This is a genomic window from Pelagerythrobacter aerophilus, assembly GCF_003581645.1.
Classification (GTDB): Bacteria; Pseudomonadota; Alphaproteobacteria; order Sphingomonadales; family Sphingomonadaceae; genus Pelagerythrobacter; species Pelagerythrobacter aerophilus.
This window is the reverse complement of sequence record NZ_QXFK01000005.1, coordinates 1-56,129: the sequence shown is the minus strand read 5'-3', so window position 1 is coordinate 56,129 and position 56,129 is coordinate 1. Positions and strand designations below refer to the sequence as shown.

At 65.5% G+C, this 56,129-nt stretch carries 56 protein-coding genes, 1 pseudogene and 1 riboswitch (1 of these 58 running past the window's edge); of the genes and pseudogenes, 18 read left to right on the top strand and 39 right to left on the bottom strand.

All coding sequences use genetic code 11. The features are described 5' to 3' along the window. Positions 1-1,309, bottom strand: the 5' end (the start) of a protein-coding gene (gene uvrA / locus D2V04_RS01100) for an excinuclease ABC subunit UvrA (RefSeq protein ID WP_119511541.1). Its footprint begins 1,619 nt before the window's first position; the window shows 1,309 of its 2,928 coding nt (coding positions 1-1,309); it begins with the start codon at positions 1,307-1,309; its stop codon lies off the left edge, out of view. A gap of 167 nt (positions 1,310-1,476) precedes the next feature. Here uvrA and D2V04_RS01095 point away from each other — a divergent pair, with 167 nt between their 5' ends. The 3 genes from D2V04_RS01095 to D2V04_RS01085 all read left to right on the top strand — a co-directional run bounded on the left by D2V04_RS01095 (position 1,477) and on the right by D2V04_RS01085 (position 5,244). After that, a complete protein-coding gene (locus tag D2V04_RS01095) occupies positions 1,477-2,115 on the top strand; it encodes an HdeD family acid-resistance protein (RefSeq protein ID WP_119511540.1) in 639 nt (212 codons plus the stop codon). A 211-nt stretch (positions 2,116-2,326) separates the two neighbouring features. Further along, complete coding sequence (gene thpR / locus D2V04_RS01090; RefSeq protein WP_119511539.1) at positions 2,327-2,860, top strand: RNA 2',3'-cyclic phosphodiesterase; 534 nt, start codon at positions 2,327-2,329, stop codon at positions 2,858-2,860. A 131-nt stretch (positions 2,861-2,991) separates the two neighbouring features. Beyond that, positions 2,992-5,244 (top strand): M3 family metallopeptidase, encoded by a 2,253-nt coding sequence (locus tag D2V04_RS01085; protein WP_119511575.1) that lies wholly within the window; start codon positions 2,992-2,994, stop codon positions 5,242-5,244. Positions 5,245-5,313: 69 nt separating this feature from the next. Here the strand turns inward: D2V04_RS01085 and D2V04_RS01080 are convergent, their stop codons facing one another. Then, positions 5,314-7,248: a TonB-dependent receptor plug domain-containing protein gene (locus D2V04_RS01080; protein ID WP_119511574.1), complete on the bottom strand. Its 1,935-nt coding sequence runs from the start codon at positions 7,246-7,248 to the stop codon at positions 5,314-5,316. A gap of 89 nt (positions 7,249-7,337) precedes the next feature. After that, positions 7,338-7,552, bottom strand: a riboswitch (cobalamin riboswitch). Positions 7,553-7,744: 192 nt separating this feature from the next. Between D2V04_RS01080 and D2V04_RS01075 the strand changes: the two genes are divergently transcribed. The 13 genes from D2V04_RS01075 to D2V04_RS01015 all read left to right on the top strand — a co-directional run bounded on the left by D2V04_RS01075 (position 7,745) and on the right by D2V04_RS01015 (position 24,542). Then, positions 7,745-8,872, top strand: coding sequence for a cell wall hydrolase (locus tag D2V04_RS01075; RefSeq protein ID WP_228766186.1), 1,128 nt, complete (start codon positions 7,745-7,747; stop codon positions 8,870-8,872). A 140-nt stretch (positions 8,873-9,012) separates the two neighbouring features. After that, positions 9,013-9,351 carry a hypothetical protein gene (locus D2V04_RS01070; protein WP_182849610.1) on the top strand — a complete coding sequence of 113 codons (339 nt, stop codon included), beginning with the start codon at positions 9,013-9,015 and terminating at the stop codon, positions 9,349-9,351. A gap of 82 nt (positions 9,352-9,433) precedes the next feature. Further along, positions 9,434-11,395, top strand: coding sequence for a putative bifunctional diguanylate cyclase/phosphodiesterase (locus D2V04_RS01065; protein ID WP_119511537.1), 1,962 nt, complete (start codon positions 9,434-9,436; stop codon positions 11,393-11,395). A 278-nt stretch (positions 11,396-11,673) separates the two neighbouring features. Next, positions 11,674-12,636, top strand: a complete 963-nt coding sequence (gene mdh / locus D2V04_RS01060; protein WP_119511536.1) for a malate dehydrogenase — start codon at positions 11,674-11,676, stop codon at positions 12,634-12,636. Between the two features lie 291 nt (positions 12,637-12,927). Then, positions 12,928-13,818 (top strand): succinate--CoA ligase subunit alpha, encoded by an 891-nt coding sequence (gene sucD / locus D2V04_RS01055; protein ID WP_119511573.1) that lies wholly within the window; start codon positions 12,928-12,930, stop codon positions 13,816-13,818. A 99-nt stretch (positions 13,819-13,917) separates the two neighbouring features. Further along, a complete protein-coding gene (locus D2V04_RS01050; protein ID WP_119511535.1) occupies positions 13,918-16,767 on the top strand; it encodes a 2-oxoglutarate dehydrogenase E1 component in 2,850 nt (949 codons plus the stop codon). Between the two features lie 11 nt (positions 16,768-16,778). After that, positions 16,779-18,053, top strand: a complete 1,275-nt coding sequence (gene odhB / locus D2V04_RS01045; RefSeq protein WP_119511534.1) for a 2-oxoglutarate dehydrogenase complex dihydrolipoyllysine-residue succinyltransferase — start codon at positions 16,779-16,781, stop codon at positions 18,051-18,053. A gap of 97 nt (positions 18,054-18,150) precedes the next feature. Continuing rightward, on the top strand, positions 18,151-19,554 hold the full coding sequence (gene lpdA / locus D2V04_RS01040) for a dihydrolipoyl dehydrogenase (RefSeq protein WP_119511572.1): 1,404 nt from the start codon (positions 18,151-18,153) through the stop codon (positions 19,552-19,554). 5 nt (positions 19,555-19,559) lie between these two features. Next, the gene (locus D2V04_RS01035; RefSeq protein ID WP_147391744.1) at positions 19,560-20,402 is read left to right on the top strand and encodes a hypothetical protein; all 843 of its coding nucleotides are present in this window, start codon (positions 19,560-19,562) and stop codon (positions 20,400-20,402) included. Positions 20,403-20,445: 43 nt separating this feature from the next. Further along, positions 20,446-21,924, top strand: coding sequence for a DUF4403 family protein (locus D2V04_RS01030; protein ID WP_119511532.1), 1,479 nt, complete (start codon positions 20,446-20,448; stop codon positions 21,922-21,924). A gap of 65 nt (positions 21,925-21,989) precedes the next feature. Beyond that, positions 21,990-23,321, top strand: coding sequence for an amidase family protein (locus D2V04_RS01025; protein WP_119511531.1), 1,332 nt, complete (start codon positions 21,990-21,992; stop codon positions 23,319-23,321). 50 nt (positions 23,322-23,371) lie between these two features. Then, a complete protein-coding gene (locus tag D2V04_RS01020; protein WP_119511530.1) occupies positions 23,372-23,794 on the top strand; it encodes a YbaY family lipoprotein in 423 nt (140 codons plus the stop codon). Between the two features lie 100 nt (positions 23,795-23,894). After that, the gene (locus D2V04_RS01015) at positions 23,895-24,542 is read left to right on the top strand and encodes a trimeric intracellular cation channel family protein (RefSeq protein ID WP_119511529.1); all 648 of its coding nucleotides are present in this window, start codon (positions 23,895-23,897) and stop codon (positions 24,540-24,542) included. Between the two features lie 18 nt (positions 24,543-24,560). Here the strand turns inward: D2V04_RS01015 and D2V04_RS01010 are convergent, their stop codons facing one another. From D2V04_RS01010 to rpsL, 36 genes are all read right to left on the bottom strand, one after another. Then, complete coding sequence (locus D2V04_RS01010) at positions 24,561-25,220, bottom strand: hypothetical protein (RefSeq protein ID WP_147391743.1); 660 nt, start codon at positions 25,218-25,220, stop codon at positions 24,561-24,563. A 113-nt stretch (positions 25,221-25,333) separates the two neighbouring features. Beyond that, entirely contained in the window at positions 25,334-25,858 is a 525-nt protein-coding gene (locus D2V04_RS01005; RefSeq protein ID WP_119511527.1) for a hypothetical protein, read from the bottom strand. A gap of 137 nt (positions 25,859-25,995) precedes the next feature. Further along, a complete protein-coding gene (locus tag D2V04_RS01000; protein ID WP_119511526.1) occupies positions 25,996-28,164 on the bottom strand; it encodes a prolyl oligopeptidase family serine peptidase in 2,169 nt (722 codons plus the stop codon). Positions 28,165-28,239: 75 nt separating this feature from the next. Continuing rightward, complete coding sequence (locus tag D2V04_RS00995) at positions 28,240-29,595, bottom strand: serine hydrolase domain-containing protein (RefSeq protein ID WP_119511525.1); 1,356 nt, start codon at positions 29,593-29,595, stop codon at positions 28,240-28,242. Positions 29,596-29,688: 93 nt separating this feature from the next. Continuing rightward, complete coding sequence (rplQ, locus tag D2V04_RS00990) at positions 29,689-30,111, bottom strand: 50S ribosomal protein L17 (RefSeq protein ID WP_119511524.1); 423 nt, start codon at positions 30,109-30,111, stop codon at positions 29,689-29,691. Positions 30,112-30,239: 128 nt separating this feature from the next. Then, positions 30,240-31,295 (bottom strand): DNA-directed RNA polymerase subunit alpha, encoded by a 1,056-nt coding sequence (locus D2V04_RS00985; protein WP_119511523.1) that lies wholly within the window; start codon positions 31,293-31,295, stop codon positions 30,240-30,242. Between the two features lie 100 nt (positions 31,296-31,395). Then, positions 31,396-31,785: a 30S ribosomal protein S11 gene (gene rpsK, locus D2V04_RS00980; protein WP_047805755.1), complete on the bottom strand. Its 390-nt coding sequence runs from the start codon at positions 31,783-31,785 to the stop codon at positions 31,396-31,398. A gap of 59 nt (positions 31,786-31,844) precedes the next feature. Further along, positions 31,845-32,213, bottom strand: coding sequence for a 30S ribosomal protein S13 (rpsM, locus tag D2V04_RS00975; RefSeq protein WP_119511522.1), 369 nt, complete (start codon positions 32,211-32,213; stop codon positions 31,845-31,847). A 358-nt stretch (positions 32,214-32,571) separates the two neighbouring features. Beyond that, positions 32,572-33,282, bottom strand: coding sequence for an SRPBCC family protein (locus D2V04_RS00970; protein ID WP_119511521.1), 711 nt, complete (start codon positions 33,280-33,282; stop codon positions 32,572-32,574). 83 nt (positions 33,283-33,365) lie between these two features. Further along, entirely contained in the window at positions 33,366-34,010 is a 645-nt protein-coding gene (locus D2V04_RS00965; protein ID WP_119511520.1) for an adenylate kinase, read from the bottom strand. A gap of 30 nt (positions 34,011-34,040) precedes the next feature. Further along, positions 34,041-35,405, bottom strand: coding sequence for a preprotein translocase subunit SecY (secY, locus tag D2V04_RS00960; RefSeq protein ID WP_119511519.1), 1,365 nt, complete (start codon positions 35,403-35,405; stop codon positions 34,041-34,043). 105 nt (positions 35,406-35,510) lie between these two features. Next, positions 35,511-36,035 carry a 50S ribosomal protein L15 gene (gene rplO / locus D2V04_RS00955; RefSeq protein WP_119511518.1) on the bottom strand — a complete coding sequence of 175 codons (525 nt, stop codon included), beginning with the start codon at positions 36,033-36,035 and terminating at the stop codon, positions 35,511-35,513. 122 nt (positions 36,036-36,157) lie between these two features. Continuing rightward, on the bottom strand, positions 36,158-36,343 hold the full coding sequence (gene rpmD, locus D2V04_RS00950) for a 50S ribosomal protein L30 (RefSeq protein WP_119511517.1): 186 nt from the start codon (positions 36,341-36,343) through the stop codon (positions 36,158-36,160). 5 nt (positions 36,344-36,348) lie between these two features. Beyond that, positions 36,349-37,236, bottom strand: a complete 888-nt coding sequence (rpsE, locus tag D2V04_RS18060; RefSeq protein WP_119511516.1) for a 30S ribosomal protein S5 — start codon at positions 37,234-37,236, stop codon at positions 36,349-36,351. After that, positions 37,236-37,580 (bottom strand): 50S ribosomal protein L18, encoded by a 345-nt coding sequence (gene rplR, locus D2V04_RS00940; RefSeq protein WP_119511515.1) that lies wholly within the window; start codon positions 37,578-37,580, stop codon positions 37,236-37,238. The genes rpsE and rplR overlap by 1 nt, the downstream gene beginning before the upstream one ends. Position 37,581: 1 nt before the next feature. Further along, positions 37,582-38,115, bottom strand: a complete 534-nt coding sequence (gene rplF / locus D2V04_RS00935) for a 50S ribosomal protein L6 (protein WP_119511514.1) — start codon at positions 38,113-38,115, stop codon at positions 37,582-37,584. Further along, positions 38,115-38,510: a 30S ribosomal protein S8 gene (rpsH, locus tag D2V04_RS00930; protein ID WP_119511513.1), complete on the bottom strand. Its 396-nt coding sequence runs from the start codon at positions 38,508-38,510 to the stop codon at positions 38,115-38,117. The genes rplF and rpsH overlap by 1 nt, the downstream gene beginning before the upstream one ends. A gap of 10 nt (positions 38,511-38,520) precedes the next feature. After that, on the bottom strand, positions 38,521-38,826 hold the full coding sequence (rpsN, locus tag D2V04_RS00925) for a 30S ribosomal protein S14 (protein WP_119511512.1): 306 nt from the start codon (positions 38,824-38,826) through the stop codon (positions 38,521-38,523). 43 nt (positions 38,827-38,869) lie between these two features. Next, positions 38,870-39,454, bottom strand: coding sequence for a 50S ribosomal protein L5 (gene rplE, locus D2V04_RS00920; RefSeq protein ID WP_119511511.1), 585 nt, complete (start codon positions 39,452-39,454; stop codon positions 38,870-38,872). Next, positions 39,447-39,767 carry a 50S ribosomal protein L24 gene (gene rplX / locus D2V04_RS00915; RefSeq protein ID WP_119511510.1) on the bottom strand — a complete coding sequence of 107 codons (321 nt, stop codon included), beginning with the start codon at positions 39,765-39,767 and terminating at the stop codon, positions 39,447-39,449. The genes rplE and rplX overlap by 8 nt, the downstream gene beginning before the upstream one ends. After that, the gene (gene rplN, locus D2V04_RS00910) at positions 39,767-40,135 is read right to left on the bottom strand and encodes a 50S ribosomal protein L14 (protein ID WP_061924894.1); all 369 of its coding nucleotides are present in this window, start codon (positions 40,133-40,135) and stop codon (positions 39,767-39,769) included. The genes rplX and rplN overlap by 1 nt, the downstream gene beginning before the upstream one ends. An 88-nt stretch (positions 40,136-40,223) precedes the next feature. Then, a complete protein-coding gene (gene rpsQ, locus D2V04_RS00905) occupies positions 40,224-40,514 on the bottom strand; it encodes a 30S ribosomal protein S17 (protein WP_119511509.1) in 291 nt (96 codons plus the stop codon). An 11-nt stretch (positions 40,515-40,525) separates the two neighbouring features. Continuing rightward, positions 40,526-40,735 (bottom strand): 50S ribosomal protein L29, encoded by a 210-nt coding sequence (gene rpmC / locus D2V04_RS00900; RefSeq protein ID WP_119511508.1) that lies wholly within the window; start codon positions 40,733-40,735, stop codon positions 40,526-40,528. Positions 40,736-40,737: 2 nt separating this feature from the next. Next, positions 40,738-41,169: a 50S ribosomal protein L16 gene (gene rplP / locus D2V04_RS00895; protein ID WP_119511507.1), complete on the bottom strand. Its 432-nt coding sequence runs from the start codon at positions 41,167-41,169 to the stop codon at positions 40,738-40,740. Between the two features lie 15 nt (positions 41,170-41,184). Next, a complete protein-coding gene (gene rpsC / locus D2V04_RS00890) occupies positions 41,185-41,880 on the bottom strand; it encodes a 30S ribosomal protein S3 (protein WP_119511506.1) in 696 nt (231 codons plus the stop codon). Position 41,881: 1 nt separating this feature from the next. Beyond that, entirely contained in the window at positions 41,882-42,259 is a 378-nt protein-coding gene (gene rplV, locus D2V04_RS00885) for a 50S ribosomal protein L22 (protein ID WP_119511505.1), read from the bottom strand. Beyond that, positions 42,259-42,534, bottom strand: coding sequence for a 30S ribosomal protein S19 (gene rpsS / locus D2V04_RS00880; protein ID WP_119511504.1), 276 nt, complete (start codon positions 42,532-42,534; stop codon positions 42,259-42,261). The genes rplV and rpsS overlap by 1 nt, the downstream gene beginning before the upstream one ends. Before the next feature lie 6 nt (positions 42,535-42,540). Next, positions 42,541-43,377, bottom strand: coding sequence for a 50S ribosomal protein L2 (rplB, locus tag D2V04_RS00875; RefSeq protein ID WP_119511503.1), 837 nt, complete (start codon positions 43,375-43,377; stop codon positions 42,541-42,543). 11 nt (positions 43,378-43,388) lie between these two features. Further along, positions 43,389-43,697: a 50S ribosomal protein L23 gene (locus tag D2V04_RS00870; RefSeq protein ID WP_119511502.1), complete on the bottom strand. Its 309-nt coding sequence runs from the start codon at positions 43,695-43,697 to the stop codon at positions 43,389-43,391. Continuing rightward, positions 43,690-44,313, bottom strand: coding sequence for a 50S ribosomal protein L4 (gene rplD / locus D2V04_RS00865; RefSeq protein ID WP_119511501.1), 624 nt, complete (start codon positions 44,311-44,313; stop codon positions 43,690-43,692). Before rplD ends, D2V04_RS00870 begins: the two co-directional genes overlap by 8 nt. Positions 44,314-44,315: 2 nt before the next feature. After that, entirely contained in the window at positions 44,316-45,200 is an 885-nt protein-coding gene (gene rplC / locus D2V04_RS00860; protein ID WP_119511500.1) for a 50S ribosomal protein L3, read from the bottom strand. A 266-nt stretch (positions 45,201-45,466) separates the two neighbouring features. Then, positions 45,467-45,778 carry a 30S ribosomal protein S10 gene (gene rpsJ / locus D2V04_RS00855; RefSeq protein ID WP_006831877.1) on the bottom strand — a complete coding sequence of 104 codons (312 nt, stop codon included), beginning with the start codon at positions 45,776-45,778 and terminating at the stop codon, positions 45,467-45,469. A gap of 162 nt (positions 45,779-45,940) precedes the next feature. Beyond that, positions 45,941-47,116: an elongation factor Tu gene (gene tuf / locus D2V04_RS00850; protein ID WP_119511499.1), complete on the bottom strand. Its 1,176-nt coding sequence runs from the start codon at positions 47,114-47,116 to the stop codon at positions 45,941-45,943. 92 nt (positions 47,117-47,208) lie between these two features. Continuing rightward, on the bottom strand, positions 47,209-49,302 hold the full coding sequence (gene fusA / locus D2V04_RS00845) for an elongation factor G (RefSeq protein WP_119511498.1): 2,094 nt from the start codon (positions 49,300-49,302) through the stop codon (positions 47,209-47,211). Between the two features lie 158 nt (positions 49,303-49,460). Next, complete coding sequence (rpsG, locus tag D2V04_RS00840) at positions 49,461-49,931, bottom strand: 30S ribosomal protein S7 (protein WP_119511497.1); 471 nt, start codon at positions 49,929-49,931, stop codon at positions 49,461-49,463. Between the two features lie 163 nt (positions 49,932-50,094). After that, entirely contained in the window at positions 50,095-50,466 is a 372-nt protein-coding gene (gene rpsL, locus D2V04_RS00835) for a 30S ribosomal protein S12 (RefSeq protein ID WP_119511496.1), read from the bottom strand. A gap of 274 nt (positions 50,467-50,740) precedes the next feature. Between rpsL and D2V04_RS00830 the strand changes: the two genes are divergently transcribed. Continuing rightward, the gene (locus D2V04_RS00830; RefSeq protein WP_119511495.1) at positions 50,741-51,910 is read left to right on the top strand and encodes a patatin-like phospholipase family protein; all 1,170 of its coding nucleotides are present in this window, start codon (positions 50,741-50,743) and stop codon (positions 51,908-51,910) included. 329 nt (positions 51,911-52,239) lie between these two features. Here the strand turns inward: D2V04_RS00830 and D2V04_RS00825 are convergent, their stop codons facing one another. Next, the gene (locus D2V04_RS00825; protein ID WP_147391742.1) at positions 52,240-55,215 is read right to left on the bottom strand and encodes an STAND family AAA ATPase; all 2,976 of its coding nucleotides are present in this window, start codon (positions 55,213-55,215) and stop codon (positions 52,240-52,242) included. A 104-nt stretch (positions 55,216-55,319) separates the two neighbouring features. Here D2V04_RS00825 and D2V04_RS00820 point away from each other — a divergent pair. Next, positions 55,320-56,129: pseudogene (locus D2V04_RS00820) on the top strand (IS3 family transposase); the annotation flags it as partial.

The window sequence follows — 56,129 nt, the reverse complement described above, 5'->3', positions numbered from 1 at the left end:
GGCGCTTGCCCCCGCAGGTCTCGCACGGCTGCGCGGTCTGGAACTTGGAGAGCTCCTCGCGCATCCACGCGCTCTCGGTCTGGAGCATGCGGCGGTTGAGGTTGCCGATCACCCCCTCGAACGCCTTGCGCACCGTGTACTGCTTGCGCCCGTCCTTGAAGGTGAGCGGGACCGCGCGGCCGCGGGTGCCGTGGAGGATGATGTCGCGGTGTTCCTCGCTGAGCTCGTTCCACGGGGTGGTCAGATCGAACCCGAACTCGGCCGCGAGGCTGGCGAGGACCTGCATGTAGTAGGGGCTCGGCGGGTTGGACTTGGCCCACGGCACGACGGCGCCCTGCTTGAGCGTCAGCGCCTCGTTGGGCACGACGAGCTGCGGGTCGAACAGCTGCTTCTCCCCCAGCCCGTCGCACGTGGCGCAGGCGCCCTGCGGCGCGTTGAACGAGAATAGCCGCGGCTCGACCTCCTCGATCGTGAAGCCGGAGACCGGGCAGGCGAAGCGTTCGGAAAAGACGATGCGGTTGGGCGGGAGCCCCGCGCCTTTCATCGCGCCGCCGCTGTCCGCCTCTCCCTCACGCCCGGGAACGACGCCATCCGCTAGATCGACATAGGCGAGCCCGTCGGCCAGCTTGAGCGCCTGCTCGAAGCTGTCGGCCAGCCGCGTCTCGAGCCCCTGCTTCACCGCGAGGCGGTCGACCACGACCTCGATGTCGTGCTTGTACTTCTTGTCGAGCGCTGGCGCCTGCTCGATCTCGTACATCTCGCCGTCGATGCGGACGCGGGTGAAGCCGGCCTTCTGCCACTCGGCCAGTTCCTTGCGGTACTCCCCCTTGCGCCCGCGCACGACCGGCGCGAGCAGGTAGAGCCGCGTCCCTTCGGGCAGCGCCATCACCCGGTCGACCATGTTGGAGACCGTCTGCGCCTCGATCGGCAGCCCGGTCGCCGGCGAGTACGGCACGCCCACCCGCGCCCACAGCAGGCGCATGTAGTCGTAGATCTCGGTCACCGTCGCGACGGTCGAGCGCGGATTGCGGCTGGTCGTCTTCTGCTCGATCGAGATCGCTGGGCTGAGGCCGTCGATATGCTCGACGTCCGGCTTCTGCATCATCTCGAGGAACTGGCGCGCATAGGCGCTGAGCGATTCGACGTAGCGCCGCTGCCCCTCGGCATAGATCGTGTCGAACGCGAGGCTCGACTTGCCCGAGCCCGAAAGCCCGGTGATCACGATCAGCGCATCGCGCGGCAGATCGATGTCGATGCCCTTGAGGTTGTGCTCGCGCGCGCCGCGCACGGAGATTTTCGTGAGAGCCATGAAGTGCCGTGTTCCTGAAACGTTCGCTCGGGTCAAGAGGGTGTGACGCGCCGAGCCGGTGCACCGGGGATATGGTCAGCCGCACCCTCACTTGCAACGCCTGCGGAACCCGCGCCGCGCCGGCACATTGGCTTTCCGAAGGGGTTTTGCCGAAGGAAGAGGGCACCATGGCCACCGCGAGCGATTCCACCACGGCTGATTTCACCGACCGTCTCCCCGCCCGCAACTGGGGCTGGTTCGCGCTGCGCGGCGTGTTGCTGCTGGTGCTGGGCGTGCTGTCGCTCGCCTTTCCCGGCCCGGCGCTGTTCGCGTTCGCGCTGGTCTTTGCGATTTACTGCTTCGTCGACGGGGTCTTCGCCCTCGCCAGCGGCGTGCGCGGGGCGCGGCGGAAGGAGGAGCGCTGGTGGGCGCTGATCCTCGCCGGCGTGCTGGGGATCGCGGTGGGCGTGGCGTTCGTGCTGTTCCCGGGGCTCGGCACCCTTGCCTATGCCCTCACCGCGATCGCGCTGATCGCCGGCTGGGCGGTGGCGAGCGGCGTGCTGCAGATCGTCGCCGCCTGGCGCCTGCGCCGCGCGATCGAGGGCGAATGGCTGCTGATCGCGTCCGGCGCGCTGACCGTGCTGCTGGGCGTGGGCCTGATCGTGTTGCTGATGGTCGCACCGACCCCGACGCTGCTGTCGGTCGCCTGGATGATCGGCGTGTGGGCGCTGATCGCCGGCGTAGCGCTGCTGGTGCTGGCCTTCCGCCTGCGGCGCTATGGGCGTGAGCGCGGGGCGAACGCGGCGAATGGCGACGGGGGGTCATAGCGTAGTTTCGTCTGCGGCACCGGCACCGGGCCCACCCCGCTGCGACTAGGGCCTGCTGTGCAGACCCAGTCTCGCTCCCCTCCCGCAAGCGGGAGGGGTTGGGGCGATTGACTTCCCCCCTCCCGCTTGCGGGAGGGGTTGGGTGGGCTGGCCTGGAATGCGCCAACCACTCGGGATGCGACCCCGGTCACGACCTGCTAAGGCCGCCCCCATGCACCGCCTGTTCGCCGCCCTGCCCTTGCCGATCGAGATCACCGACACCCTCCTCGATACCATGGACGAGATCGAGGCGGCGCGGTGGCAGTCGGAGGAGCAGCTTCATCTGACCTTGCGGTTCGCGGGCGAGCTCGATCCGCGGCAGGGGGAGGATCTGGTCGCCGCGCTGTCGCGGATCGAAGGGGAGCCGTTCGATCTTCAGATTCGCGGCGTCGGGCACTTCGAGCGCAAGGGGCGGCCGCATACCTTGTGGGCCGGGATCGCGCCGAGCGAGCCGCTGGCGGTGCTCCAGCGGCGGGTCGAGCGGGCATGCCGCGCCGCGGGTCTGCCGCCGGAGACGCGCAAGTTCGTGCCACATGTCACGCTCGCCCGGCTCAACAGCGGCAGTGGGCCGATCGGGGGCTGGCTGGCGGACAATGCCCTGCTTTCGGCCGGGCCGTGGCGGGTGGAGAGCTTCGCGCTCTACGAGAGCCGGCTGACGCCCTACGGCTCCGATTACGAGCGGCTGGAGGATTTCGCGCTCGGCTGACCCCGGGCAGTCCTGCCTCGGCCAAGCCCTTGCATTCGCCCTCAATCTCCGGTTGAAGCGGGCGCAGGAAGATTCCGTCGCATGTCAGGCACGCCGTGCCGGTGCGGTTCGAAACAGAGATTGGAGAGACGATGAAGGCCCATATTCTGGCCACCACCGCCATTGCGTTCGCGCTCGCGGGTTGTTCGACCATGCAGGAGGGTAACGTGCAGTCCGCCAGCGATAGCTCGCCCGCCGCCGCCGTTCCCGAGGCGACCGGCTATTTCGCGCAGCCGAGCACGCTGCCGTTCCACGCGCCCGACTTCACCAAGATCCAGGACAGCGACTACAAGCCGGCGTTCGAGCAGGCGATGGCAATCCACAGCGCCGAGATCGAGGCGATCAAGACCAACCCCGAGGCGCCGACGTTCGAGAACACGATCGTCGCGCTCGAGACCTCGGGCCAGATGCTGAACCGCGTCGCCACGGTGTTCTTCGCGCTGACCGGGGCCAACACCAACGACACGCTCGACGCGGTCCAGGCCGAGATGGGGCCGAAGCTGTCGCAGCATTCGGACGCGATCACGCTCGACCCCGTACTGTTCGAGCGGGTCAAGGCGGTTTACGACAACCGCGCCGCGATGAGCATGACTCCGGAAGACGCCAAGCTGCTCGAGGAAACCTATGAGCAGATGGTCCACGCCGGCGCGCTGCTGACCCCGGCGCAGAAGGAACAGGTCAAGGCGATCAACTCGAGCCTGTCCGAGCTGACCACCGAGTTCTCCCAGAAGGTGCGCGAAGCGACTGTCGCCGGTGCGCTGGTGGTCGAGGATCCGGCCGAGCTCGCCGGTCTCTCGCAGTCCGAAATCGAAGCCGCGGCCAAGCTCGGTGTCGAGCGAGGTCTGCCCGGCAAGTACGTGATCGCGCTGCAGAACACGACGCAGCAGCCGCTCCTGCCCGACATGGAGAACCGCGCCACGCGCGAGAAGCTGTTCATGAACAGCGTCCACCGGGCCGATCGCGGCGGGGCGAACGACACGCGTACGCTGCTGGCCGAGATCGCCGAGCTGCGCGCGAAGAAAGCGGCGCTGTTCGGGCAGCCCGACTGGGCGAGCTACGTCATGTACGACCGCATGGCGGAGAACCCGAAGACCGCGCTCGACTTCATGCAGCAGATGGTTCCCGCCCTCGCCGCGACGCAGCGGCGCGAGGCGGGCATGCTCAACGAGCAGATCAAGGCCGAAGGCGGCGACTTCGAGGTCCAGCCGTGGGACTGGTATCGCTATGCCGAGAAAGTCCGCAAGGCGAAGTACGACATCGACGAGAATGCGGTGAAGCCGTATTTCGAGATCACCAGCGTGCTCGAGAACGGCGTGTTCTACGCCGCCAACAAACTCTACGGCCTGAGCTTCAAGAAGCGCACCGACCTGCCGGTCTATCATCCGGACGTCACGACCTACACGGTCTATGACGCCGACGGCAGCGAGCTCGGCATCTTCTACTTCGACCCCTACCAGCGCCCGAGCAAGCGCGGCGGGGCGTGGATGAGCAACTTCGTCGAGCAGAGCCATCTCTACGGCACCAAGCCGGTGATCTACAACGTGCTCAACATCCCCAAGGCGGCCGAGGGCGAGCCGCAGCTCGTCAGCTTCGACAACGTCAACACGATGTTCCACGAGTTCGGCCACGCGCTGCACGGGTTCTTCGCGGACCAGAAGTACGCCTCGCTCTCGGGCACGGCCACTGCGCGCGACTTCGTCGAATACCCGAGCCAGGTGAACGAGCTGTGGGCGACCTATCCGGAGGTGCTGCGCAACTACGCCAAGCACTACCAGACCGGCGCGACGATCCCGGCCGAGCTGATCCAGAAGATCGAGGCTGCGGCGAAGTTCAACCAGGGCTACGACTTCGGCGAAGTGGTCGAGGCCGCGCTGCTCGACATGAAGTGGCACGCGCTGACGCCGCAGCAGGCCGCGGCGATCGACACGCCGGAGGAAGTCGACGCGTTCGAGCGGCAGTCGCTGGAGGAGCTGGGGCTGGAAGTCGATCTGGTGCCGCCGCGCTACCGGTCGAGCTACTTCAACCACATCTTCTCGAGCCCCACCGGCTACAGCGCCGGGTACTACTCGTATCTGTGGACCGAGATGCTCGACCGCGACAGCCGCAAGTGGTTCCTCGACAACGGCGGCCTGACCCGCGCCAACGGCGACCACTACCGCAAGACCGTGCTCAGCCGCGGCGGGACGATGAACTACTTCGAGATGTTCCAGAACTTCGCCGGCCGCCAGCCGGACGTGACGCCGATGCTCGAAGCCCGCGGCCTGGTCGGCAACGATCCGACCGCGGAGCCCGCCACGTCTGACGGTCCGCTGCCGCCCGAGACGACGGGCGACAACGCCGACTGATCGGCCGTTTTCTCTACGGAGAAGAATTCAGCGCCCGGCCTCCTGCGAGGCCGGGCGCTTTTTTCATGGTCAGAACTGCGCGCGGGCGCCGATGTAGGCGCTGCGGCCGGGCGTGCCGTAGCCGGCGGCGGTCTGGTAGTCGGTGTCGAACAGGTTCTCGACCCGGCCGAACAGCTCGAACCGTTCGCCGAAGGGCAGCGAGGCGCGCACCGAGGCGAGCGCGTAGCCGTCGAGCGGGGTGGTGTTGGTCGCGTTCTCGAACGAATCGCTGACCATCCGCACGTCGCCGCCGATGGTGAAATCGCGGAGCGGCGTGCGCCAGTCGGCCGACAGCGTCAAAGCGTGCTGCGGACGGCGGGCGAGCACGTTGCCCTGGTTGGCCGAGCCGGCGGTGCGGTTCTCGGTGTCGACGTAGGCATAGACCGCGCGGGTGGTCACCCGGTCGGACGGGCGCGCGCCGAGTTCGACTTCGACGCCCTGCGCCCGGGCGCGGTCGGTGTTGTCGTAGAAGCCGTTCGGCCGCTCGCCGCAGAACTCGGGCCGCTCGGGACTGAAGCAGCTCACGAACTCGATCTGGTCGCGCGCGTCGCGGCGGAAGGCGGTGAGCGCGCCGTAGAAGCGGGACTTCGTCAGCGAGCGGTCGCCGTGGATCAGGCCGATGTCGTAGCTGGTGCTGCGTTCGGGCTGGAGCGCCGGGTTCCCGTAGTCGGAGAAGAGCTGATAGAGCGTCGGCGCCTTGAAGCCCTCGCCCACGCTCGCGCGCAGGCGCAGGTCGCGGGTCAGGGCATAGCTGATGTCGCCGCCGAAGCTCGTCTCGCTGCCGAAGCGCGCGTGGTCGTCCAGCCGCACGCCGGCATGCGCGGCGAGCGGGCCCATCTCGATGCCGAGCTGGGTATAGGCGCCGAAGATGCGCGTGGTCCGGCGCTCCTCGCTGGACGTGCTGAAGGCCTCCCACTCGTTCTCGGCGCCGAAGTTGACCAGCAGCGGACCGATCGGGCGCCACTCGCCGCGCATTTCGACCCGGTCCGAATGGCCGTCGCTGGAGAAAGTCGGTTCCTCCGACGCTGGATTGCGGTTCACCCGCTCGGTGTCGGCGAACGAGTAGGCCGCGCTGACGAACAGCGGGCCGGTGTCGTAGATCGCGCCCGCGGAGCCCGAATACTGCTGCGTGTGCTGCGTATCCTCGGTGTCGCCGAAGGAGAAGTCGGCCTGATAGCCGTCGAGGTCGAGGTCGCCTTCGGCCCATCGGCCACGCGCGAAGATCTCGAAGCTCGGCGAGAGATAGAGGCGGCCCTGCCCGCTGGCGGTCCACTGCTCGAACCCGTCGGCCTCGGTCCCGTTCGCGGCCTGCGAGAAACCGTCGGTGGTGTAGTAGCTGGCCGAAGCGCCGAGGAAGCCTCGATCGCCGCCGATCCCGCCCGAGACGGCGCCAGTGGCGGTGTCGCGCGCGCCGTATTCGGCGCTCACCTGCAGGCCGCTTTCCGCGCGGGTCGAGGCGACGATCACCCCGCCGATCGCGTCAGAGCCCCAGATCGTGCTGTTCGATCCGCGCAGCACCTCGATCTTGGCCAGATTGCTGGTGAGCAGGTTGCCGAAATCGAACCCGCCGCCGGGCGAGGCCGGATCGGCCACCCGCACGCCGTCGATCAGGACGAGAAGCTGCTCGCCCTCCGCGCCGCGCAGGCCGACATTGGTGACCGCACCGACGCCGCCGTCACGGCTGACGGCGAGGCCCGGCACCCTCTCGAGCACACGCGTCAGGTCGGCGCCCTGGATGCTGCGGATCTCCTCCTCGCCGATCACGGTCACGGCCTGGCCGGTGTCCTCGATCTCGATCCGCGTGCCGGTGGCGGTGACGGTGATCTCGGTCTCCTCCGGCCGGAAGTCGGCGAAGGGATCGGACGAAATCTTCGGGGCTTCGGCCGCAGCATCGTCGCTCTCCTGCGCCTGAAGCGGCGCGGCGAGCGCCACGAGACTTGCACCGATAATCAAGTAATTACGCATGTATCCTCCTGTCACGAACGAACTGCCGCTCATGACGGAGCGAGGGCGCACGCCCTCCCCGCTTGCTTCCGGTGCACCCCGCCCGGCAGCGCGAACGACCGTCATCGGCAGGTCTCCTGGCTCCCGGATCGTAGCGGCCCGCTCCGCCTTCCCGGCCGTCCGAGGGACGGGGCCAGTGGCGCGTGGGAACGGGCGCTCCCCGGTCACAGTTGCGGGGGCAGCGGGGGCATCCGACCCCCTTCCCTCTTCGGTCCGCCCTCCCTTGCGAAAGGGCGGGCGGACAACCCATGACGTGGCGGGCCCTTAGACGCGCCTCCGCACTGCGGCAAGCCACTCGCCAATGCCGTCCGTAACCTGTTCTTCAGCATCGCGATTAACCGCCGCTTGCAATGTGTTCCGCCAAGGGACGGCGGCGACGGCATGGTCGAAGCTTGCGATCGCTGCTGATACGCGCCCGAAGCGCGCCGCGCATTCGCCTCTCGAATCAAGGACAGCCGTGATCCCTGCCCCCGCCTCCGCTGCGAAGTTCCGCACGCGCCGCAAGCCGGCGACGCTGCGGGCACGCCTGGCACGGCGCCTTGGCGGGCGGCGGATACTGGCGCTTGCGGCGGCGATCGGCGTGCCCGCGATGGCCGCGCCGGCCGACTGGACCATGTTCGGCGAACCGGCCGCCGCGCTGACGCAGGCGGAGGCGGTGCAGCCGCTTGCCTACGAACGTCCGGGGCAGAACTTTCCCGGCTCCGCCTTCTACTTCCTCGAGGACACGCCGCGCCTCGCCTATGCCCTGCCCGAGAATGCCGCGACGCTCTACGACCCGACCGGCACCGGCGACGGCGTCGCCGCCGAGCTGGCGGCGGCGCGGGTTGCGGGGCCGGCGGCCGCGGCATTCCGCCTGGCGGGCACCGGAATCGACCAGGCGCGCGCCCTCCACTGCCTGGCGAGCGCGGTCTATTACGAGGCGGCGAGCGAGGCGGTCGGCGGGCAGCGCGCGGTGGCACAGGTCGTGCTCAACCGCGTGGCGCACCCGAGCTATCCCAACAGCGTGTGCGGCGTGGTGTTTCAGGGATCGGAGCGCAAGACCGGCTGCCAGTTCACCTTCACCTGCGACGGCTCGCTCACGCGCAAGCCGATGAAGGCCTCGTGGGACCGGGCGCTGACCGTGGCGCAGCAGGCACTGGCGGGCGAGGTCTATGAGCCGGTCGGGCTCGCGACGCATTACCACACGATCTGGATCAACCCGTACTGGGCATCGAGCCTCGACACCGTCGGCACGATCGGCGCGCACCGCTTCTACCGCTGGCGCGGCGCGGCCGGGCGGCCCGCGGCGTTCACGGCAGGTTATCGCGGGGCCGAGCCTGCCGCCGCACCGCACCCGCGCGCCGCCGCGCCGGAGCCTGCCGCAGAGGCCGATCCGGTGGCGCTCGCCCGGGCCTACGAGGAAGGGTGGAGCAAGGCGGCGGCGGCCAGTGCCGGCACGACTGCGCGGCCGCCGGCCCCCGATTATACGCCCCCGGTCGAGGCGCACGGCGGGGACGCGGCGTTCACTGCCGGCAACCTCCCATCGAGCGGCGCCGTCAGGCCCGAATATGCCAACAGCGGACGGTGGATCGCGCAGCCGAACTGACAGGCTCGCCGGATCGACAGGCCAAGTCTTAAGATCGCGGAAACCTTAGCGCCCAACGCTCCTTTAGGGCCTGGCGCGCTACTTCCATCGCAAGTCGCAACCGGCACGCCCCAGCGAGCCAGATGGAAGGCCCCTTTCGCATGACATTCCATTTCGCAGCGTCGCGCTCCGCGGCGAATTCGCCGCTCGCGCGGGTTTTCCAGCGCCGCAGAGCCGCCCCCGCTGCGAACGACAACTGCACGTCCGGCGGAGGCGACCATATGCTGCACGCGGCGTTGCGGCACTTCGCACAACACGGCCTGGGCGCCGCGCGCGAGGCACGCCGCCAGGCCGAGTGCGCCTTCTTCGCCGGCGATCGGGAAAGCTACGATTGGTGGCTCGGCGTCTGCCGCGCGCTCGATGCGCGGATCGCACGGTCGCTCGAGGACATGGCGCGTGACGGCACTGCGCCTGTCCTGTGCCCGGCGTCGGACGGCTAGCGCGGTGTCGACGGCGGAGCCCGCGGCAGGCGGTAAGCGGCGCGTTAACTATGCAGTGACCACTTTTCGCTAGGCCCTGCGCATGGCGAGCAGCGATCCCGGGGGGAAGGCCTTCAACGCCTTGTCCTATTTCAAGAGGGGCGACGCGTTGTCGGAACGCGTGCGCCGCACGCTCGTCCGCACGCTCTACACCCAGCCGAGCAGCCTCGCTGCCGGCGCGGCGAGCGGCATCGTCTCCTCGCTCGTCGTCGCCTACGTCAGTGATTCCCCGATCATGTACGTGCTCACGCTGGTGCTGTGCATCGTCGCGCTGGCACGTGTCATGCTCGCCTTCAGCCATTCGCCCGAGAGCGAGACGAGCACGTCCGAGTTGGAGATCGTCTACGAGGTCGGCGCGTTCACCTACTCGTTCCTGCTGGGCACCGCCGCAGCCGCGGCGCTGGTGCTGCGCGTGCATCCGGAAGCTCAGGTGCTGATCGCGGTCAACGCGGTCGGCTACGGCGTCGCCATCTGCGCCCGCAACGCCGGCCGGCCGGTGATCGCGATCGGCCAGCTCGTGCTCGTCTGCCTGCCGATGGTCGCAGCGTGCCTCTATCTCGGCACGCTCTCGTTCACCGTGTTCGCGATCACCATCCTCCTCATGATCCCGGCCATGGCCGCGATCACCATGAGCGTGTTCAAGGTCCTGCGCGACAATATCGCCGCGGCCGAGACCAGTGCCCGCCTGGCGGAAAAGATGCAGCAGCTTGCGCGGACCGACGCGGTCACCGGCCTCGCCAACCGCGCGGGGCTCAACCACGCGATGGTCGAGACGCTGATGGACCTGCCCGACGACCAGATGATGGGCATGATCTGGATCGACCTCGACCGGTTCAAGGAAGTGAACGACCTGCTCGGCCATCCGGTCGGCGACCGCCTGCTGCAGACGGTGGCCAAGCGGCTGCAGGAAGTCACGCCCGAGGGCTCGATCGTGGCACGCTTCGGCGGGGACGAGTTCATCGTCTTCTGCGCGGTGGAAGACCGTTCCGACTGCATGCGGCTGGCGAGCGAGGTCCATGCCGAGATCATGCGCCCCGTGCGGGTCGACGGAGAGCGGCTCGAAGTCGGCGCCTCGCTCGGCGTCGCAGTGCTGCCCGAGGACGGGGCCGATGCCGACAGCGTGATGCAGGCCGCCGACCTCGCGCTCTATCACGCCAAGGTCAACGGCCGCCGCCAGACCTGCTTCTTCGACGCCGCGATGAGCCGCGATCTCGCGCGCCGCCGCGAAGTCGAGGCGGAGCTGCGCGGCGCGATCCAGAAGAACGAGCTGTCGATCTTCTTCCAGCCGATCGTCGACCTTTCGACCGGGCGCATCCGCACGTTCGAGGCGCTGGTGCGCTGGTTCCACCCGAAGAAGGGCGAGATGCGGCCCGACGAGTTCATTCCGGTGGCGGAAGAGACCGGCGTGATCGTCACGCTCGGCAACTGGATCACCGCGCAGGCGGCCCGCGCCGCCGCGCAATGGCCGGCGGACGTGACGCTGGCGGTCAATCTCTCGCCGCTGCAGATCAAGGCACCGGGCGCGGCGCTGGGGATCATCAACGCGCTGCGCGAGGCGGGGCTCGATCCCGCCCGGCTCGAACTGGAAGTGACCGAGAGCCTGTTCCTCGACGACAGCGAGGCGACCGACGCGTTCATCAGGGAACTGTCGGAACGCGGCGTGCGCTTCGCGCTCGACGATTTCGGAACCGGCTACTCCTCGCTCGCCTACGTCAACAAGTACCCGTTCCGGAAGATCAAGGTCGACCGCAGCTTCGTGTCCGGCCCCGACGTATCGCGGCGGACCGAGGCGATCATCCGCGCGGTCGCCGAAATGGGCGCCCAGCTCGACATGGAGATCGTCGCCGAGGGGCTGGAGACGATCGAGCAGGTCACCGCCGTGCGCGACGCGGGCTGCACGCTCGGCCAGGGCTACTACTTCAGCCGCGCGGTGCCGGACTATCTGGCCGCCATGCTGCTGGCGCAGGAGCGCGACGAGGAGCTGATGCGCAAGACCGCATCCTGAGCGCAAGCGGTGCCGCCGGGAACCGGAACCGCAACGATCGATTGGTTCTTGGGTGGCTTTGGAACGCGCGGTCATCCTTTCATTACAGCTCTTTATTGCACATGCGAACCAATCGCAAAGATTGTTCCACGTATGGGACCTTTGACGGTTGCAATCGCTAATCGCCGGGCCTAGGTCGCATGCCGTTCAACCGAGCGCGGCTTCCTCGCGGGACACGGAGCTGTGCGCATCACGGCCAGGCATCATGTCCCGCGCATCGGAAGGACACACGCTCAGCCATGGCTCGCAAGAAGATTGCCCTCGTCGGCGCCGGTATGATCGGCGGCACCCTCGCCCACCTCGCAGCGATGAAGGAAATGGGCGACGTCGTCCTGTTCGACATCGCCGAGGGGATGCCCGCGGGCAAGGCGCTGGACCTCAGCCAGGCGGGACCGGTCGAGGGCTTCGACGCGAACCTCAAGGGCACGAGCGACTACAAGGACATCGCCGGCGCCGATGTGGTCATCGTGACCGCCGGCGTGCCGCGCAAGCCCGGCATGAGCCGCGACGACCTGCTCGGCATCAACCTCAAGGTGATGAAGGCGGTCGGCGAAGGCATCAAGGCCAACTGCCCCGACGCTTTCGTGATCTGCATCACCAACCCGCTCGACGCGATGGTCTGGGCGCTGCGTGAATTCTCCGGCCTGCCGCACAACAAGGTCGTGGGCATGGCCGGCGTGCTCGACAGCGCGCGCTTCCGCCACTTCCTCGCCGAAGAGTTCGACGTGTCGATGGAAGACGTCACCGCGTTCGTGCTCGGCGGCCACGGCGATACGATGGTGCCGGTGCTCGAGTATTCGACCGTCGCCGGCATCCCGGTGCCCGACCTGATCAAGATGGGCTGGTCGACGCAGGAAAAGATGGACGCGATCGTCCAGCGCACCCGCAGCGGCGGCGGCGAGATCGTCCAGCTCCTCGGCAACGGCTCGGCCTACTACGCGCCCGCGACGAGCGCGATCCAGATGGCCGAGAGCTACCTCAAGGACAAGAAGCGCGTCCTCCCCTGCGCCGCGCACCTGACCGGCCAGTACGGCGTCGACGGCCTCTACGTCGGCGTGCCGATCGTGATCGGCGCGAACGGCGTCGAGCGCGTGGTCGAGATCGAGCTGAACGACGAGGCCAAGGCCAACTTCCAGAAGAGCGTCGACGCGGTCAAGGAACTGCTGGTGGCGTGCAAGGGCATCGACAGCTCGCTGGCGTAATGGGCTTGCTCGCCGCCATTGGATTCGCCCTCCTTTTAGTTGGGATGGGCTGGCTCGGTTCCAAAGCCAATTGGCGGGGGGCTTGCTTTGTAAGCGCACCATTCATTGTTTCGGTCATTTGGCTAGAACTGACGACCTCTGGAGAACCCGCCGTCGGCGATCCCTATGGTCGGTTACTTCTGCTTATCATCCTCGGCCCGCTCGCTCTGAGCTGGCTTGCATTTTTTGGCGGACTTTCACTGCATCGAGCAGAAGCCTGCCGCCGTTCGCAGTTTCAAGGAGAGTAACTCCATGTCCATCCTCGTCGACAAGAACACCAAGGTCATCACCCAGGGCATGACGGGTGACACCGGCACGTTCCACACGCAGCAGGCGCTCGATTACGGGACGCAGATGGTTGCGGGCGTGACGCCGGGCAAAGGCGGCACCGAGCATATCGGGCTGCCGGTCTACAACACCGTTGCCGAGGCGAAGGCCGCAACCGGCGCGACCGCCTCGTGCATCTACGTGCCGCCGCCCTTCGCCGCGGACTCGATCCTCGAGGCGATCGACGCCGAGATCGAACTGATCGTCGCCATTACTGAGGGCATTCCGGTGCTCGACATGGTCCGCGTGAAGCGCGCGCTCGACGGCAGCAAGAGCCGCCTGATCGGCCCGAACTGCCCCGGTGTCCTGACCCCCGGCGAGTGCAAGATCGGCATCATGCCGGGCTCGATCTTCCAGAAGGGCTCGGTCGGCGTCGTCAGTCGCTCCGGCACCCTCACTTACGAAGCCGTGCATCAGACCACGCAGGTCGGCCTCGGCCAGACCACCGCGGTCGGCATCGGCGGCGACCCGGTCAACGGCACCAACTTCATCGACGTGCTCGACCTGTTCCTTTCCGACGACGCGACCAAGTCGATCATCATGATCGGCGAGATCGGCGGCTCGGCCGAGGAAGAAGCGGCCGAGTTCATCGCGCATCAGGCGAAGAAGGGCCGCAAGAAGCCAATGGTCGGCTTCATCGCCGGGCGCACGGCCCCTCCGGGCCGCCGCATGGGCCACGCCGGCGCGATCGTCTCGGGCGGCCAAGGCGGCGCCGAAGACAAGATCGCCGCGATGGAAGCCGCCGGCATCCGCGTCTCCCCGTCGCCCAGCGAACTCGGCACCACGCTCGACGCGATGCTGAAGGAACTGGCCTGAGCCTAGGCGCGGAAGGCCCTCCTCCCCGGGAGCATCCGCGCCGCTCGGACATTGGTTTTTGTTAAGCCGGCAGTTCGGCCGGCGCGAGAGGTGACCCGGATGGGTAACGAGAGCCACGATTTCCTCCCCGAACTTTCCGATCAGGGAGGGCCGCAGCCCGGGCCGAGCTGGGGCAATCCCCGCTGGCCGCTGAGCGCGATCGATTCCGAGAGCGACCTGACCCAGGCGCTCGACCCGACGACGATGAAGATCGCGGTCAAGGCCGCAGCCGAGAAGGCCGGCAAGCCGACCGATCCCAAGGCGATCGAGGAAGCGGCGGCGGATTCGATCCGCGCCATGCTGCTTATCCGGCTCTACCGCGTGCGCGGGCATCTGGCGGCGGATCTCGATCCGCTCGGCCTCAGCAACCGCGAGCTGCCGGAAGATCTCCAGATCGAGTGGCACGGCTTCGCCGGGCAGGAGGACAAGGAAGTCTACGTCGGCGGGCTGATGGGCCGCGACTGGCTGAAGGTCGGCGAGCTCGCCGATATCCTGCGCTCGAGCTACTGCGGCAAAGTCGGCCTCGAATACATGCACATCGCCGATGTCGAGGAACGGCGCTTCCTGCAGGAGAAGTTCGAAGGGCCGGAAGACGTCATCCAGTTCACGCCCGAGGGCAAGCGCGCAATCCTCGCCGCCGTGGTCCGCGGCGAGCAGTACGAGGCGTTTCTCGCCAAGAAGTACGTCGGCACCAAGCGCTTCGGGCTCGACGGCGGCGAATCGATGATCCCGGCGCTCGAAGCGGTGATCAAGTACGGCGGCCAGTCGGGCGTGCGCGAGATCATCTACGGCATGGCCCACCGCGGCCGTCTGAACGTGCTCGCGAACGTGATGGGCAAGCCCTACAAGGTGATCTTCCACGAATTCTCCGGCGGCAGCGCCAATCCGGAAGACGTCGGCGGGTCGGGCGACGTGAAGTACCACCTCGGCACCAGCACCGACCGCGAGTTCGATGGCATCGACGTGCACATGAGCCTCGTGCCCAACCCCTCGCACCTCGAGGCGGTGGACCCGGTCGTGCTCGGCAAGACCCGCGCCCAGCAGGCGATCCGCGACGACCTGAAGAAGCACGAGCAGGTCCTGCCGGTGCTGATCCACGGTGACGCGGCCTTCGCGGGCCAGGGCATCGTGTGGGAGTGCTTCGGCTTCTCGGGCGTCGCCGGGTACAACACCGGCGGCTGCATTCACTTCGTCATTAACAACCAGATCGGTTTTACGACGAGTCCCCGCTTCGCCAGATCGTCCCCCTACCCGTCCGACGTGGCCAAGGGCGTCCAGGCTCCGATCCTGCACGTCAACGGCGACGATCCGGAAGCGGTGACGTTCGCCTGCAAGCTCGCCGTCGAATACCGCCAGCGGTTCGGCCGCGACATCGTGATCGACATGTGGTGCTATCGCCGCTTCGGTCATAACGAGGGCGACGAGCCCAAGTTCACCCAGCCGCTGATGTACGACGCAATCAAGGGCCATCCGAAAGTCAGCGAGATCTACGCGGCGCGGCTGGTCGAGCAGGGCGTCATCGACGAGGGCGAGCGCGACAAACTGAGCGCCGAATTCGTCGATACCCTGGAGCAGGAATTCGAGGCGGCGAAGAGCTACAAGCCGAACGAGGCCGACTGGTTCGGCGGCCGCTGGGCCGGGCTTAACAAGCCGGCCGATCCGGAAACCGCGCGCCGCAACATCGATACCGGGATGGAGCGCAAGCTGTTCGACAGCCTCGGCCGCACGCTGACCACCGTGCCGGAGGGTCTGACGATCCACAAGACGCTGGGCCGCGTGCTCGACGCCAAGCGCAAGATGTTCGAAAGCGGCGAAGGGTTCGACTGGGCGACAGCGGAAGCGCTCGCCTTCGGCAGCCTGGTGACCGAGGGCTTCGGCGTGCGCCTGTCGGGACAGGATTCGGGCCGCGGCACCTTCAGCCAGCGCCACGCGGTGTGGATCGACCAGACCGACGAGCACAAGTACATCCCGCTCACCCAGCTCCCGCACGGCAAGTTCGAGGTCTACGACAGCCCGCTGAGCGAATATGGCGTGCTCGGCTTCGAATACGGCTTCGCGATGGCGGACCCCAAGACGCTGGTCCTGTGGGAGGCGCAGTTCGGCGATTTCGCCAACGGTGCGCAGATCATGATCGACCAGTATATCGCCGCGGGCGAGGTCAAGTGGCTGCGCGCCAACGGCCTCGTGCTGCTGCTGCCCCACGGCTACGAGGGTCAGGGGCCCGAGCACTCCTCGGCTCGCCTGGAACGGTTCCTGCAGCTCTGCGCGAACGACAATATCCAGGTGTGCAACATCACCGTGCCGGCCAACTACTTCCATGTCCTGCGCCGGCAGATGAAGCGCTCGTTCCGCAAGCCGCTGATCATCATGACGCCCAAGTCGCTCCTGCGGCACCCGATGGCCAAGAGCAGCGCCGACGAATTCCTGGGCGAAAGTCATTTCCGCCGCATCGTCAGCGACACCACCGAGATCGCCGACGAGAAAATCCGCCGCCTCGTGCTATGTTCGGGCAAGGTCGCCTACGACCTGATCGAGAAGCGTGACGAGGAAGGACTGGACGATGTTTCGATCGTGCGCATCGAGCAGCTCTATCCCTTCCCCGGAGAAGCGCTCGCGCTGCGCCTGGGCCGGATGACCAATCTGGAAGAGGTGATCTGGTGCCAGGAGGAGCCGAAGAACAACGGCGCATGGTTCTTCGTCGAGAGCAAGATCGAGGAAACGCTCGCATCGGCCGGGCATCAGGGCATGCGGCCGCGCTATGCCGGGCGCGAGGTGGCGGCTTCCCCCGCCACCGGGCTCGCCAAGCGGCATGAGGAGCAGCAGCGCTGCCTCGTCTCGATGGCGCTCGGACTGAACGATGGCGGCGAGGCCGCACGCAACGGCAAGACTGCCGGCAAGAAGAAGGCTTGAGGAACGCGAATATGGCCAGCGAAGTCAAAGTCCCCACGCTTGGTGAATCGGTCACCGAAGGCACCATCGGCGAGTGGCTGAAGAAGCCCGGCGACACGGTGAAGGTCGACGAGCCGATCGTCAGCCTCGAGACCGACAAGGTCGCCGTCGAAGTCCCCTCCCCCGTCGGCGGCGTTCTGGGCGAGCAGAAGTTCGCTGTCGGCGACACGGTCGAGGTCGGCGCGGTGATCGCGACGATCGAGGACGACGTAGCCGCGGGCGAGAGCACCAAGGTCGAACCGCGCGAGGAGAAGTCCGCCGAGGCACCCGCGCGCGAAGAGAAGAAGGACGAAAAGCCCGCGCCGGCAGCCGCCAAGGAAGCCGCGCCGGTCGATACGCAAACGCTCTCGCCCGCGGTGCGCCGCGCCGTGCTGGAGCACGGGGTCGACCCGACGACGATCAAGGGCACCGGCAAGGACGGCCGCCTGACCAAGGAAGACGTGCTCGCCGCTGCCGAGGCCAAGAAGGGCGGCGCGGACACGATCGACGAAGCCGCGCCCGCGCAGGCCAAGATCGACATTCCCGCCCCCGCGGCGGAAGGCGGCGAGCGGCGCGAGGAGCGCGTCAAGATGACGCGCATGCGCCAGACGATCGCCAAGCGGCTCAAGAGCGCGCAGGACAACGCGGCGCTGCTCACGACCTTCAACGACTGCGACATGAGCGCGGTGATCGAGGCGCGCGAGAAGTACAAGGACCTGTTCGCCAAGAAGCACGACATCAAGCTCGGCTTCATGGGCTTCTTCGCCAAGGCCGCCTGCCTCGCGCTGAAGGACGTGCCCTCGGCCAACGCCTATATCGAGGGTGACGAGATCGTCTATCACGACTTCGTCGACATCTCGGTCGCGGTCAGCGCGCCCAACGGGCTCGTGGTGCCGGTGGTGCGCGATGCGGACCGCAAGAGCTTCGCCCAGATCGAGAAGGACATCGCCGACTTCGGCAAGCGCGCTCGCGACGGCACGCTGACGATGGAGGACATGAAGGGCGGCACCTTCACGATCTCCAACGGCGGCGTGTTCGGCAGCCTGATGTCGACCCCGATCATCAACCCGCCGCAGAGCGCGGTGCTCGGCCTTCACCGGATCGAGGACCGCCCGGTGGTGGTCGACGGCGAGATCGTGGTGCGCCCGATGATGTACATCGCGCTCTCCTACGATCACCGCCTGATCGACGGCCGCGAGGCCGTGACCGCATTGAAGATCATGAAGGAAGCGATCGAGGATCCGACGCGGATGCTGATCGATCTTTAATCGCTCACGTCATCCCAGCGAAAGCCGGGATTGCGTGCGGCAATGCTGGACCTGACGGCCAGCGATCCCAGCTTCCGCTGGGATGACGGAGTTGGAAATGGCTGACCAGAACTACGACTACGACGTCCTCGTTATCGGTGCCGGACCCGGCGGTTATGTCGCCGCTATCCGCGCGGCGCAGCTCGGGCTGAAGACGGCCTGCGCGGAAAGCCGCGAGACGCTCGGCGGGACTTGCCTCAACGTCGGGTGCATCCCCTCGAAGGCGATGCTCCACGCGAGCGAGTATTTCGATGCCGCGGCGAACGGCGCGATGGCGAAGCTGGGCGTCGAAGTGACGCCCAAGCTCAACCTCGAGGCGATGCACGGCCAGCGCAAGGACGCGGTCAAGCAGCTCACCGGCGGGATCGAGTTCCTGTTCAAGAAGAACAAGGTGACCTGGCTCAAGGGCCGCGCCGCGTTCGAGGACGCACACACCGTCAAGGTCGGCGGCGAGACGGTGACGGCGAAGAACGTCGTGATCGCAACCGGCTCTTCCGTGACCGAACTCAAGGGCGTCGAGGTCGACAACGACAAGGGCGTGGTGGTCGACAGCACCGGCGCGCTCGAGCTTGCCAAGGTGCCGAAGAAGATGGTCGTCATCGGCGGCGGCGTGATTGGGCTCGAGCTCGGCTCGGTCTGGCGCCGGCTCGGGGCCGAGGTCACGGTGGTCGAATTCCTCGACCAGCTCCTCCCCGGCATGGACGGCGACGTACGCAAGGAAGCCGCCAAGATCTTCAAGAAGCAGGGCATGGAACTGCGCCTCTCGACCAAGGTCACCGGCTGCACGGTCAAGGGCAAGAAGGCCACGCTGACGCTCGAACCCGCGGACGGCGGCGAGAGCGAGACGCTGGAGGCCGATTGCGTGCTCGTCTCGATCGGGCGCCGGCCGAACACCGAAGGGCTCGGACTCGATGCGATCGGGCTGGAGCTGAACCAGCGGGGGCAGATCGAGACCGACCACGATTTCCGCACGAAAGTCGACGGCGTCTGGGCCATCGGCGACGTGATCCCCGGCCCGATGCTGGCGCACAAGGCCGAGGACGAGGGCATCGCGGTCGCGGAGAACATCGCCGGGCAGACCGGCATCGTGAACCATGCCGTGATCCCCAGCGTGGTCTACACCTGGCCCGAAATCGCCGGCGTCGGCCTGACCGAAGAGCAGGCGAAGGAGAAGGGTGCGGTCAAGGTCGGCAAGTTCCCGATGCTCGCCAACAGCCGCGCCAAGACCAACCACGAGCCCGAGGGCTTCGTGAAGGTCATCGCCGATGCGGAAACCGACCGCGTGCTCGGCGTGTGGTGCATCGCCAGCGTCGCCGGCACGATGATCGCGCAGGCCGCCCAGGCGATGGAGTTCGGCGCCACCAGCGAGGACATCGCCTACACCTGCCACGCCCACCCGACGCACAGCGAGGCGATCAAGGAAGCCGCGATGGCGGTGACCGGCAAGCCGATCCACATCTGACGATCATGTGGACCGGGGGCGAGGACGGACAACCGTGGTTGTCCGAATCCGCGCTAATCGCAGCAGTGGGCGCGAGCCTGCTGCTGTTCCACGTCGGCGGCGCGCCGTCGACCTACTCGCTCGTCAACGCAGCCGCGCTGGGGCTGGCCTTGATCGTCATGGTTGCCTCCCGCCGGCTTCATCTAGGCGCGCGCGGCGCAGCATGGGTGGTCGGCCTGGGCTTGAGCGGAATCTGCGTCACGCTCGTCAGCGGCGTCGATGTGGAAGGCGTCCGCCGGTGGATACCGCTCGGACCCGTTCGCCTACATGCCGCCATGCTGCTTTTACCGGCGGTGCTTGCCGCCCTGCCCTGTCTCCCGGACCGGTGGCGGCTGGCCTGCGTTGCCTTGGCAGCGGCGATCTTCGTCTGGCAGCCGGACCCGGCGGCGGCGCTGGCGCTCGCTTTCGGCTGTCTGCTGGCCGAATGGCGCAATCGGCGATCGGCCGTTGCCCTGATCCTAGTTGCCACGTCCGTTGCGGGCGTGATCGCCGCGGCCGCCCGCGCCGTGCCGCTGGCGCCGGTGCCGTTCGTCGAGATCGTGCTTGCACAGGGATTTATGCTGCATGCCGCTCTCGGGATGGCACTTGCAGCAGCCCTCCTGTTCGCGATCTTCGCTCCGCTGCTCGATAAGGCCAATCGCGCGAACGCAGCTGCCGTATCCGGAGGATGGCTCGGATTTTCAATTGCTTCGGTAGCCGGCCCCTATCCCACGCCGCTCGCCGGGTATGGTGCGGCGGCGATCCTCGGATACGGCCTCGCGATTGCCGTGCTGAGAGCAATGGTCCAGTTACGCGTTGGAAGCGATTGAATAACGGTATATCTGCATCCAGGGCAACAGGATGCAGCGACCTATGGCGATCGGTCGAATTGCCGCATGGGCGGCCTTCGTGGCCGCATTCGCGCTGGCGGGCTGCAAGAAGGATGCGCCCGCCGGACCTCCTCCGCGGGCGCAGGGCACGATCCAGGTTCCGCCGCAATCCTCCGTCATCGCCGTGCCGGTCACGGCCGATCTGTCCGCGCTCGGCACCGCGCTCGAGCGGGAAGTGCCGCGCACGCTGTGGAAGATCGACCGCAAGGGGGAGACCTGCGTTGCCTCCGAACGGGTCGAGGTCGCCTTCGTCAAGCTCAAGACACCCCGGATCAAGTGCGACATCGTCGGCCGGGTCACCCGCGGGCGGCTGACGTTCGAAGGGCGCGGGCAGCGGATCGTGGTCACCATGCCGATCCACGCGGAGGTGCGCGCCAAGGACATCGCCGGCGTGTTCAAGCAGGAGACCGCGACCGGCGACGCGCGAGTGCGCGCGGTGGTCGATATCGCGCTGAACCGGGACTGGAGCCCGCGCGGAACGGTCGACATCCAGTACGACTGGACCGATCCGCCGCACATCGACTTCCTCGGCCAGCGCATCGAATTCACCAGCAAGGCGGACGCCAAGCTCAAGAGCGTGGTGGCGCGGCTGGAGCGCACGCTGCCGCGCGAGATCGCCAAAGTGCAACTCCGCAGTGAGGTGGAGCGGCTGTGGGGCGAGACCTTCACCTCGCTCCAGCTCAACGAGTCGAACCCGCCGGTGTGGATGCGCATCACTCCGCAGGAACTGCAGTACGGCGGCTTCACGCTCTCGGGTAAACGGATCGAGCTGCAGCTCGGCATGAAGGCGCGCACCGAAACGTTCGTCGGCGACCGGCCCGCCGATCCACCTGTCACGCCCCTGCCGCCGCTGGAGGAACTCGACGAGGAGCCCGGCAAGCTGGTGTTCTTCATCCCAGCGATCGCGGACTACGCCCAGCTCGAACCGGTGATCGCCGAGGCTCTGGCGAAGCGCGCGCAGCGGTCCTTCACCCTCCCCGGTATCGGCGCGGTGGATGCGCGCTTCGGCAAGGTCGAAGCTTACGGCACGACCGGCGGCCGCCTGGCGGTGGGCGTCACGTTCACCGCGGCGCCGCGCGACCGCGCGCTCGGCGCGGCCAGCGGTACGGTCTGGCTGACAGCGAGGCCCGTCAATGCCGAGAATTCGCGCGAGGTTTCGTTCCGCGACCTCGAAGTCACCGGCGATACGAACCGCACCGGCGCGGATCTGCTGCTCGACCTCGCCAACTCGCCGGGCTTCTCGCAGACGATCGCGCTGGCGCTCGCGCAGAATTTCGAGCACGACTACGACCAGCTCCTGGCGAAGATCGGGCGCGCGATCGAGAGCAAGCGCGAAGGCGATCTGCTGATCCGCGCGCGGATCGAGGACGTGCAGACCGGACGCCTCACCGCAGCGGGGCAAGGGCTCTATCTGCCGGTGCGCGGCACGGGGACGGCGTCGATCACCCTCGCTCCGCGCTGAACCTCTGCGCTTGCAAATCAGGCCCGTTTGCCCATGCTGCGGCGGCGAACGGGAGATAAGATCGAATGATTCCGACACTGACCGACCAGCCGGGCGCGATCGCGCTCGCGGCGCAGATCCGCCAGCGGGAGTTGTCGCCGCTTGAGGCGGTCGATGCCGCGATTGCGCGGATCGAGGATCGGGATATGCAGATCGACGCGGTCGTGGTCTGCGATTTCGAGCGCGCGCGCGAAACCGCCCAGGCGCTCGACGGTCAGTCGCCGGGCGAGAATCGCCCGCTGTTCGGCGTGCCGATGACGATCAAGGAAAGTTTCGACATCGCCGGTCTGCCGACCTGCTGGGGGCACAAGCAATTCGCGGACAACATCGCCAAGCGCGACGCGCGGATCGTGCAGAAGCTCAAGGCGGCGGGCGTGATCTTCATCGGCAAGACCAACGTGCCGCCCGACCTGGCCGACTGGCAATCGCGCAACCCGGTCTATGGCCGCACCCGCAATCCGCACGATACCTCGCGCAGCCCGGGCGGCTCCTCCGGCGGCTCGGCGGCGGCGGTCGCCAGCGGCATGGTGCCGTGCGAGTACGGCACGGACATCGGCGGGTCGGTCCGCGTGCCGGCGCACTTCTGCGGGGTCTGGGGCCACAAGACGAGCTGGGGCCTGGTCTCGAAGCACGGCCACGACCATCCGATGATGGCGGGCGGCGACGCACACGACGGCGCGCTCTCGATCGCCGGGCCGATCGCGCGCAATGCCGATGATCTCGCTCTCCTGCTGCAACTGACCGCCTCGATTCCGATGCGCGCGAACGGCAAGCGACTGGCCGATTGCCGTCTGCTGCTCATCACCGACTACCCGGGAAGTCCGGTCGACGCGGCGGTGCTCGGCCCGATCGAGGCGGCGGCCGCGGCGCTCGAAGCCGCAGGCGTTCGGATTGAGCGCACGACCGACCTGCTGCCCGACCTCGCGCGGCAGCAGCAGGATTACATGAAGATGCTCAACATCGCGATGGCGCGCGGCATGCCCGCGCCCGACGGCAGCCGCGCGACCGCGACCGACTGGTTCAACCTGCTCGACGCCCAGGCGCGCAACGAAGCGGCGTGGCACGCGCTGTTCGAAACCTACGACTTCGTCCTCGCGCCGCCCGCGCCGGTGCTCGCCATGCCCCACCGCGAGGGCCGCGTGTTCGACGGGACGCTGACGATCAACGGACGCGAGGAAAGCGCGGCCGCGGGGCTCGCCTGGGCCGGGATCGCAACCTTCCCCAACCTGCCCTCCACCGTGCTGCCGGTCGGGGCAACCGACGGCCTGCCCTGCGGCATGCAGGTGATCGGCCCGCGCTGGTCCGATCTCGACTGCATCGCCGCGGCGAAGGCGATCGGGGAGATCTTGCACGGTTGATAGGCCAGCCAATGGCGCCACACCGAGCAAATCTATCGGGAGAAACGACGATGCGTCTTCTACTGTTGCTGCCGATTCTTGCAGCGCTCGCCGCTTGCGAAACTACCGATACGTCATCTGCGGCTTCCGAAACCGCGGCGGCCCGCGTGACACTCGATGGAACCGCCGCTTATCGCGAGCGCATAGCCCTGCCGCCCGATGCGCGGCTCAGGGTCGCGATCTCGGACGTAAGCCTGGCGGATGCCCCGGCTCCGATCATCGCGGAAACCGAGATCGAGACGGCAGGAAGACAAGTGCCGATTCCCTTCGCTCTCGAGTATGATCCGGCACAGATCGTACCAGGCCGCAGCTACGCCGTCTCGGCCCGGATTACCGATGCTTCGGGCACGCTGTTGTGGATCACCGACACGCGGTTCGCGCTGCCCGCACCGGGAACAACGGCAAACCTGATGCTCGTGCGGGTACAACACTAAGCGCGATCGCGACCGGATTCTTCAACCCGAGTTGAAGTTCACTCTCCAGGAGCCCACGCGCCCGTTTCCTCACGCGCGAAACGCGCCTAGGACGGGCACCATGTTTCCCGATGCGCCCGCCCTGCCCCCTCTGCTCGACCTCGCCGGTACCGCGGTCTTCGCGCTGACCGGAGCGCTGCTCGCGGCGCGGCTGCAGCAGACGTTCGTCACCATGGCGTTCTTCGCGCTGGTGACGGGCGTGGGCGGCGGATCCTTGCGCGACATGCTGATCGGCGCGCCCGCCTTCTGGCTGCGCGATCCGTGGGTGGCGCTGGTGATTTTCGTCACCGCGTTGATCGCCTGGTTCACCCCGCGCCGCTGGTGGGAGGGGAGCCTGCTCGAATGGGCCGACGCAGCCGGCCTGGCGGCTTTCGCCGTGCTCGGCGCGGCCAAGGCGCTCGCGTATGGCGTCGACCCGCTTCCCGCCGCCGTTCTCGGCATCATCACTGGCTGCGCGGGCGGCGTGGTGCGCGACGTGATCGCGGGTGTGCCGTCGATCATCATGCGGCCCGAACTCTACGTTACAGCCGCCGCGCTCTCCGCGGGACTCACAGTGATCGGCAGCGTCGCCGGCTTGCAGGATGCACTGATCTGGAGTGTGGGCTGGGCCGCCGGCTTCGCGCTGCGCGGCGCAGCGATCCGCTGGCAGATCGCCCTGCCCAGCTATCGTGAACGCGAGCGGCGGAAGAAGGAGGAGGCGGAGCTCTGACCCCTCCGCCGCTCCACCTCAATAACCTTCGTAATTCTCGCCCGGCAGTGGGCCGCCGGGATAAGCCGGCTGCAACGGTGCCGTGCCGCCGTCGACACGGCTCCAGGCAGCGGCATAAGTCTCGTCGTCCCACTGATTGCCGCGCGCTTCGGTGGTGTAGTTTACGCCGCCCTCGCCATAGTCGATGTCGGAGATGCGCCCGTCGTTGCCGATCCGGCAGGTGAAGCGCCCGCCGTCGTAGAGCGATCCGTTGACGCGCCAGCCGCCCGCGGCACGGTCGACCCCGTCGACCGAGGCCACGCGCACGTCGCGCTCGATCTCTGCGACGCACATCTCGGCCGTGCGGTCGAGCCCGTCGCTCTGGTAGCTCGGCTGGTATCGATAGTCGCCGCGCCGTTCGTCGCGATCGTTGTCGAAGGCACCCGCAAGCGCGGCGATACCGCCGATGATGACCGCGCCGGCGATCACGTCGCCCGCGTCGATCCCGTTGTCGCGGTGCCGCCAGCGACGGTGCCGCTGCCTTTCAGCAGCGACGCTTTCGGCGCTCCACACTACGGGCGCGTCGTCCACCGCGGCCGGGCCGCGCGTCGGTAGTTCGATCGCGGCAGCCGGCGTGGCGGCCATCACGAGTGCGGCGACACTCGCGAGCGTAGCGGAGATCTTAGAAATGCGGCTCATGGGCCTCGTGCCTTCCAAACGGCGGCATCGTACCGCTCGATTGCTGAATGGACTAGGCGGTCCAGGATTTCGTCACCCTGAACCGCCCGGTCCGTCGTATGCTGTCGCTGGCCTTACCTCAGGCCGCGGATGCCGTCGTAGTCGATGTCGTAGACCCGGCCACGGTCGATACGGCAGGTGAACTTGCCGGTGTCGTAGCCGCGGCGGCGATCATACCGATCGTAACGGTCGTAGCCGTAGCGGCTGTAGCGATCGTAGCGTCCATCGACCGTCATGCGGCCCTTCACGCGCAGATCGCCCCGGCGGCCGTCGACGTCGCGGATTTCGGTGACGTCGGCGTAACGGTAGCCATAGCGGCGGGCGTTGTTCTCCACGGCGGCGACACAGCGCTCGATCGCGCCGCGCGGGCCGTAGTTGTAGCCACGCCGGTAACGGTCGCGATAGCGGTCGTCGTCGCCATCGAAAGCGCCGGCAATCGCGGCGATGCCGCCGATGATCACCGCGCCGGCGATCACATCGCCGACGTCAATCCCGTCGTCGCGGTCGTAGTAGTCGCGCGCCATCGCAGGCGCAGCTGAAGTCATCGCCATCGCACCCGCGGCGACGGTTCCGACAAGGGCTTTGGAAATGGGCTTCATGGTACATTCCTCGCTCTGCCGGAAGCGGAACTGCTCCCGGCTACGAGTGCCCTTTTAGACCACCCGCACTGAGACGAGGCTGAATCGGGGCGACAGCCGTCGTTCAGACAACTGCCCTCCAACATGAACGTTGATGCTTACTCGGCCTCTTCATCTCCCGGCACGGCCAGGCCGGTCCAGTGCGCGAGGAAGCTCAGCACGTCGGCCCCTTCCTCGATCGCCTTGTCGGTCGGCTTGCCGCTGCCGTGGCCGGCGCGGGTCTCGATGCGGATCAGGTGCGGCTTGTCGCCCACCTCCGCCGCCTGCAGCGCAGCAGCATACTTGAAGCTGTGCCCGGGTACTACGCGGTCGTCGGTATCCGCCGTCGTCACGAGCATCGCGGGATAGTCCACGCCCGAGCGAATGTTGTGATACGGCGAATAGGTGCGCAGCACCTTGAAGTCGGCTTCTTTCGAGGGATGGCCGTAGTCGTCGACCCAGTAGCGGCCGGCGGTCCAGCGATCGAAGCGCAGCATGTCCATCACGCCCACCGCCGCGTTGGCGGCATCGATCAGGTCGGGCCGCTGGTTGACCACCGCGCCGACCAGCAGGCCGCCATTGGAGCCGCCCTGGATCGCAAGCCCGTTCGGCGTCGTGTAGCCGTTGGCCTTCAGGTACTCGCCGGCGGCGATGAAGTCGTCGAACACGTTCTGCTTGTTGTGCAGGCGCCCGGCGTCGTGCCAGGCCTTGCCGTATTCGCCGCCGCCGCGAATGTTGGCGAGCGCGAACACGCCGCCCGCCTCGAGCCAGGCCATGCGCGAGGCCGAGAAGCTCGGGGTAAGCGAGATGTCGAACCCACCGTAGCCGTAGAGCAGCGTCGGCGCCGGACCAGTGATGTCGTTGCGGCGGACGATGAACATCGGCACGCGCGTGCCGTCCTTCGAGGTGTAGAACTTCTGCTCGGTGACGAAGCGCGCCGGGTCGAAGGTCAGCTCGGGCTCGGCGAAAGTCGTCGTCTCGCCGGTGTCGACGTTCAGGCGGTAGATCGCGCCGGGCTGGTTGAAGCTGGTGAAGCTGTAGAAGGTCTCGGGATCGCCCGGCTTGCCCTGGAAGCCGCCCATCGTGCCGAGCTCGCCCAGCGCGGTGCCGTCGAGCGCGGCATCGTCCAGCCCGTTCCCCTCGAGGTCGTAGACCGCCACGCGCGTCGCCGCATCCTTGAGGTAGGTGACGATCAGCTTGTCCCCGACGATCGAGGCGCTTTCGATCGGCTGCTCCGTTTCCGGCACGATGGTGGTCCAGGCAGGAGTTGGCGCCGACAGATCGGTCGTGACGATCCGGTAGCGGGGCGCATCCTTGTTGGTGACGAAGAACGCCTTGGTGCCGATCGTGTCGATCGGGTTCCAGGCGTTCTCGAACCCGGTGACCAGCGGCTTCGCGTCCCACGTGCCGCTCCGGCCCTGCAGGTCGATGACGTGCACTTCGTACTTTGCATCGGTCCCGAGCGAGCTGATGACGAAGCCCCAGCGCCCGTCGTCCGACACGCCGAGGCCATGGCCGCGCTCCGGATGCTCGGGCGTCGCGAAGACCATCCGGTCTTCCGACTGCGGCGTGCCGAGCTTGTGGTAATAGACCGCCTGATTGTAGTTCAGCGCCTGAAAGTCCTGCCCTTCTTCCGGCTCCGGAAAGCGCGAATAGAAGAAGCCTTCGTTGCCGAGCCACGAAATGCCGGTGAACTTGGCCCAGCGGATCTCGTCTTCCAGCGGCTGCCCGGTCCTGGTGTCGAGCACGCGAATGATGCGCCAGTCGGTGCCGCCGTCCTGCACCGCATAGGCGAGCAGCGTGCCGTTCTGCGACGGCTCCCATCCGGCAAGCGCGGTCGCGCCGTCCTGCGCCCAGGTGTTCGGATCGATCAGCAGCCGCGGTTCGGCATCGAGGCCGTGGCGGACGTAGAGCGGGCTCTGGTTCTGGAGGCCCGTGTTGCGGGTGTAGAAATAGTACTCGCCGGCCTTCTGCGGGACGCCGAACCGCTCGTAGTCGAGCAGCGCGCCGATGCGGGCCTTGAACCAGTCGTTACCCGGCAGCGCCTTCAGGTAGGTGTCGGTGAACTCGCTCTGCTGCTCGACCCAGGCGGCGACTTCGGCGTCGTTGCGCACGTCGGCCTCGAGCCAGCGGTAAGGATCGGCGATCTTCTCGCCGAAGAGCGTCTCGGCGACGTCGCCGGTGCGGGTTTCGGGATAGGCGGGCAAGGGAACCTCTTCGGCGGTGAGCGGCGCTGCAAGGGCGAGCGAAGCGGCAGAGGCCGCGAGCGCGGCGGAACGAAGGCGCATGGTATTCTCCCGAAAGACCGATCCACAGTCGTTGCCGATGTAACCGCCTGACGCGGCTTTGCAATCGCTCAGGGATCAGTTGTCCAGCGCGGCGAGCACGTTGCGCGTGAAGGCGGCGATGTCGAAGCCGCTGCCGGGCGGATCCTCGCCCCGGCGGACGATGACGACCTCGCGGCTCGGCACGATCACGACATATTGCCCGCGGTTGCCCATGGCGGCGAACGTATCCGCCGGAACGCCGTCGCTCTTGTTGAACAGCCAGAAGCCGGCGCCATAGCCGAAGTCGCGGTCCGGCTGCGGGCCGGAGGGAGAGGAGACGTACCGAGTCCAACCTTCGGGCAAGATGCGCTCGCCGTTCCACACGCCGCCGTCGAGGTAGAGCTGCCCGAGCGTGGCAAGATCGCGCGCGGTCGACCAGACCTGGCTGGAGAGGATGTAATTCCCCTGCCAGTCGGTCTCCGCCACGGTATCGTGCATGCCGAGCCGGTCGAAGAGCTCCGCCGGCGGATGCTGGGCGAACGTGTCCTCTATCGCTTTCACCGCCATCAGCGTGTCGTTGTTGGCATAGCGATAGACGGTGCCCGGCGCATGGATCAGCGGCCAGACCGCCGCACGCTCCCCGACCGTCGCGCCGCCGAAGTAGAGCGGATCGGTGCGGTTGCCCGGCGTGTCGGAGTAGCGGCCCGAGGCCATGCGCAGGAGGTGGTCGACGGTGATCGCCCGGCGCGGATCGGTGTCGGTCAGACCGAGGCCGGCCGTAGATGCCACGTCGATGTCTCGGCGCTCTACGGCCGCGCCGATCAGGGTCGCAGCGATGCTCTTGGCGACCGACCAGGTCCGCTGCGGCGTATCCGGGCCGAAGCCCTCGACATAGCGCTCGCCGAGCGTGTCTCCGCCGCGCCGGACCAGAACGGCCGTCGTGCGCGCGCCCTCACCGTAGGAAGGGGAGAAGCCACGATCGAGCGCGGTGGCCAGGGCCGCGGCCTTGGGCAGGACAACCGGAGCGGAGGGGTGGGACTCCTGCCGGACCGCAACCTTGCCGGGCGACGGTTCGCCACCGATCGGGAGCAGCGCGCATCCCTTGCCGGTGTCGTGCACCGCGTAGCGCGGCGGCATATCCTCCGCCCAGGCGACGGAGACGTGGCGTACCTGAGCCCCGCCCTCGTCCGCCCGAACGATCTCGTAGGGCAGTTCGCCCACGATCCCGTCCAGCGGCGCCTGAATGCCGGTGAGTTCCCACTGCATCACGCTTTCGGGCGTCCGCTCCGCGCCGGCACGTTCGGCATTGGCGATCGCGCTGCACAGGAACAGCGCCTTGTAGCCGGCAGCGAGCGCGCGGTCGTAGCGGGCGTCGAGCGCCTCCTGCTGGCTTTGCGCAATGGCGGGAACGGGCGCGAGCAGCGCGGCGGCGGCGATGAGATGGCGGATCATGGGCCGCGTTGTGCCACGCGTTCGCGCGCAGTCAAACGAAAGGGCCGCGGAGTTTCCCCCGCGGCCCTTCGTACATACCTATCTTGGTGCCGATCAGGCTTCCTCGAACTCTTCCTCGTCGTTCATGACGGGGCCCGAGTCCTGGCCCTTCGCATCGACGTCGCGGTCGACGAACTCGATCACCGCCATCTGCGCGGCGTCGCTGGCGCGGTAGCCGGCCTTGATCACGCGGGTGTAGCCGCCGTCGCGGTCGGCGTAGCGCTCGGCGAGAACGTCGAACAGCTTCTTGAGCTGGGTCTCGTCGCCGAGACGGCTCATCGCCAGGCGCCGGTTGCTGAGGCCGCCGCGCTTGGCGAGCGTGATCAGCTTCTCGACGTAGGGGCGCAGTTCCTTGGCCTTGGGGGCCGTGGTCATGATCTGCTCGTGCTTGATCAGCGCGGCCGCCATGTTGCGGAACAGGGCCTTGCGGTGACCGGTCTTGCGCTGCAGCTTGCGGCCTGAAATTCCGTGACGCATTTCTCGTTACTCCGTTCGTAAGGGGGCCGTATCAGGTACCCCGGTCCTGGCCGAATTGAGGGTCGGCCGTTTGCCCTTGTCTGATCCTCCCCATTTTCGCCTGCGGCGAAAGCGGGGAGGATAAACCATCAGCCAAGCAGTTCCTGTTCGAGCTTCTTGGCCATTTCCTCGATGTTCTCCGGCGGCCAGCCAGGGATGTCCATACCGAGGCGCAGGCCCATCGAGCTCAGGACTTCCTTGATCTCGTTGAGGCTCTTGCGGCCGAAGTTCGGCGTGCGGAGCATCTCGGCCTCGGTCTTCTGGACCAGGTCGCCGATGTAGATGATGTTGTCGTTCTTGAGGCAGTTGGCCGAACGGACCGACAGCTCGAGCTCGTCCACCTTCTTGAGCAGGTAGCGGTTGAGCTGGTTGGCATCGCTCTCTTCCGGCTGCGCGGCGTGGCCGATCATGGCCGAGCTCGGCTGCGGAATGCCTTCCTCGAAGTGGACGAACAGCGTGAGCTGGTCCTGGAGGATGCGCGCGGCGTAGGCCACGGCGTCTTCCGGAGTCACGGTGCCGTCGGTCTCGACCGTCAGGCTCAGCTTGTCGTAGTCGAGCTCCTGCCCGACGCGGGCGTTCTCGACCTTGTAGCTGACCTGGCGGACCGGCGAGTAGAGCGAGTCGACCGGGATCAGGCCGATCGGCGCGTCGGCCGGGCGGTTCTGCACGGCCGGAACGTAGCCCTTGCCGGTGTCGGCAGTCAGTTCGACGTTGAAGGCGGCGCCTTCGTCGAGGTGGCAGATCACGAGATCCTTGTTCATCACCTCGATATCGCCCGACACGGCGATGTCGCCGGCGGTGACCGTGCCGGGGCCGGTCTTCGAAAGCTGCAGGCGCTTGGGGCCCTCGCCTTCCATCTTGAGCGCGATCTGCTTCACGTTGAGCACGATGTCGGTCACGTCCTCGCGCACGCCGGCGAGCGAGGAGAACTCGTGCAGCACGTTCTCGATCTTGATCGAGGTGATCGCCGCGCCCTGGAGGCTGGAGAGGAGCACCCGGCGCAGCGCGTTGCCGAGCGTGAGGCCGAAGCCGCGCTCGAGCGGTTCCGCGACGAACGTGGCCGTGCGCGACTTGCCGCCGGCGGCCTTGATTTCGAGGCTGTTGGGTTTCTTGAGTTCCTGCCAGTTCTTGGTGTTGACGGCCATGGATTTCCCCTAGGGTTCAGATACGGGCAGGACCGGCTGCGCTGGTGGGCGCGTCCGGTCCGTTAGGGTCGGCGGCACGACACCGCCGGGCAGGTACGGATCAGACGCGACGGCGCTTCGACGGCCTTACCCCGTTGTGCGGGATCGGGGTGACGTCACGGATCGAGGTGATCGTGAACCCGACGGCAGCGAGACCGCGCAGCGCGCTCTCACGGCCCGAACCGGGACCCTTCACTTCGACCTCGAGGGTGCGCACGCCGTGTTCGGCGGCTTTCTTGCCCGCGTCGTCCGCGGCGACCTGGGCGGCATAGGGAGTCGACTTGCGGCTGCCCTTGAACCCCATCATGCCGGCGCTGGACCAGCTGATCGCATTACCCTGCGCATCGGTGATGGTGATCATCGTGTTGTTGAAGCTGGCGTTGATGTGCGCGACGCCGCTCGAGATGTTCTTCTTGTCGCGCCGCCTGATCCGGCCTGGTTCGCGTGCCATGGGCTGAGTATCCTGTTCCTAAAAAGAAGTGATGAAAGCGAAGCTGCGAAAGCGTTCGCTTACTTCTTCTTGCCCGCGATGGGCTTCGCCTTGCCCTTGCGGGTGCGGGCGTTGGTGTGCGTGCGCTGACCGCGAACCGGCAACTGGTTGCGGTGACGCAGGCCGCGATAGGACCGGAGGTCCATCAGGCGCTTGATGTTCATCGCGGTGTTGCGGCGAAGGTCGCCTTCAACGGTATAGTCGCTGTCGATCGTCTCGCGGATCTGCAGGACTTCCGCATCGGTCAGATCCTGCACGCGGCGCGAATGATCGATGCCCAGCTTGTCGGCGATCTGCACGGCCGTGGTGCGGCCGATACCGTGAATGTAGGTGAGCGCGATGATCACGCGCTTGTTGGTGGGGATATTTACCCCGGCAATACGAGCCACTTACTTCTCCATGCTCCACAGGGACGCTGCCGGCCGGTCCGCTGGCGAACTGGTGGCGACCCCTATCTCAACGCTGTCGTTCATCGGCATGGCCGGAGCCGGAATGGCAAAAAGCCCGGATGGCGCGCTACGAAGGCTGCCGCCTGCCAGACTTGTCCGCCCAACTATCCCGAAATGCCGAATGAACGGCGCGCTTAGGGTGATTCGCTGCGCACGTCAACCGCAATGCGCGCGCAAACGAGCACGCCGCGCGATATGGGCGGCCTGCTCGAGAATGCAAGCCCATGCCATAGCAGCTTGCGGGTCAGGTCGAAAGCCTCCCGGTGAGTTTACCATGGCATACGCCGGCACGGCAGGGTCAAGCGCCGTCGGAGAGATCGCCGAACGCCTCCTCGACGCTCGGCTTCTTCTTCGGCGATGCGTCGGCCTCGTCTTCCGCGGGATCGGCTTCGTCGGCGGGCTCCGCATCGGCGCCCTCGTCCGGCGACTTCTCCTCGGACGGCGCGCCGACCGGGCCGAGCAACGCCGCGAGGCCGGCGAGCTGCTGGCTCATCACGCCGTCGACCGCCTGCGCGATCGGAGGGACCTCGTATCGCATATAGCCGCCGACGACGTACTCGAAAGTGATCGTGGTGCCCTGCTCCACTTCGGCGAGCGCGATGGTGAGCACGCCGGTCACCGCTTCGCTTTGCAGCGGCCCCAATGCGCCGCGCATCCGCAGGGCCTTGTCCGGGGTCGCATGGATCACGGCCATGTGCTGAACGCTGCCGGCGAGGCCGACGTCGCCCTTGGTCTCGACTTCGGGAATGCGCTCGCAGAAGCAGCCGCCCGCCTGGGGTGTGATCGAGAGGTTCGCCGGGTCGCCCGACCAGGTGTGCGCCTCGTTCCACCACTTGGCCGGAGAGATCAGCGCCATCCAGGTCTCTCGTGGCGTGGCCTCGACGGTTACCGTGTCACGCGTGACGAAACCCGCCGCGTCCTGCTTCACCACTTTCGCTGCGGCGGTGGCCGGCGCCAGTGCCGCGGCCCCGGCCGCCATCGCCAGCATGGCCATGCGAATCTTCGGCATCGTCAATCCTCCCCTGTCGCGCAGCTATTCCATAGCTTGCGGCGCGCGCAAAGGCCCGCCGGCGATTGCGAGGGGGACGGCGGTCAGCCGAGGATCGCGTCGATCGCGCGGGTCACGTCCTCGATGCCGGCCATGCCGTCGACCCGGCTGACGATCCCGCGTTTCTCGTAGATCGGCAGGATCGGCGCGGTCTTGGCGCGGTACTCGGCCATGCGGGTGCGGACGGTTTCCTCGTTGTCGTCGGGCCGGCGCTTGAACTCGGTGCTGCCGCACTTGTCGCACACGCCCGGAACTTCGGGCTGCTTGAAGGTGTCGTGGTAGCCGGCGCCGCACTGGGCGCAGGTGAAGCGGCCGGTGATCCGCTCGACCAGCGCGTCCTCGTCGACCTCCAGCTCGATGACATGGTCGAGCGAGCGGCCGTGGCTGGCGAGAATGCGGTCGAGCGATTCAGCCTGTCCGGCAGTGCGCGGATAGCCGTCGAAGATCGCGCCGACGTCCTTGCCCATAGCGGTCAGTTCGGCGTCGATCAGCTCGGAGACGATCTCGTCCGACACCAGCTCGCCGCGGTCCATCACTTCCTTGGCCTTGAGGCCGACCGGCGTGCTGTGCTTGACGGCCGCCCGCAGCATGTCGCCGGTCGAGAGCTGGCGCATGCCGTGCCGCTGCTCGAGGCGCTGTGCCTGCGTGCCCTTGCCCGCCCCCGGAGGGCCCAAGAGGATGATGTCCAAACCGCTTCCCCTATCTTCGCGCCGATCCGATCAGCGCATGCGGCCCTTGAGTTTCGCCTTCTTGATCAGGTCGCCGTACTGGTGCGCCAGCAGGTGCGACTGGATCTGCGTGATCGTGTCGACGGTGACGTTGACCACGATCAGCAGGCTGGTCCCGCCCAGGAACAGCGGAATGCCCGTCTGCGCGATCATGTATTCGGGGATCACGCAGACCAGGGTCAGGTAGATCGCGCCGATCACGGTGATGCGCGTGAGAACGTAGTCGAGATATTCGGTGGTGCGCTTGCCCGGGCGGATGCCCGGGATGAAGCCGCCGTTCTTCTTCAGGTTCTCGGCCGTTTCCTCCGGGTTGAAGACCACGGCGGTGTAGAAGAACGTGAAGAAGATGATGCCCGCGGCATAGAGCGCCATGTAGATCGGCTGCCCGTGCGCGAGGTACTGGTTGAGCCAGACGATCACGCTGCCGAAGGTGCTTTCGGTGTCGACCTGGTTGCCGGCGAACTGGCTGATCGTCAGCGGCAGCAGCAGCAGCGAGCTGGCGAAGATCGGCGGGATCACGTTGGCGGTGTTGAGCTTGAGCGGCAGGTGGCTGCGGTCGGCCTGCATCACCCCGCGCTGCGTCGCTCGCTTGGGATACTGGATCAGCAACCGCCGCTGCGCGCGCTCCATGAAGCAGATGAACAGCACCAGGATCACGATCATCCCCAGGAAGCCGACGATGAGGACCGGCGAGATCGAGCCGCTGCGGCCGCCTTCGAACAGGTTGGTGGCGAAGCTCGGGAACTGGGCGACGATACCGGCCATGATGATCAGCGAGACGCCGTTGCCGATCCCGCGGCTGGTGATCTGCTCACCCAGCCAGAGGAGGAACATCGTGCCGCCGACGAGGCTGATGACCGCGCCGACGCGGAACATTACGCCGGGCTGGACGACCGCCTGCAGGCCGCTCTGCGCGCCGTAGGCCTCGAGGCCCGAGGCGAGGAACCAGCCCTGGATCGCGCACAGGAACACCGTGCCGTAGCGCGTGTACTGGTTGAGCTTCTGCCGCCCGCTCTGGCCTTCCTTCTTGAGCGCGGCCAGCGAGGGATGCAGCGCCGCGGCAAGCTGGATGACGATCGAGGCGGTGATGTAGGGCATGACGCCGAGCGCGATGAGACTCATGCGCTCCAGGCTGCCGCCCGAGAAAGTGTTGAAGAGGTCGAGGATGCCGCCGCGCGCGGTATCGTAGAGATCCTGAAGCACCAGCGGATTGACGCCCGGGAGCGGCACGAAGCTCAGGAACCGGAACACGATCAGCGCACCGATCGTGAACCAGATACGATTCTTGAGCTCGGTCGCTTTCGAGAAGTTGGCGAGACTGAGATTGCTCGCGATATTGTCGGCGCGTGATGCCATGAGAAATGCTTGTGCCCTAACTCGGCGCCGGACCCTCCCGGCTCGGAAAGGCTAGATAGGGTGCGGGGGGCGCGATGTCGAACCCCCCGTCCCTATTTTTGCCGCTTACTCGGCCTTGGCCGCCTTGTTGGCGTCGCGCCGAGCGGTCTTCTTCTCGTGCTCGGACGGCTTCGCCTCGGGCAGTTCGACCGAACCACCGGCCTTTTCGACCGCTTCGATCGCGCCCTTGCTGGCACCGGCGACCTTGAACTTGACCTTGGTCTTCAGTTCGCCCTTGCCCAGCAGACGGATGCCGTCCTTGCCGCCGCGCGCAAGGCCCGCGGCCCGCAGCGCTTCGTCGTCGACGATCTTGCCGGCGTCGAGCTTCTTGGCGTCGATGAACTTCTGGACCATGCCGATGTTCACCTCGGCAAAGTCCTTGCCGAACGGGTTGTTGAAGCCGCGCTTCGGCAGGCGCATGTGGAGCGGCATCTGGCCGCCCTCGAAGCCCTTCACGGCGACGCCCGAACGGCTCTTCTGGCCCTTCTGACCGCGGCCGCCGGTCTTGCCCTTGCCCGAACCGATGCCGCGTCCGATGCGGATGCGGCCCTTGCGGGCGCCGGGGTTGTCACGGATGTCTGTCAGTTTCATGGTCTTGCACTCGCTTTCGCTTTGTTCGCGCTAAAAAAGAAGTCCCCACCAAAGCGGGGATCTCAGGCCACCAGCACTTGGCTCGCAGCATAAGGCCCCCGCTCTCGCGGGGGCCTATACGTTCAATCGACGATCGTCACCAGATGCGGGATCTTGGCGATCGCGCCGCGCACCTCGGGAGTGTCCTGGCGCTCGACGATCTTGTGCATCTTGTCGAGGCCCAGACCGACGAGGATCTTGCGCTGGCTTTCCGGACGGCGGATCGGTGAACCGATCTGCTTGATCTTGATGGTTTTCTTGTCAGCCATCTCGATTACTCCGCGATAGCCGCAGCGTCGGCCTCAGCCTCCGCCGCGCTGGCGCCACCGCGACCGAGAAGGTCGGCGACCTTCTTGCCGCGACGCTGGGCGACCGACTTCGGCGAAGTCTGATCGGTCAGCGCGTCGAACGTGGCGCGGATCATGTTGTAGGGATTCGAGGTGCCGACCGATTTGGTCACCACGTCGGCAACGCCCAGGCTCTCGAACACGGCGCGCATCGGACCGCCGGCGATGATGCCGGTACCCGGAGGCGCGGTGCGCACGGTGACCTTGCCGGCACCGAAACGGCCGTTGCCGTCGTGGTGCAGCGTGCGGCCTTCCTTGAGCGGAACGCGGATCATCTTCTTGCGAGCCGAAGCGGTCGCCTTCGAGATCGCCTCAGGCACCTCGCGCGCCTTGCCGTGGCCGAAGCCGACCCGGCCCGAACCGTCGCCCACGACGACCAGCGCCGCGAAGCCGAAGCGCTTGCCGCCCTTCACCGTCTTCGAAACGCGGTTGATGTGGACGAGCTTCTCGATGATGCCGTCGTCTTCTTCTTCGCGCCGGTTGCCGCGACGGTCGTCACGACCGCGGCCACGGCCGCGCCCGCCGCCATCGCGTCCACCGCGATCGCCACCACCACGGCCACCACGGCCGCGCGGCTGCGAAGGATCGCCGGCCTGGGCCGACTGGTTCTCGGCCGCCTCGGTCGGCGCGGTGGTCGAAGTCGGCGTCGAGCCGGCGTTGTCGACCTTCGGCTCTTCGGCGGTTGCAGGAGCGGCTTCGGTCTCGGCTGCGGCTTCGGCCTTCGCCTCGGTCGCTTCCGCCTGGGTCTCTTCGACCTTGGCGTCCTCGACCTTCGGAGTCTCGGTGTTCTCGGTGTTGTTTTCTTCAGCCATCATCAGAACTCCAGCCCGCCTTCGCGGGCGGCGTCGGCCAGCGCCTTGACGCGGCCATGGAACAGGAAGCCACCGCGATCGAAGACGACGGTGGTCACGCCCGCCTTCTTGGCGGCCGCGGCGATATCCTTGCCGACCTGCTTGGCAGCATCGACATTGGCGCCCGAGGCCTTCCCGCCCAGCGTCGAGGCGGCGGCAAGCGTCTTGCCCCCGGCATCGTCGATGATCTGGGCGTAGATGTGCTTGCCGGTGCGGTGCACCGACAGGCGGGGGCGATCGCCGGCGCGGCTGCGCAGAGCCGTGCGGACACGGCGACGGCGGCGTGCGAACAGGGAAAGCTTGGCCATCTTACTTCTTCTTCCCTTCCTTGCGGAAGATGTACTCGCCGCGGTACTTGATGCCCTTGCCCTTGTAGGGTTCGGGCTTGCGCCAGCGGCGGATCTCGGCGGCGAACTGGCCCACGGCCTGCTTGTCGATCCCGCTGATCTCGACCGTGGTCTGATCGGGGGTCTTCACTTCCAGGCCTTCGGGCACGTCGAGGTCGACGTCGTGGCTGTAGCCGAGCTGAAGCTTGAGCTTCTTGCCCTGCGCCTGCGCACGGTAGCCGACACCCGAGATCTCGAGGACCTTGGTGTAGCCTTCGGTCACGCCTGCGACCAGGTTGGACACGAGCGTACGCTGCATGCCCCAGAAGTCACGGCTGCGACGGGTGTCGTTCGCCGGCTGAACGCTGATCTCGTCGCCTTCGAGCTTGTACTCGACCTCGTCGACCAGCCCCAGCGAAAGGGTACCCTTGGGCCCCTTCACGGTGAGCGTGCCGTTGTCGATCGTGGCGGTGACCCCGCTCGGGATCGCCACCGGCCTTTTGCCGATGCGGCTCATCAGAACACCTCCGCCAGCACTTCGCCGCCGACGTTGTGCGTACGGGCTTCCGCATCGGAAAGCACGCCGCGCGGCGTCGAGACGATGGTGATGCCGAGGCCGTTGCGGACGGTCGGAAGTTCCTTGGAACCCGAATAGATCCGGCGGCCGGGCTTGGAGACGCGGGCGACGTGCTTGATCGCAGGTTCGCCCTCGAAATACTTCAGTTCGATCCGCAGCGCCTTGTGCTTGCCGCTGTCGTCCTCGCTGTAGCCACGAATGTAGCCTTCGCGCTGAAGAACTTCGAGCACGTTCGCGCGCAGCTTGGACGCCGGCGAAAGGACGCTGTCCTTCTTCGCCTGCTGGCCGTTGCGGATGCGGGTGAGCATATCACCCAGGGGATCGGTCATAGCCATCTGTCAGTCCTCACCAGCTCGACTTGGTCAGGCCCGGAATCAGGCCCTTGTTGCCGAGATCGCGCAGTTCGATGCGGTTGAGGCCGAACTTGCGGTAATAGCCGCGGGGGCGGCCGGTGGTGGTGCAGCGGTTGCGCACACGTGTCGGATTTCCGTTGCGCGGAATCTCCGCCATCTTCAGGCGCGCGATCAGACGTTCGCCCTCGTCGAGGGATTCGTCGTCCGCGATCGCCTTCAGGCGGGCGTACTTCGCAGCGTACTTCTTCACGAGCTTCTTGCGACGCTCGTTCTTGTTGATGGAACTCAGTTTCGCCATTGGACTTAAGCTCTCTTTGCTTTCCTAGCGTTCAGGGGGCCGCTCACGCGGCCTCCTTCTCTTCGGCGTCCTGCTCTGCAGGGAACGGGAAGCCGAACAGACGCAGCAGTTCGCGGGCTTCCTCGTCGGTCTTCGCCGTCGTGGTCACGATGATGTCCATTCCCCGGACCTTCTCGATCCTGTCGTACGAGATTTCCGGGAAGATGATCTGTTCCTTCAGGCCCATCGCGTAGTTGCCGTGCCCGTCGAAGCTCTTCGGGTTCAGTCCGCGGAAGTCGCGGATGCGCGGCATGGCTACGGTCACCAGGCGGTCGAGGAACTCGTACATGCGTTCGCGGCGCAAGGTGACCTTGCAACCGATCGGCATGCCTTCACGCAGCTTGAACTGCGCGATCGACTTCTTGGCCTTGGTGATGACCGGCTTCTGGCCGGCGATCAGGGCCATTTCCTCGGCCGCGGTCTGGACCTTCTTCTTGTCCTGGCTCGCCTCGCCCACGCCCATGTTGAGCGTGATCTTCTCGAGCCGCGGGACTTCGAGCCGGTTCTTGTAACCGAACTTCTCGGTCATCGCCTTGACGATCTGCTCGTCGTAGCGGGTCTTCAGACGCGGGATGTACTTGTCAGCCATCGATGGTCTCCCCGGACTTGACGGCAACGCGGACCTTCTTTCCGTCGCGCTCCTCGAAGCGGACGCGGGTCGGCTTGCCGTCCTTGGGATCGGCCACGGCAACCTTGGAGATCGGCATCGGCGCTTCGAAACGGTCGATGCCACCCTGCGGGTTGGCCTGGCTCGGCTTGCGGTGACGGGCAGCGACGTTCACGCCCTCGACGACGATCTTGCCATCCTTCGGCATGACCTTCTGGACAGTGCCGGTGCGGCCCTTGTCCTTGCCCGAGAGCACGACGACGCTGTCGCCCTTCTTGATCTTGGCGGCGGCCATTACAGCACCTCCGGAGCGAGCGAGATGATCTTCATGAACCCGCGCCCGCGCAGCTCGCGCACGACCGGGCCGAAGATACGCGTGCCGATCGGTTCCTCGTTCTTGTTGACGAGGACCGCGGCGTTCGAATCGAAGCGGATCACGCTGCCGTCGGGACGGCGCACGTCCTTCTTGGTGCGAACGATCACCGCGCGGTGAACGTCGCCCTTCTTCACGCGGGCACGCGGCTGCGCTTCCTTCACGGAAACGACGATCACGTCGCCGACGCTCGCGGTGCGGCGCTTCGACCCGCCCAGCACCTTGATGCACTGGACGCGCTTCGCGCCGCTGTTGTCCGCGACGTCTAGGTTAGATTGCATCTGAATCATCGATGCGGTTCCTTCTTACCTGGCTTGCCGGAACCCGTCCGGCAGTTCCAAAAACGTCTGTCCTCGCCGTAGCGGGGATCGATTGAACTCAGTTGCCGGAGGCTTCGACGTCGAGGTCGGCCTCGACCGCCTGAACCCCGCCCGCCTTGATCGTGTCGATCACGCGCCACGTCTTCGTCTTGGAGATCGGCTTGGTCTCCTCGATGCGGACGGTGTCGCCCAGCTTGTACTCGTTGCTCTCGTCGTGCGCGTGGTACTTCTTCGAACGGCGGATGATCTTCCCGTAGAGCGGGTGCTTCACCTTTCGCTCGACCAGCACGGTGACGGTCTTGTCGGTCTTGTCGGAGGTGACAGTCCCGATCAGGATACGTTTCGGCATTGTCTAGCTCCTCAAGCCTTGGCTGCCGCCGCGGCGGCGCGCTCGTTCTGCAGAGTCTTGATCTGCGCGATCGAGCGGCGAACCTGGCGGATCCGCGCCGGGGCTTCCAACTGGTTGGTCGCCGCCTGGAAGCGGAGGTTGAACTGCTCGCGCTTGAGCTCGGTGAGCTGCGCGTCGAGCTGGTCGTCGGTCTTCGTGCGGAGGTCTTCAATCTTCGTCATGATCAACCCTCCAGGTGCGAGGTGTCGCCGAGACGGGCGACGACCTTGGTCTTGATCGGCAGCTTCATCGCCGCGCGCTCGAACGCTTCGGCGGCGAGCGGGCCGGCGACGCCGTCGAGCTCGAACAGGATCCGGCCCGGCTTCACGCGAGCGGCCCAGTATTCGACCGAACCCTTGCCCTTACCCTGACGGACTTCGGCAGGCTTCTTCGACACCGGCACGTCGGGGAACACGCGGATCCACAGGCGCCCCTGGCGCTTGATGTGGCGCGTGATCGCACGGCGCGCGGCCTCGATCTGGCGGGCGGTGATCCGCTCCGGCTCCAGGGCCTTGAGGCCGTACGAGCCGAAGTTCAGCACGGTACCGCCCTTGGCGTCACCCTTGATCCGGCCCTTGAAGGCCTTGCGGAACTTGGTTTTCTTCGGTTGCAGCATTGCTCTTACCTAATCTCAGCGAGCCGGACGGACGCCGGAGGTCTGCGATTCCATCATCAGGCGGTCCTGCGCCGTCGGATCGTGGCCGAGGATCTCGCCCTTGAAGACCCATACCTTGATGCCGATGATGCCATAGGCGGTCAGCGCCTCGGCTTCGGCATAGTCGATGTTCGCGCGCAGCGTATGCAGCGGCACGCGGCCTTCGCGGTACTGTTCGACACGCGCGATTTCCGCACCGCCGAGACGGCCGCCGCAGACGATCTTGATGCCTTCGGCACCCAGACGCATGGCGGACTGCATCGCGCGCTTCATCGCCCGGCGGAACGCCACGCGGCGGATCAGCTGATCGGCGATACCCTGCGCGACGAGCTTGGCATCGACTTCCGGCTTGCGGATCTCGACGATGTTCAGCTTCACTTCGCTTTCCGTCATGGACGAAAGCTTGGCGCGCAGCTTCTCGATGTCGGCGCCCTTCTTGCCGATGATGACGCCCGGGCGCGCGGCATAGATCGAAACGCGGCACAGCTTGGCCGGACGCTCGATCACCACCTTCGAGATCGCCGCCTGCGGCAGGCTCTCGATGATGTGCTTGCGGATCTCGATGTCTTCCTTGAGCAGCCGCGCATAGTCGCGCCCTTCGGCGTACCAGCGGCTGTCCCAGGTGCGGTTGATCTGCAGGCGCAGACCGATCGGATTGCTCTTCTGGCCCATCTTACGCCTCTTCCTGCTCGCGAACCACGATGCGCAGCCGGCTGAACGGCTTGAGGATGCGGGTGCTCTTGCCCCGTCCGCGCGTGTGGAAGCGCTTCATGGTGATCGACTTGCCGACGGAAGCTTCCGCAACCACCAGCGCGTCGACGTCCAGGTCGTGGTTGTTCTCCGCATTGGCGATCGCCGAGGCGAGCACCTTCTGCGCATCGCGTGCCATCGCCTTCTTCGAGAAAGCGAGGATGCTCATCGCGTCCTCGGCCTTCTTGCCGCGGATCAGCTCGGCGACGAGATTCAGCTTCTGCGCCGAACCACGGATCGTGGTGCCGACGGCCAGAGCCTCGTTCTCCGCAACGCGGCGGGGAGCTTTCTGCTTGCCCATTAGCGCTTACCCTTCTTGTCGGCAGCGTGACCCGGGAAGTTGCGCGTGGGCGCGAACTCACCGAGCTTGTGACCGACCATGTCTTCCGAAACGGAGACCGGGATGAACTTCTGGCCATTGTAGACGTTGAACGTCAGACCGACGAACTGCGGCAGGATCGTGCTGCGACGCGACCAGGTCTTGATCGGCGCACGGCCACCGGCTTCCTGAGCGTCCTCAGCCTTCTTGAGAAGGCTGAGCTCGACGAACGGACCTTTCCAGACGGAACGAGCCATGTCCGATTACCTCTTCTTCTTGGCGTGGCGCGAACGGATGATCATCTTGTCCGTCGCCTTGTTCTTGCGGGTCCGGGCGCCCTTGGTCGGCTTGCCCCACGGGGTGACCGGGTGACGGCCGCCCGAGGTGCGGCCTTCACCACCGCCATGCGGGTGGTCGACCGGGTTCTTGGCGACACCGCGGGTGAGCGGCTTGATGCCCATCCAGCGGCGACGACCGGCCTTGCCCAGATTCTGGTTCTGGTTGTCGGGGTTCGACACCGCGCCAACCGTACCCATGCAGTCCGCCCGGACGTAGCGCTGCTCGCCCGAGTTGAGGCGCACCATGACCATGCCGCGGTCGCGACCGACGAGCTGGACGTAGGCGCCGGCCGAGCGAGCGATCTGGCCACCCTTGCCCGGCTTCATCTCGACGTTGTGGCAGATCGTGCCGACCGGCATCTGGCCGAGCAGCATCGCGTTGCCAGGCTTGGTGTCGGTCCGCTCGCCGGCGATGATCTTGTCGCCCACGGCCAGGCGCTGCGGCGCGAGGATATAGGCCAGCTCGTCATCGGCGTACTTGATCAGCGCGATGAAGGCGGTGCGGTTGGGATCGTACTCGATCCGCTCCACGGTGCCTTCGACGCCCCACTTGCGACGCTTGAAGTCGATGTAGCGGTACTTCTGCTTGTGACCGCCGCCCATGCCGCGCGAGGTGACATGGCCTTTGTTGTTGCGGCCGCCCGTCTTGCGCTTGCCTTCCGTCAACGACTTGACCGGCTTGCCCTTGTACAGGCCGGACTTGTCGACGAGGATGAGGCCGCGGCGCGCGGGGCTCGTCGGTTTGTAATTCTTGAGTGCCATCTGTCCTGCCCTCAGATTCCGCCGGTGACGTCGATCGAGTCACCTTCCGCAAGCGTAACCACTGCCTTCTTCAGGTCGCTGCGCTTGTAGGGCTTGCCCTTCCAGCGCTTCGTCTTGCCCTTCACGACAATGGTGTTCACGCCCTTCACCTTCACGTCGAACAGCGCTTCGACCGCTTCCTTGATCTGCGGTTTGGTCGCATCGTTCGCCACCTTGAAGACGACGCCATTCTGCTCCGAGAGCAGGGTCGACTTCTCGGTGATGTGGGGGCTGAGGATCACGTCGTAGTGACGCGCATCGATTTCCTGCTTCTTAGCCATTGAAGCGCGCCTCCAGCTTTTCGACCGCGTCCTTGGTGAGGACCAGCGTGTCGTGCTTCAGGATGTCGTAGACGTTGGCGCCGATCGCGGGGAGCACGTTGACCCCCTTGAGATTGCCGGCGGCCTTCTTGAAGCCTTCGTTCACGGCCTCGCCGTCGATCACCAGCACCTTGCCGTTCCAACCGTTCTTGCCGAACGCTTCGGCGACGGCCTTGGTCTTGGCATCCTTGAGATCGAGGCTGTCGATGACCACGAGGCCGTCCTTCGCCTTGCTCGAAAGCGCCATCTTGAGGCCGAGCGCACGGATCTTCTTGTTCAGCGAGACGTCGAAGTCGCGCAGCCGGGCGCCATGCGCCTTGCCGCCGCCGATGAAGATCGGAGCCGCGCGATCGCCGTGACGAGCGGTACCGCCGCCCTTCTGGCGACCGAACTTCTTGCCGGTGCGCGCGACGTCGGACCGCTCGCGAGTCGGGCGGGCGGTGCCGCGCCGGTTCTCGAGCTGCCAGGTCACGACGCGGTGCAGGATGTCGGCGCGCGGCTCGACGCCGAACACGGCGTCATTGAGCTCGATGTCGCCCGACGCCTTGCCGTCGAGTTTCTGGACCTTGACCTTCACGATCAGGACTCCTTGCTCTCGCCGTCGGCAGCGCCGTCGGCCTTGTTCTCTTCGCCGGTCGCGGGGGTGACGTCGTCACCGGCCCCGGCCTGCTGCTCTGCAGCCCGCTTCGCCTGCTGCTCGGCATCGACCTGATCGTGCACTTCGTGCTCGGCCGCGCTCTCGACGAGACCCGGATCGGCTTCCTCGTGCTGCGAAGCGGCGCTCTTCTTCTCGAGGATCGCGCCGGGGAACGGCACGCCTTCGGGAACCGGCAGCTTCACCGCGTCGCGGACGAGCAGCCATGCGTTCTTCGCGCCCGGGACCGAACCCTTGACGAACAGCAGCCCGCGGTCGGCGTCGGTGCGCACGATCTCGAGGTTCTGCTGCGTGCGCTGGCGGTCGCCCATGTGGCCGGCCATCTTCTTGTTCTTGAAGACGCGGCCCGGATCCTGGCGGTTACCGGTCGAACCGTGCGAACGGTGGCTGAGCGAAACGCCGTGCGTCGCGCGCAGACCGCCGAAGCCCCAGCGCTTCATCGCACCGGCAAAGCCCTTGCCCTGCGTGTGGCCTGTGATGTCGACCTTCTGCCCGGCAACGAAGTGCTCGGCACTGATCGTCGAACCGACCGGCATCAGGCCTTCCTCGTTCTCGACGCGGAATTCGGCCACTTTCATCTTCAGCGGAACTTCCGCCTTCGCGAAAGCTTCGCGCTGCGGTTTGTTCACGTTCTTCTGCTTGGCCTCGCCCGAACCGACCTGAAGCGCGAAATAGCCATCGCGATCGGCGGTGCGGTGCGAAACGACCTGGCAGTCTTCCAGAGCGAGAACGGTCACGGGCACGTGCCGGCCATCCTCCTGGAACAGGCGGGTCATCCCGACTTTCTTTGCGATAACGCCGGTGCGCATCGTAAGACTCCTAAAACAGAGGCACCCCCGGCCCATCCGAAGGTGCGTGACAGCCCTGATTGTGATGCGTCGCCCCGTCCGGGCTGAGTGCCTTCCGAAGAAGGCAAGACGGGGGACGCAGGCCCGGCATTGTACCGGCGGTATCCCGATGTCTTGCCGGCCTTGCGACCGGCGGGGCTATCGAGGGCCCCGAAACTTCCCCGATCGTTTAGGGTCCGACCAGGAAGACCATCGCCCCGCTTTCACGGGGCCTTCGGCAAATCGGCTTACGCCAACTTGATTTCCACGTTCACGCCCGCGGCGAGGTCGAGCTTCATCAGCGCGTCAACCGTCTGGGCGTTGGGCTGCACGATGTCGAGCAGCCGCTTGTAGGTACGCACCTCGAACTGCTCGCGCGACTTCTTGTCGATGTGCGGGCCGCGGTTCACGGTGAACTTTTCGATACGCGTCGGCATGGGAATGGGGCCACGAATAAGAGCACCCGTACGACGCGCGGTATCTGCGATTTCACCAGTCGCCTGGTCGAGAACGCGGTGGTCGAACGCCTTGAGGCGAATGCGGATGTTCTGAGCTTCCATTACCTATACCGATGCGAAAGAGCCAAGGAGCACCAGCCAATACCGGCGTTTGCTCCCAAAAAAGAAAGGCCAGCCCCGCCTCCCGGAAACCCGGTCAGGGGCGGCCCCCTTCGAAAAATTCGACCGGCGGGGGACGAATCCCCCGCCGGTCGCGCGCCTATATTACTTCGTGATCTTGCTGACAACCCCCGAACCGACGGTGCGGCCGCCTTCACGGATGGCGAAGCGAAGACCTTCGTCCATCGCGATCGGCGCGATCAGCTTGACGCCGATCGTCACGTTGTCGCCCGGCATGACCATCTCGGTGCCCTCGGGGAGGATCACTTCGCCGGTCACGTCGGTCGTGCGGAAGTAGAACTGCGGGCGGTAGTTGGCGAAGAACGGCGTGTGACGGCCACCTTCGTCCTTCGACAGCACGTAGACTTCCGCGCTGAACTCGGTGTGCGGCGTGACCGAACCGGGCTTGGCCAGAACCTGGCCGCGCTCCACGTCGTCACGCGCGGTGCCGCGCAGCAGCGCACCGATGTTGTCGCCGGCTTCGCCGCTGTCGAGCAGCTTGCGGAACATTTCGACGCCGGTGACGGTGGTCTTCTGCGTGTCGCGGATACCGATGATCTCGACTTCGTCGCCCACGTTGACCTTGCCGGTCTCGACGCGGCCGGTGACCACGGTGCCGCGGCCCGAGATCGAGAACACGTCCTCGATCGGCATCAGGAACGGCTTGTCGACCGGACGGTCGGGCTGCGGGATGTGGTTGTCGACGGCTTCCATCAGTTCCTTGATGGAGTTCTCGCCGATTTCCGGGTCGCGGCCTTCGAGCGCGGCCAGAGCCGAACCCTTGACGATCGGAATGTTGTCGCCGTCGAAGTCGTACGAGCTCAGGAGCTCACGCACTTCCAGCTCGACGAGCTCGAGGATTTCCTCGTCGTCGACCTGGTCGACCTTGTTCATGTACACGACCAGCGCCGGCACGCCGACCTGACGGGCGAGCAGGATGTGCTCGCGGGTCTGCGGCATCGGGCCGTCGGCAGCGTTCACGACCAGGATCGCGCCGTCCATCTGGGCGGCACCGGTGATCATGTTCTTCACGTAGTCGGCGTGGCCCGGGCAGTCGACGTGCGCGTAGTGGCGCGCATCGGTCTCGTACTCGACGTGCGCGGTCGAGATGGTGATGCCGCGCTCACGCTCTTCCGGAGCCTTGTCGATGTTCGCGAAATCGACCGCGGAACCCTGAACCTTGGTGATCGCCGCCGTCAGCGTGGTCTTGCCGTGGTCGACGTGACCGATGGTGCCGATGTTGCAGTGCGGCTTGTTCCGCTCGAATTTTTCCTTAGCCATGTGCGTGTAACCTCTGTCTGTCAGATTGAATTTCACCAAGTCACGGGCGGCACCGGGTGAATCAGGCGCCGCCCCTAGACGCTTGCCATGCCTTAGGCAAGCTTCTCCTTGACCTCCTGCGCGACGTTCGCCGGGACCTCGTCGTAGTGCGAGAACTGCATCGAGTACTGCGCACGTCCCTGCGTGAAGGAGCGCAGCTCGTTCACGTAGCCGAACATGTTGGCGAGCGGCACGAAGGCGTCGACCACCTGGGCATTGCCGCGGCTGTCGGTGCCCTGGATCTGGCCGCGACGGCTGTTGAGGTCGCCGATCACGTCGCCCATGTACTCTTCCGGCGTCACGACCTCGACCTTCATGATCGGTTCGAGCAGCTTGATGCCGGCCTTCTGCGCCGCTTCACGCATCGCGCCGCGGCCGGTGATCTCGAACGCCACCGTGCTCGAGTCGACGTCGTGGTACTTGCCGTCGATCAGCTCGATGGTGAAGTCGATGATCGGGAAGCCGACCAGGTAGCCGCTCTCGGCCTGCTCGCGCATGCCCTTCTCGACCGACGGGATATACTCGCGCGGAATGTTGCCGCCCTTGATCTGGTCGTCGAAGATGATGCCCTGGCCGCGTTCGCCGGGGATCACGCGGACCTTGGCTTCACCGAACTGGCCCGAACCACCCGACTGCTTCTTGTGGGTGTAGGTCACTTCGACTTCGCGGGCGAGCGACTCGCGGTACGCCACCTGCGGCGCGCCGACGTTGGCCTCGACCTTGAACTCGCGCTTCATGCGATCGACCAGGATGTCGAGGTGAAGCTCGCCCATGCCCTTGATGATCGTCTGGCCCGATTCGTGATCGGTCGAGACGCGGAACGAGGGATCCTCGGCGGCCAGGCGGTTGAGGGCGACGCCCATCTTCTCCTGGTCGGCCTTGGTCTTGGGCTCCACCGACAGCTCGATCACGGGGTCGGGGAACTCCATGCGCTCGAGGATGATCGGCTTGGCCGCATCGCACAGCGTGTCGCCGGTGGTGGTTTCCTTGAGACCCGCGATCGCGACGATGTCGCCCGCGAACGCTTCCTCGATGTCCTCGCGGTTGTTGGAATGCATCAGCAGCATGCGGCCGATCTTTTCCTTCTTCTCCTTCACCGAGTTCAGGACCTGGCCCTTGGCCAGCTTGCCCGAATAGATGCGGGTGAAGGTGAGCGAGCCGACGAACGGGTCGTTCATGATCTTGAACGCCAGCGCGCTGAACGGCGCGTCGTCGGACGAGGGACGGGTGTCCTCTTCCTCGCTGTCGGGCTTGACGCCCTTGATCGCCGGCACGTCCACCGGGCTCGGCAGATAGTCGACGACCGCGTCGAGCAGGGGCTGCACGCCCTTGTTCTTGAACGAGGAGCCGCACATCACGGGAACGAACGCGTGGTTCAGCGTGCCCTTGCGGATCAGCTTCTTCAGCGTCGCCGCGTCAGGCACATTGCCTTCGAGGTAGGCTTCCATGATCTCGTCGTCCTGCTCGACGGCGAGTTCGATCAGCTTTTCGCGGTATTCGGCGGCCTTGTCGGCCATGTCCGCGGGGATCTCGACATAGTCGAACTTCGCGCCCAGGCTCTCGTCGTGCCAGATGATCGCACGGTCGTTGACCAGGTCGACCAGGCCCTTGAAGTCGCCTTCGGCGCCGATCGGCAGATAGAGCACGGCCGGGACCGCGCCGAGACGATCGATGATCGTCTGGACGCAGTAGTAGAAGTCCGCGCCCGTGCGGTCGAGCTTGTTGACGTAGCACATGCGGGGCACGCCGTACTTCTCGGCCTGGCGCCACACGGTCTCGGACTGCGGCTCCACGCCGGCAACGCCGTCGAAGGCGGCAACCGCGCCGTCGAGCACGCGCAGCGAACGCTCGACTTCGATGGTGAAGTCCACGTGGCCCGGGGTGTCGATGATGTTCAGCCGGTGCTCTTCACCCTCGCCGTCCTCGGCCTTCCAGAAGGTCGTGGTCGCGGCCGAGGTGATGGTGATGCCGCGCTCCTGCTCCTGCTCCATCCAGTCCATCGTCGCGGCGCCGTCGTGGACTTCGCCGATCTTGTAGGACTTGCCGGTGTAGTAGAGGATGCGCTCGGTCGTGGTGGTCTTGCCGGCATCGATGTGCGCCATGATGCCGAAGTTGCGATAGCGCTCGATAGGATGGCTGCGGGCCATGGGAAATTCCTCGGGTTCGTTAGGAGCGGCGGAGAAGCGCGCCCCATATAGTTAACTCTGTGACCGATTGAAGACGTCTCGCGAGACGCGGGCCGGCCTGCGGCAGACGCCGGCCCGGCCCGCTTCTCTGCGACGAGCGATCCTCGCCGGTCCCCGCCTTACCAGCGGTAGTGCGAGAACGCGCGGTTGGCGTCGGCCATGCGGTGCGTGTCTTCCCGCTTCTTGACCGCGTTGCCCCGGTTGTTCGCCGCATCGAGCAGCTCGCCCGACAGGCGCGCCGCCATGGTCGTTTCCGCACGCCCGCGGGCGGCGCTGATCAGCCAGCGGATCGCCAGCGCCTGGGCACGCTCGGGGCGAACCTCGACCGGCACCTGATAGGTCGCACCGCCGACGCGGCGGCTGCGGACCTCGACCTGCGGCGCGACGTTGTTCAGCGCGTCGTGGAACAGCGCGATCGGATCGGCCTTGGCTTTCGTCTCGACGGTGTCGAGCGCACCATAGACGATACGCTCGGCGACGGATTTCTTTCCGTCGAGCATGAGGTTGTTCATGAACTTGGACAGTACCTGATCTCCGAACTTCGGATCAGGCAGGATCTCCCGCTTCTCGGGACGACGACGACGTGACATCGGATGTATTCCTTATCTTGGCCCCTGCCCCTCCCTCCTTCGTCACTCCCGCGAAAGGGGAGCCCAGGGAGGCAAAGCGCGGCGCCTGAAAACCAAACCGCCCTTCGAACCCGCCCTGGGTCCCCGCTTGCGCGGGGATGACGGGTGAAGAGCTGCGCGCCCCTTACTTCGGCCGCTTGGCGCCGTACTTGGAACGGCTCTGCTTGCGGTCCTTCACACCCTGCGTGTCGAGCACGCCGCGCAGCACGTGGTAGCGCACGCCGGGAAGGTCGCGCACACGGCCGCCGCGGATCAGCACCACGGAGTGCTCCTGCAGGTTGTGCCCCTCGCCGGGGATGTAGGAGATGACTTCGCGCTGGTTGGTCAGGCGGACCTTGGCCACCTTGCGCAGAGCGGAGTTCGGCTTCTTCGGCGTCGTGGTATAGACGCGGGTGCAGACACCGCGCTTCTGCGGGTTCTGCTCCATCGCAGGGACCTTCGACTTGGCCTTCTGCAGAACGCGGCCCTTGCGGACCAGCTGGTTGATCGTCGGCATAGATTCTTTCTCTTCACCGTATGGAGGTGGCACTGGGGCCAGAGTGGAGAGAAGGTTCGTGCGCTCTACCGCCATCCCCGCGAAGGCGGGGACCCAGCGAACAAGGACGCCCGCGAAGCGGACAACCAGCGCACGAGCCGAAAAACACTCCACCCGGGTCACGGACACCGGGTTACTTTGACGGCTGCCCCGAAGCGCTCCGCAAGGACCGCTTCAATAGAAAAGAGCCTCCAGCGCCCTCCAGATTTCTCTAGTGCGCCAAGGCCCCCGGGACATGACCGGCAATGTTCAGCTCTATCTGACCGACGCGGAGCGCACCCCGTTTCGGATGAGCGCGCCCTTAGGGGGATTCGGGCTGGTGGTCAAGAACCGGCGCACCGCCGCCTTTCCCGGCAGCGGGTTCGCTGCCGCCGCGAGCTGGCCGGCACAGACTTGGCGCCCGATATCTTGTAAACTGTGGCCCTTCCGAAGGAGAGACGAGATGGCAGGCGGTCTCGCAATCGTATTGAGCGGCGGCGGCGCCAAGGGCGCCTTTCAGGTCGGCGTCGTCCACGAGCTGGTCGTCAACCGCGGCGTTCACATCGATATCGTCGCCGGTGTCTCGACCGGCGCGATCCAGGCACTGGGTGTGGCGCAGGACGATGTACCTAGGCTGCTTGAGGCGTGGCTCCGCATCAAGGGCAATGGTTCGATCTACAAGGAGCGGCCGCTCGGCGTCGTTGGCGGATTCCTCGGCGAGGATGCGATCTACGATGCCGCGCCTCTGAAACGCCTGCTCAAGGGTTTTGCCGACGAGAAGAAGCTGAAAGCGAGCGGGCGCAAGCTGCTACTCGGCGTCGTCAATCTCGGTACTGGAACCTATCGCAGCATCGATGAAAGCGTGCCCGGCATTCACAACTGGGTCTATGCCAGCTGCGCGATGCCGCTCTTCTTCGATCCGTTGAAGACCCGCACCCGCGACAGAACCGAGGAACAGTGGGTCGATGGCGGTGTGCGCGACGTGACGCCGCTCAGTGCTGCACTCCAGTTGAACCCGCGCGGCGTGATAGCGGTACGCGCCTCACCCGCACCACAGCCGGGCTCCGCGCGGACTTTCGACAACCTGATCGACATCGGGCTGCGTGCGGTCGATATCCTTCAGTCCGAGGTCTCTGCCAACGATCTCGCGGGCGCGGCACTGATCAACGACCTGATCGCGGCACGCGAGGCGCAGCTCCGCGCGCTCCAGGCCGAAGGCATCGGTGGCGCACAGGCTGCGCGCATCCTCCGCCCCCTCGATGTCCAGATATCGCGCTACCGCTTCGCGCCGATCCGGATCATCGAACCCGAGGAGGCCTATTCGGAAACGCTTGAATTCGATCCTGCGAAGATCCGCACGGCGATCGATGCCGGCCGCCGCGCCGTCGAGCGCGAATGGGAAGCGCTCGAACCGCTACTGAGTTGAAGTGCAGCTCCGGCCGCGCATGGCGGGATTGCGTCGACCACCCGGGCGGTCCGCCTTCGGCGAAGCGGCTGCTTCGTCGGACGAACCGGAACGTCTTCTTTCAGAGGCGCCGATTGGAATAGCGGACGTATCAGGCGGCGAACCGGCCGGTCAGCTACGCGCCCCATTTTGGACATTCGCCTTTCTGCCGATTTTCCGAAAGCGGACATCGGATCAATCAATAGAAGTAGTGTCGGAAGTTCCCGAGAGTGCGCTTCTAGGGTCAAATTTTATGGAACGGCCGTTCGTTCAGAAGGCAGCGGTGCGAGCAGTCGAGCCCCCGCTTGGCCTCACTTCCGTTGTTCTAGTTGCCGCAGATCCCGCGCCTTCTGCATTTGCTGGATGACCTCTGATTTCTTTTCATTCGTCCAACCAAGTTTCTTCTCGATACGGTCAACAAGGTGATGGACGCGCTTCTCTTGCTCAGTGTCCAACGCTTTCGTGTAGGTGAGTGAGAGAAGGCGCTGCACGAAGCTATCGATAACGAACCCCGATTGGTCCTTCTTCTCAATCTCCTCGATCCAAAGATCCATCCAAGATTCATCGTCGATATCTTCGAGAAGGAAGAGGGTAAGAAGGTGCTCTCCAGTCGTAAATTCGCCTTCTTCAATAAGCGCATGGAGTGTATCCGCCATGGTCGGCGACGCCATGTGATGAATAAGTGCAGCGCCAATGTTTGAGAAGATGAACTTCGCAAGGAGATATTTTATCGATTCCGTCTCCTTGTCAGGGATTTTCTCGCCTTCATCATTTTCAATGACTGCCAGCATCGCACCCAACTCATCCATGATGAGGAGGAAGATCTTGGTCCAGCTATCCAGAACCCTTTTCGTTGCGGGGCCCTTGGAATCGTAATCGGTAAAATCTGAGTTCCGTATGATCCGAGCGAGAAGATCGATCGCGGCCATGTGGGTGGATGGCCTTATTGGCATACTATCTGAAAGTTGATCTTTCGAGATGCTTTCAGCCTCACGTTCTTCAGCAGCGGTTCTCACGTTACCCTTTGCCCGCTCCAAGCTTTCTCGGACTGTTCGCTCGCCACGCGCCAGGGCACGCCGATCGGCCTCGTCCAACATCTTGTCCACTTTTTCATTGGTAAGGCGCGTTCTCCGGATTTGCCCGAGATCAGCTTTGGTGAGTTGAATATCCAACTCGCTGCCAGAGATTCTATCGAATTCGCCGATGTTGCACTTGCGAAATCTGTCAGGGACCCGGCTATCCAGCACCTTTTCGATTGCAGAAATCAGGTCTGCATTCTCGGGCCGCAAACCCGCGAGAAGCTCCAACTCTCTTCTGAAATTGAGGAAGTTCAAACCTTCCAACGTGACATTCAATTCGGCGCGATTGCTTTGCAGGTGCTTTGCGTAAAAATATTCCTCGAATGCCTCATATTTGAAGGCAACCTTGCCGTTCCGACGATGCAATATGCCGCGCTCAATGAGCTTTTCTAGAACATCCGATCCGATGAAGGGCAACGCCTTCCTTTTGAAAAACGCGATCAAAAATTCATTGGCTTCGTTTTCGTCGACTACAGATCCCTTACTGCGGATAAAATATGCGAAGTTCTGAAGGGTGATCTCCTTTCCAACCGGATTAAGGACTTTTCGAACCGACTGCTTGAAATCGGCCTTCCCCAGAAGGTGATCCATCATGTTTTGAAGCAAAAGCGCTTCGTTAATCTTCACCAGTTCCTTCTTCTGCTGGATGGCCCAGATGAGAAGCGAGACCATGTAGGGGGTTCGCGGAAGACCGTCTCGGACCAGTTGATTTATGACGGTTTCATAGGTTGCATCGCCGTCTCGATCCCCATTCGACCATTGTCGGGACAGCGCGCGGATTCTTCCTCGGGTCAGAGCGCCGATGTGAATCTTCGTGAAGTTCGGCAGGTGTTCGTTAAAATGTCTATCCGGCGAAACCCCATCCATGTTGGGACTGGCAAATACGAGGCAGCGACAGTCTGGATACTCTTCGGCAAAATCAGCAATCTTCTTGAAGCTCTCCTCACCACATGAGCAATTATCGAAGAGGAATGTGAAAATACCCTCAGCCGCATATGCCTTCGCTTCTGGGTTGGAAAGCGACCTTTCATATAGCTCACCCAACTGCCCACGGATGGAATATGGATTGAAGCGAAAGTTCCGCGTGTCGATCACTACGGGGATCTGGGGGATCAGCCCCGGCCCATAGGCCAGCATGTATGCCGAATAGTAGGCGAGCGTCGTTTTTCCCGAATGTCTGCTGCCAATCACCACCGCATTGTCTGTCCGAGACAGGAAACTCTCGATCGACAAGTCTTGTGCGTCAGAGCCGCTTCCATCAATACTGTTTGCGCGCCCTTCGATCAGAGGCGGTGCCACAAAATCATCGATCCGCAGATTGGGCTTTGTCTCGTCATCACCGACCAATGTCATCTGCGACTCAAGACACTCGCGAACCCGCCCGCGAGAGCCCTGCAAGAAGCTTTCGACCTTATCGATGCGTGACCGGTCGTGGAGAACGGGGTTCTGAAATTCAACTAGACCGTTCTCAGCGACTCTGACTGCACGATCGAATTCGCGACGGTTATCGAAATATTCTCGAACATGAAATGTGTAGCGACGGTCAGGGATATCGATCTCAACAATCTGATACCCGTTGAACCATTCCCGCCCGGCGAAGACACTCCCTGTCGGGCTGGCGATGCAGCATCCACTTCCATCCATCGTTAATCGGGGCTTCGACTGATGAACATGTCCGCTGCAGGAAAGATCGAAAGATCTGCGCAGCAGCAAATCTACCGCATCAGCGTCGGTGGGGTGTAGCCAGTCCAATGGGTGATGGTGCACTGCGATTTTAAAGTCGCAACCCTCCAAGTCGGCGAGAGCCATATCGACGGCCCGCTCACCTAGAACAAGCTTTCGATGGTCAGAGTCTTCGCTCTCCCCTGTTGCCATCCAAGCGCTATTAAGACACGCCACGCCGACAGTCCGATCACCGTGCGCGAAGGTCCCTGTCCGGAAATATGGCGACGTGCCAGAGTGAGTCGGATGGCGCTCATCGTGTTCGGCATAGAAGTTTTTCATCCTGCCCAGACTCTGGGCAGTTTCAGAACCGTCTTCATGCTCTGTATCAATAACGCGATTGATAGCTTGATTTGATGTTAGCTTTTCCGCGAGGCCTCGATGGATGGATGGAATCTTTCGCACCAGTTCGCGTGAAATGTCGTGGTTGCCGGGGGCGACGAAAACTCGCTCCATCGGGACATCAAGCTGCTGGGAAATCGGCACCAAGAAATTCTCATAGGCACCTTTGAACCACGCCGGGTCGTGACGTGCTCCCCTGAAATGTGACCGGTATTTGGTAGAGTCCGACGCAAAGGAGTCGGACGACAATGAAGCGAAGCAGGTTCAGCGAACAGCAGATCATCGCGGTATTGAAGGAGCAGGAGGCTGGGATGCCGACTGCGGAGGTTTGTCGCCGTCACGGCATCAGCTCGGCCACGTTCTACAAATGGAAGTCGAAGTTCGGGGGGCTGGAAGTCTCCGATGCCCGGCGGCTGCGGACGCTTGAGCAGGAGAACAGCCGGCTGAAGAAGCTGCTCGCCGAGGCGATGCTCGACAACGTGGTGCTGAAGGATCTGGCATCAAAAAAATGGTAACGCCCGGCGCGAAGCGGGAAGCCGTCGCCCATGCCCGTGAGCAGCACGGGCTGAGCGAGCGTCGGGCGTGCAGTCTGGTCGGTGTGAGCCGCAGGGTGATCCGTTACGAGCCGACAAGGCCGGATGACGGGGCGCTGCGGCAACGGTTGCGCGAGCTGGCGGCGGAGCGTCGCCGGTTCGGCTATCGCCGCCTGGGCTACCTGCTGGCGCGGGAAGGCATGAAGCCCAACCACAAGAAGCTGCTGCGCATCTATCGCGAAGAAGGGTTGCGGGTGCGCCGTCGTGGCGGTCGCAAACGGGCACTGGGCACGCGCAGGCCAATGGTGCTGCCCGATGGACCGAACCAGCGGTGGTCGCTCGACTTCGTCTCCGATAGCCTCGTCTGCGGTCGCCGGTTCCGCATCCTATGCGTGGTCGACGACTTCTCGCGGGAGTGCCTGGCGCTGGTGGTCGACACGTCGCTGCCAGGCGCAAGGGTGGCCCGTGAACTGACCAGCCTGATCGGGATGCGCGGCAAGCCGCACACGGTTGTCAGCGACAACG

Coding starts and splice junctions, on each gene's coding strand:
- D2V04_RS01095 (WP_119511540.1), top strand. CDS start 1,477: ATGGCCACCGCGAGCGATTCCACCACGGCTGATTTCACCGACCGTCTC.
- thpR (WP_119511539.1), top strand. CDS start 2,327: ATGCACCGCCTGTTCGCCGCCCTGCCCTTGCCGATCGAGATCACCGAC.
- D2V04_RS01085 (WP_119511575.1), top strand. CDS start 2,992: ATGAAGGCCCATATTCTGGCCACCACCGCCATTGCGTTCGCGCTCGCG.
- D2V04_RS01080 (WP_119511574.1), bottom strand. CDS start 7,248: ATGCGTAATTACTTGATTATCGGTGCAAGTCTCGTGGCGCTCGCCGCG.
- D2V04_RS01070 (WP_182849610.1), top strand. CDS start 9,013: ATGACATTCCATTTCGCAGCGTCGCGCTCCGCGGCGAATTCGCCGCTC.
- D2V04_RS01065 (WP_119511537.1), top strand. CDS start 9,434: ATGGCGAGCAGCGATCCCGGGGGGAAGGCCTTCAACGCCTTGTCCTAT.
- mdh (WP_119511536.1), top strand. CDS start 11,674: ATGGCTCGCAAGAAGATTGCCCTCGTCGGCGCCGGTATGATCGGCGGC.
- sucD (WP_119511573.1), top strand. CDS start 12,928: ATGTCCATCCTCGTCGACAAGAACACCAAGGTCATCACCCAGGGCATG.
- D2V04_RS01050 (WP_119511535.1), top strand. CDS start 13,918: ATGGGTAACGAGAGCCACGATTTCCTCCCCGAACTTTCCGATCAGGGA.
- odhB (WP_119511534.1), top strand. CDS start 16,779: ATGGCCAGCGAAGTCAAAGTCCCCACGCTTGGTGAATCGGTCACCGAA.
- lpdA (WP_119511572.1), top strand. CDS start 18,151: ATGGCTGACCAGAACTACGACTACGACGTCCTCGTTATCGGTGCCGGA.
- D2V04_RS01035 (WP_147391744.1), top strand. CDS start 19,560: ATGTGGACCGGGGGCGAGGACGGACAACCGTGGTTGTCCGAATCCGCG.
- D2V04_RS01030 (WP_119511532.1), top strand. CDS start 20,446: ATGGCGATCGGTCGAATTGCCGCATGGGCGGCCTTCGTGGCCGCATTC.
- D2V04_RS01025 (WP_119511531.1), top strand. CDS start 21,990: ATGATTCCGACACTGACCGACCAGCCGGGCGCGATCGCGCTCGCGGCG.
- D2V04_RS01020 (WP_119511530.1), top strand. CDS start 23,372: ATGCGTCTTCTACTGTTGCTGCCGATTCTTGCAGCGCTCGCCGCTTGC.
- D2V04_RS01015 (WP_119511529.1), top strand. CDS start 23,895: ATGTTTCCCGATGCGCCCGCCCTGCCCCCTCTGCTCGACCTCGCCGGT.
- D2V04_RS01010 (WP_147391743.1), bottom strand. CDS start 25,220: ATGAGCCGCATTTCTAAGATCTCCGCTACGCTCGCGAGTGTCGCCGCA.
- D2V04_RS01005 (WP_119511527.1), bottom strand. CDS start 25,858: ATGAAGCCCATTTCCAAAGCCCTTGTCGGAACCGTCGCCGCGGGTGCG.
- D2V04_RS01000 (WP_119511526.1), bottom strand. CDS start 28,164: ATGCGCCTTCGTTCCGCCGCGCTCGCGGCCTCTGCCGCTTCGCTCGCC.
- D2V04_RS00995 (WP_119511525.1), bottom strand. CDS start 29,595: ATGATCCGCCATCTCATCGCCGCCGCCGCGCTGCTCGCGCCCGTTCCC.
- rplQ (WP_119511524.1), bottom strand. CDS start 30,111: ATGCGTCACGGAATTTCAGGCCGCAAGCTGCAGCGCAAGACCGGTCAC.
- D2V04_RS00985 (WP_119511523.1), bottom strand. CDS start 31,295: ATGGCCGTCAACACCAAGAACTGGCAGGAACTCAAGAAACCCAACAGC.
- rpsK (WP_047805755.1), bottom strand. CDS start 31,785: ATGGCACGCGAACCAGGCCGGATCAGGCGGCGCGACAAGAAGAACATC.
- D2V04_RS00970 (WP_119511521.1), bottom strand. CDS start 33,282: ATGCCGAAGATTCGCATGGCCATGCTGGCGATGGCGGCCGGGGCCGCG.
- secY (WP_119511519.1), bottom strand. CDS start 35,405: ATGGCATCACGCGCCGACAATATCGCGAGCAATCTCAGTCTCGCCAAC.
- rplO (WP_119511518.1), bottom strand. CDS start 36,035: ATGAAACTGACAGACATCCGTGACAACCCCGGCGCCCGCAAGGGCCGC.
- rpmD (WP_119511517.1), bottom strand. CDS start 36,343: ATGGCTGACAAGAAAACCATCAAGATCAAGCAGATCGGTTCACCGATC.
- rpsE (WP_119511516.1), bottom strand. CDS start 37,236: ATGATGGCTGAAGAAAACAACACCGAGAACACCGAGACTCCGAAGGTC.
- rplR (WP_119511515.1), bottom strand. CDS start 37,580: ATGGCCAAGCTTTCCCTGTTCGCACGCCGCCGTCGCCGTGTCCGCACG.
- rplF (WP_119511514.1), bottom strand. CDS start 38,115: ATGAGCCGCATCGGCAAAAGGCCGGTGGCGATCCCGAGCGGGGTCACC.
- rpsH (WP_119511513.1), bottom strand. CDS start 38,510: ATGGCTATGACCGATCCCCTGGGTGATATGCTCACCCGCATCCGCAAC.
- rpsN (WP_119511512.1), bottom strand. CDS start 38,826: ATGGCGAAACTGAGTTCCATCAACAAGAACGAGCGTCGCAAGAAGCTC.
- rplE (WP_119511511.1), bottom strand. CDS start 39,454: ATGGCTGACAAGTACATCCCGCGTCTGAAGACCCGCTACGACGAGCAG.
- rplX (WP_119511510.1), bottom strand. CDS start 39,767: ATGGCCGCCGCCAAGATCAAGAAGGGCGACAGCGTCGTCGTGCTCTCG.
- rplN (WP_061924894.1), bottom strand. CDS start 40,135: ATGATTCAGATGCAATCTAACCTAGACGTCGCGGACAACAGCGGCGCG.
- rpsQ (WP_119511509.1), bottom strand. CDS start 40,514: ATGCCGAAACGTATCCTGATCGGGACTGTCACCTCCGACAAGACCGAC.
- rpmC (WP_119511508.1), bottom strand. CDS start 40,735: ATGACGAAGATTGAAGACCTCCGCACGAAGACCGACGACCAGCTCGAC.
- rplP (WP_119511507.1), bottom strand. CDS start 41,169: ATGCTGCAACCGAAGAAAACCAAGTTCCGCAAGGCCTTCAAGGGCCGG.
- rpsC (WP_119511506.1), bottom strand. CDS start 41,880: ATGGGCCAGAAGAGCAATCCGATCGGTCTGCGCCTGCAGATCAACCGC.
- rplV (WP_119511505.1), bottom strand. CDS start 42,259: ATGGGCAAGCAGAAAGCTCCCCGCCGCGTTGCGGAGAACGAGGCTCTG.
- rpsS (WP_119511504.1), bottom strand. CDS start 42,534: ATGGCTCGTTCCGTCTGGAAAGGTCCGTTCGTCGAGCTCAGCCTTCTC.
- rplB (WP_119511503.1), bottom strand. CDS start 43,377: ATGGCACTCAAGAATTACAAACCGACGAGCCCCGCGCGCCGCGGCCTC.
- D2V04_RS00870 (WP_119511502.1), bottom strand. CDS start 43,697: ATGGCTAAGAAGCAGGAAATCGATGCGCGTCACTACGACGTGATCCTC.
- rplC (WP_119511500.1), bottom strand. CDS start 45,200: ATGCGCACCGGCGTTATCGCAAAGAAAGTCGGGATGACCCGCCTGTTC.
- rpsJ (WP_006831877.1), bottom strand. CDS start 45,778: ATGGAAGCTCAGAACATCCGCATTCGCCTCAAGGCGTTCGACCACCGC.
- tuf (WP_119511499.1), bottom strand. CDS start 47,116: ATGGCTAAGGAAAAATTCGAGCGGAACAAGCCGCACTGCAACATCGGC.
- fusA (WP_119511498.1), bottom strand. CDS start 49,302: ATGGCCCGCAGCCATCCTATCGAGCGCTATCGCAACTTCGGCATCATG.
- rpsG (WP_119511497.1), bottom strand. CDS start 49,931: ATGTCACGTCGTCGTCGTCCCGAGAAGCGGGAGATCCTGCCTGATCCG.
- rpsL (WP_119511496.1), bottom strand. CDS start 50,466: ATGCCGACGATCAACCAGCTGGTCCGCAAGGGCCGCGTTCTGCAGAAG.
- D2V04_RS00830 (WP_119511495.1), top strand. CDS start 50,741: ATGACCGGCAATGTTCAGCTCTATCTGACCGACGCGGAGCGCACCCCG.